Source organism: Alteromonas sp. S005, assembly GCF_036864475.1.
GTDB lineage: Bacteria > Pseudomonadota > Gammaproteobacteria > Enterobacterales > Alteromonadaceae > Alteromonas.
In genome coordinates, this window is the sequence record NZ_JAZETN010000009.1 from 1 (window position 1) to 57,671 (window position 57,671).

General features: G+C 44.9%; 52 protein-coding genes and 4 tRNA genes. 36 read left to right on the forward strand and 20 right to left on the reverse strand.

Annotated elements, in window-relative coordinates; all coding sequences use genetic code 11:
- From V7R55_RS11625 to V7R55_RS11675, 11 genes are all read right to left on the reverse strand, one after another.
- A partial coding sequence (locus V7R55_RS11625; RefSeq protein WP_438823592.1) for an FtsX-like permease family protein occupies window positions 1–2,246 on the reverse strand: 2,246 nt, incomplete at its 3' end.
- Between the two features lie 63 nt (window positions 2,247–2,309).
- The gene (locus V7R55_RS11630) at window positions 2,310–3,041 is read right to left on the reverse strand and encodes an ABC transporter ATP-binding protein (protein WP_334059623.1); all 732 of its coding nucleotides are present in this window, start codon (window positions 3,039–3,041) and stop codon (window positions 2,310–2,312) included.
- Window positions 3,042–3,368: 327 nt separating this feature from the next.
- Window positions 3,369–4,070 carry a VC0807 family protein gene (locus V7R55_RS11635; protein ID WP_179984079.1) on the reverse strand — a complete coding sequence of 234 codons (702 nt, stop codon included), beginning with the start codon at window positions 4,068–4,070 and terminating at the stop codon, window positions 3,369–3,371.
- Between the two features lie 46 nt (window positions 4,071–4,116).
- Window positions 4,117–4,656 (reverse strand): rhomboid family intramembrane serine protease, encoded by a 540-nt coding sequence (locus V7R55_RS11640; RefSeq protein WP_334059624.1) that lies wholly within the window; start codon window positions 4,654–4,656, stop codon window positions 4,117–4,119.
- A 20-nt stretch (window positions 4,657–4,676) separates the two neighbouring features.
- Window positions 4,677–5,843 (reverse strand): glutathionylspermidine synthase family protein, encoded by a 1,167-nt coding sequence (locus tag V7R55_RS11645; protein ID WP_334059625.1) that lies wholly within the window; start codon window positions 5,841–5,843, stop codon window positions 4,677–4,679.
- Window positions 5,844–5,845: 2 nt separating this feature from the next.
- On the reverse strand, window positions 5,846–6,514 hold the full coding sequence (locus tag V7R55_RS11650) for a DUF1190 family protein (protein WP_334059626.1): 669 nt from the start codon (window positions 6,512–6,514) through the stop codon (window positions 5,846–5,848).
- Between the two features lie 10 nt (window positions 6,515–6,524).
- Window positions 6,525–6,941, reverse strand: coding sequence for a DUF350 domain-containing protein (locus tag V7R55_RS11655; protein WP_118493211.1), 417 nt, complete (start codon window positions 6,939–6,941; stop codon window positions 6,525–6,527).
- 16 nt (window positions 6,942–6,957) lie between these two features.
- Window positions 6,958–7,611 carry a YjfK family protein gene (locus tag V7R55_RS11660; RefSeq protein ID WP_334059627.1) on the reverse strand — a complete coding sequence of 218 codons (654 nt, stop codon included), beginning with the start codon at window positions 7,609–7,611 and terminating at the stop codon, window positions 6,958–6,960.
- Between the two features lie 11 nt (window positions 7,612–7,622).
- Window positions 7,623–8,678, reverse strand: a complete 1,056-nt coding sequence (locus V7R55_RS11665; protein WP_334059628.1) for a potassium channel protein — start codon at window positions 8,676–8,678, stop codon at window positions 7,623–7,625.
- A gap of 147 nt (window positions 8,679–8,825) precedes the next feature.
- Window positions 8,826–9,506: a PspA/IM30 family protein gene (locus tag V7R55_RS11670; protein ID WP_334059629.1), complete on the reverse strand. Its 681-nt coding sequence runs from the start codon at window positions 9,504–9,506 to the stop codon at window positions 8,826–8,828.
- A 23-nt stretch (window positions 9,507–9,529) separates the two neighbouring features.
- A complete protein-coding gene (locus V7R55_RS11675; protein ID WP_118493217.1) occupies window positions 9,530–9,919 on the reverse strand; it encodes a DUF2170 family protein in 390 nt (129 codons plus the stop codon).
- Between the two features lie 302 nt (window positions 9,920–10,221).
- Here V7R55_RS11675 and V7R55_RS11680 point away from each other — a divergent pair, with 302 nt between their 5' ends.
- From V7R55_RS11680 to secF, 6 genes are all read left to right on the forward strand, one after another.
- Complete coding sequence (locus V7R55_RS11680) at window positions 10,222–10,494, forward strand: DUF6471 domain-containing protein (RefSeq protein WP_334059630.1); 273 nt, start codon at window positions 10,222–10,224, stop codon at window positions 10,492–10,494.
- A 434-nt stretch (window positions 10,495–10,928) separates the two neighbouring features.
- Window positions 10,929–11,975, forward strand: a complete 1,047-nt coding sequence (queA, locus tag V7R55_RS11685) for a tRNA preQ1(34) S-adenosylmethionine ribosyltransferase-isomerase QueA (RefSeq protein WP_334059631.1) — start codon at window positions 10,929–10,931, stop codon at window positions 11,973–11,975.
- A 174-nt stretch (window positions 11,976–12,149) separates the two neighbouring features.
- On the forward strand, window positions 12,150–13,262 hold the full coding sequence (gene tgt / locus V7R55_RS11690; RefSeq protein WP_118493223.1) for a tRNA guanosine(34) transglycosylase Tgt: 1,113 nt from the start codon (window positions 12,150–12,152) through the stop codon (window positions 13,260–13,262).
- Window positions 13,263–13,286: 24 nt separating this feature from the next.
- Window positions 13,287–13,622, forward strand: coding sequence for a preprotein translocase subunit YajC (yajC, locus tag V7R55_RS11695; RefSeq protein WP_025255932.1), 336 nt, complete (start codon window positions 13,287–13,289; stop codon window positions 13,620–13,622).
- Between the two features lie 55 nt (window positions 13,623–13,677).
- Complete coding sequence (gene secD / locus V7R55_RS11700) at window positions 13,678–15,522, forward strand: protein translocase subunit SecD (RefSeq protein ID WP_334059632.1); 1,845 nt, start codon at window positions 13,678–13,680, stop codon at window positions 15,520–15,522.
- A 10-nt stretch (window positions 15,523–15,532) separates the two neighbouring features.
- Window positions 15,533–16,474 carry a protein translocase subunit SecF gene (gene secF, locus V7R55_RS11705; RefSeq protein WP_334059633.1) on the forward strand — a complete coding sequence of 314 codons (942 nt, stop codon included), beginning with the start codon at window positions 15,533–15,535 and terminating at the stop codon, window positions 16,472–16,474.
- Between the two features lie 181 nt (window positions 16,475–16,655).
- On the opposite strand, the gene suhB is transcribed toward secF, so the two are convergent.
- Window positions 16,656–17,432 carry an inositol-1-monophosphatase gene (gene suhB / locus V7R55_RS11710; protein ID WP_179984067.1) on the reverse strand — a complete coding sequence of 259 codons (777 nt, stop codon included), beginning with the start codon at window positions 17,430–17,432 and terminating at the stop codon, window positions 16,656–16,658.
- A 369-nt stretch (window positions 17,433–17,801) separates the two neighbouring features.
- Between suhB and trmJ the strand changes: the two genes are divergently transcribed.
- The 22 genes from trmJ (at window position 17,802) to der (ending at window position 41,182) form a co-directional block, all read left to right on the forward strand.
- Window positions 17,802–18,560 (forward strand): tRNA (cytosine(32)/uridine(32)-2'-O)-methyltransferase TrmJ, encoded by a 759-nt coding sequence (gene trmJ / locus V7R55_RS11715; protein WP_334059634.1) that lies wholly within the window; start codon window positions 17,802–17,804, stop codon window positions 18,558–18,560.
- A gap of 6 nt (window positions 18,561–18,566) precedes the next feature.
- The gene (gene cysE, locus V7R55_RS11720; protein WP_334059635.1) at window positions 18,567–19,391 is read left to right on the forward strand and encodes a serine O-acetyltransferase; all 825 of its coding nucleotides are present in this window, start codon (window positions 18,567–18,569) and stop codon (window positions 19,389–19,391) included.
- Between the two features lie 161 nt (window positions 19,392–19,552).
- Window positions 19,553–21,007: a flavin-containing monooxygenase gene (locus tag V7R55_RS11725; RefSeq protein ID WP_334059636.1), complete on the forward strand. Its 1,455-nt coding sequence runs from the start codon at window positions 19,553–19,555 to the stop codon at window positions 21,005–21,007.
- Between the two features lie 50 nt (window positions 21,008–21,057).
- Complete coding sequence (locus V7R55_RS11730) at window positions 21,058–21,978, forward strand: alpha/beta fold hydrolase (RefSeq protein ID WP_334059637.1); 921 nt, start codon at window positions 21,058–21,060, stop codon at window positions 21,976–21,978.
- A gap of 251 nt (window positions 21,979–22,229) precedes the next feature.
- On the forward strand, window positions 22,230–22,715 hold the full coding sequence (gene iscR / locus V7R55_RS11735) for a Fe-S cluster assembly transcriptional regulator IscR (protein WP_179984062.1): 486 nt from the start codon (window positions 22,230–22,232) through the stop codon (window positions 22,713–22,715).
- 17 nt (window positions 22,716–22,732) lie between these two features.
- Window positions 22,733–23,899 (forward strand): IscS subfamily cysteine desulfurase, encoded by a 1,167-nt coding sequence (locus V7R55_RS11740; protein WP_334059638.1) that lies wholly within the window; start codon window positions 22,733–22,735, stop codon window positions 23,897–23,899.
- 417 nt (window positions 23,900–24,316) lie between these two features.
- Window positions 24,317–25,753 (forward strand): Fe-S cluster assembly protein SufB, encoded by a 1,437-nt coding sequence (gene sufB, locus V7R55_RS11745; protein ID WP_334059639.1) that lies wholly within the window; start codon window positions 24,317–24,319, stop codon window positions 25,751–25,753.
- A gap of 3 nt (window positions 25,754–25,756) precedes the next feature.
- Window positions 25,757–26,518 carry a Fe-S cluster assembly ATPase SufC gene (sufC, locus tag V7R55_RS11750; RefSeq protein ID WP_334059640.1) on the forward strand — a complete coding sequence of 254 codons (762 nt, stop codon included), beginning with the start codon at window positions 25,757–25,759 and terminating at the stop codon, window positions 26,516–26,518.
- Window positions 26,515–27,771, forward strand: coding sequence for a Fe-S cluster assembly protein SufD (gene sufD / locus V7R55_RS11755; RefSeq protein WP_334059641.1), 1,257 nt, complete (start codon window positions 26,515–26,517; stop codon window positions 27,769–27,771). The genes sufC and sufD overlap by 4 nt, the downstream gene beginning before the upstream one ends.
- Complete coding sequence (locus tag V7R55_RS11760) at window positions 27,768–28,985, forward strand: aminotransferase class V-fold PLP-dependent enzyme (RefSeq protein WP_334059642.1); 1,218 nt, start codon at window positions 27,768–27,770, stop codon at window positions 28,983–28,985. The genes sufD and V7R55_RS11760 overlap by 4 nt, the downstream gene beginning before the upstream one ends.
- A 9-nt stretch (window positions 28,986–28,994) precedes the next feature.
- Entirely contained in the window at window positions 28,995–29,351 is a 357-nt protein-coding gene (locus V7R55_RS11765) for a HesB/IscA family protein (protein ID WP_334059643.1), read from the forward strand.
- Window positions 29,352–29,402: 51 nt separating this feature from the next.
- A complete protein-coding gene (gene sufT, locus V7R55_RS11770) occupies window positions 29,403–29,936 on the forward strand; it encodes a putative Fe-S cluster assembly protein SufT (RefSeq protein ID WP_334059644.1) in 534 nt (177 codons plus the stop codon).
- A 54-nt stretch (window positions 29,937–29,990) separates the two neighbouring features.
- Window positions 29,991–30,401: a SufE family protein gene (locus tag V7R55_RS11775; protein WP_334059645.1), complete on the forward strand. Its 411-nt coding sequence runs from the start codon at window positions 29,991–29,993 to the stop codon at window positions 30,399–30,401.
- A 303-nt stretch (window positions 30,402–30,704) separates the two neighbouring features.
- Window positions 30,705–31,136 carry a nucleoside-diphosphate kinase gene (gene ndk, locus V7R55_RS11780; protein ID WP_012519000.1) on the forward strand — a complete coding sequence of 144 codons (432 nt, stop codon included), beginning with the start codon at window positions 30,705–30,707 and terminating at the stop codon, window positions 31,134–31,136.
- Between the two features lie 412 nt (window positions 31,137–31,548).
- Window positions 31,549–32,667: a bifunctional tRNA (adenosine(37)-C2)-methyltransferase TrmG/ribosomal RNA large subunit methyltransferase RlmN gene (locus V7R55_RS11785; protein ID WP_012518999.1), complete on the forward strand. Its 1,119-nt coding sequence runs from the start codon at window positions 31,549–31,551 to the stop codon at window positions 32,665–32,667.
- A gap of 24 nt (window positions 32,668–32,691) precedes the next feature.
- Window positions 32,692–33,879 (forward strand): type IV pilus biogenesis/stability protein PilW, encoded by a 1,188-nt coding sequence (gene pilW / locus V7R55_RS11790; RefSeq protein ID WP_334059646.1) that lies wholly within the window; start codon window positions 32,692–32,694, stop codon window positions 33,877–33,879.
- Between the two features lie 6 nt (window positions 33,880–33,885).
- Complete coding sequence (locus V7R55_RS11795) at window positions 33,886–34,962, forward strand: RodZ domain-containing protein (RefSeq protein WP_334059647.1); 1,077 nt, start codon at window positions 33,886–33,888, stop codon at window positions 34,960–34,962.
- Window positions 34,963–34,970: 8 nt separating this feature from the next.
- Window positions 34,971–36,089, forward strand: coding sequence for a flavodoxin-dependent (E)-4-hydroxy-3-methylbut-2-enyl-diphosphate synthase (gene ispG, locus V7R55_RS11800; RefSeq protein ID WP_334059648.1), 1,119 nt, complete (start codon window positions 34,971–34,973; stop codon window positions 36,087–36,089).
- An 82-nt stretch (window positions 36,090–36,171) separates the two neighbouring features.
- Window positions 36,172–37,455, forward strand: a complete 1,284-nt coding sequence (gene hisS / locus V7R55_RS11805; protein WP_334059649.1) for a histidine--tRNA ligase — start codon at window positions 36,172–36,174, stop codon at window positions 37,453–37,455.
- 12 nt (window positions 37,456–37,467) lie between these two features.
- Window positions 37,468–38,088, forward strand: a complete 621-nt coding sequence (locus V7R55_RS11810) for a YfgM family protein (protein ID WP_334059650.1) — start codon at window positions 37,468–37,470, stop codon at window positions 38,086–38,088.
- Between the two features lie 44 nt (window positions 38,089–38,132).
- On the forward strand, window positions 38,133–39,392 hold the full coding sequence (gene bamB / locus V7R55_RS11815; protein ID WP_334059651.1) for an outer membrane protein assembly factor BamB: 1,260 nt from the start codon (window positions 38,133–38,135) through the stop codon (window positions 39,390–39,392).
- A gap of 344 nt (window positions 39,393–39,736) precedes the next feature.
- Window positions 39,737–41,182, forward strand: coding sequence for a ribosome biogenesis GTPase Der (gene der, locus V7R55_RS11820; RefSeq protein ID WP_179984048.1), 1,446 nt, complete (start codon window positions 39,737–39,739; stop codon window positions 41,180–41,182).
- Between the two features lie 456 nt (window positions 41,183–41,638).
- On the opposite strand, the gene V7R55_RS11825 is transcribed toward der, so the two are convergent.
- Both V7R55_RS11825 and xseA read right to left on the reverse strand, forming a co-directional pair.
- Window positions 41,639–42,796 carry a hypothetical protein gene (locus V7R55_RS11825; RefSeq protein ID WP_334059652.1) on the reverse strand — a complete coding sequence of 386 codons (1,158 nt, stop codon included), beginning with the start codon at window positions 42,794–42,796 and terminating at the stop codon, window positions 41,639–41,641.
- Between the two features lie 15 nt (window positions 42,797–42,811).
- A complete protein-coding gene (gene xseA, locus V7R55_RS11830; protein ID WP_334059653.1) occupies window positions 42,812–44,164 on the reverse strand; it encodes an exodeoxyribonuclease VII large subunit in 1,353 nt (450 codons plus the stop codon).
- 100 nt (window positions 44,165–44,264) lie between these two features.
- Between xseA and guaB the strand changes: the two genes are divergently transcribed.
- The 4 genes from guaB (at window position 44,265) to V7R55_RS11850 (ending at window position 50,252) form a co-directional block, all read left to right on the forward strand.
- Entirely contained in the window at window positions 44,265–45,734 is a 1,470-nt protein-coding gene (gene guaB / locus V7R55_RS11835) for an IMP dehydrogenase (RefSeq protein WP_334059654.1), read from the forward strand.
- Window positions 45,735–45,804: 70 nt separating this feature from the next.
- Entirely contained in the window at window positions 45,805–47,382 is a 1,578-nt protein-coding gene (guaA, locus tag V7R55_RS11840) for a glutamine-hydrolyzing GMP synthase (RefSeq protein WP_334059655.1), read from the forward strand.
- A 213-nt stretch (window positions 47,383–47,595) separates the two neighbouring features.
- A complete protein-coding gene (locus tag V7R55_RS11845) occupies window positions 47,596–49,218 on the forward strand; it encodes a methyl-accepting chemotaxis protein (protein WP_334059656.1) in 1,623 nt (540 codons plus the stop codon).
- A gap of 131 nt (window positions 49,219–49,349) precedes the next feature.
- The gene (locus tag V7R55_RS11850; protein WP_334059657.1) at window positions 49,350–50,252 is read left to right on the forward strand and encodes a histone deacetylase family protein; all 903 of its coding nucleotides are present in this window, start codon (window positions 49,350–49,352) and stop codon (window positions 50,250–50,252) included.
- 99 nt (window positions 50,253–50,351) lie between these two features.
- On the opposite strand, the gene V7R55_RS11855 is transcribed toward V7R55_RS11850, so the two are convergent.
- The 6 genes from V7R55_RS11855 to folD all read right to left on the reverse strand — a co-directional run bounded on the left by V7R55_RS11855 (window position 50,352) and on the right by folD (window position 56,696).
- Window positions 50,352–51,365, reverse strand: a complete 1,014-nt coding sequence (locus V7R55_RS11855; RefSeq protein ID WP_334059658.1) for a phospholipase A — start codon at window positions 51,363–51,365, stop codon at window positions 50,352–50,354.
- Between the two features lie 31 nt (window positions 51,366–51,396).
- Complete coding sequence (locus V7R55_RS11860; protein ID WP_334059659.1) at window positions 51,397–52,239, reverse strand: MBL fold metallo-hydrolase; 843 nt, start codon at window positions 52,237–52,239, stop codon at window positions 51,397–51,399.
- Window positions 52,240–52,277: 38 nt separating this feature from the next.
- Window positions 52,278–53,996 carry a proline--tRNA ligase gene (locus V7R55_RS11865; protein ID WP_334059660.1) on the reverse strand — a complete coding sequence of 573 codons (1,719 nt, stop codon included), beginning with the start codon at window positions 53,994–53,996 and terminating at the stop codon, window positions 52,278–52,280.
- Window positions 53,997–54,189: 193 nt separating this feature from the next.
- The gene (gene tsaA / locus V7R55_RS11870; RefSeq protein ID WP_334059661.1) at window positions 54,190–54,909 is read right to left on the reverse strand and encodes a tRNA (N6-threonylcarbamoyladenosine(37)-N6)-methyltransferase TrmO; all 720 of its coding nucleotides are present in this window, start codon (window positions 54,907–54,909) and stop codon (window positions 54,190–54,192) included.
- A 249-nt stretch (window positions 54,910–55,158) separates the two neighbouring features.
- On the reverse strand, window positions 55,159–55,737 hold the full coding sequence (locus tag V7R55_RS11875; RefSeq protein ID WP_334059662.1) for a DUF1415 domain-containing protein: 579 nt from the start codon (window positions 55,735–55,737) through the stop codon (window positions 55,159–55,161).
- Window positions 55,738–55,841: 104 nt separating this feature from the next.
- Window positions 55,842–56,696, reverse strand: a complete 855-nt coding sequence (gene folD / locus V7R55_RS11880; RefSeq protein WP_118493308.1) for a bifunctional methylenetetrahydrofolate dehydrogenase/methenyltetrahydrofolate cyclohydrolase FolD — start codon at window positions 56,694–56,696, stop codon at window positions 55,842–55,844.
- A gap of 514 nt (window positions 56,697–57,210) precedes the next feature.
- On the opposite strand from folD, the gene V7R55_RS11885 reads away from it, so the two are divergent.
- The 4 genes from V7R55_RS11885 (at window position 57,211) to V7R55_RS11900 (ending at window position 57,642) form a co-directional block, all read left to right on the forward strand.
- Window positions 57,211–57,287 (forward strand) — tRNA-Pro (locus tag V7R55_RS11885).
- 24 nt (window positions 57,288–57,311) lie between these two features.
- Window positions 57,312–57,388 (forward strand) — tRNA-Arg (locus V7R55_RS11890).
- An 87-nt stretch (window positions 57,389–57,475) separates the two neighbouring features.
- Window positions 57,476–57,551, forward strand: a tRNA-His gene (locus V7R55_RS11895).
- Window positions 57,552–57,557: 6 nt separating this feature from the next.
- A tRNA-Leu gene (locus V7R55_RS11900) sits at window positions 57,558–57,642 on the forward strand.
- Window positions 57,643–57,671 lie beyond the last annotated feature (29 nt).

Here is a 57,671-nt window from a genome sequence, read left to right on the forward strand (position 1 = left end):
GGCAAGTTGTTGACAGAACTGGCTTTTGTCCCCTCAGCCTGAACGGTTGTTGGGTTTGTGGGTTGAGTAACGTTCGAACTACTTCCATCTATAGCTTTAGAAAACCTTATATCAGCTATATTTAGCGTGTCACCTAATTCAGCATTAATCGCGAAGGCGAGTTGCTGATTAATAAATACCCCTTTCCCTTCTTCGAACGCCCGCCAAGCTGCACTAAGGTCATTTTTTATCACACTATCGAGGACCAGACCCTCTTGACCACTTTGGTGAACAGGGTAGCTACTAATAGAAATGTAAGTAGGCGGGAGGGCATTTACTTTACTAACTTCTTCTGTGCCATTTAAACGTAACACATTACCGTCAGCTTTTAGCAAAGGCGTTACGGCCAATGGTGATAGTGAATTGTCCGATAGTGATTCTATATTGCTAAGTGGCGCGTCGGTATAAAGGTAGAAAGGCGCGTAAAGCCTTTGATTTAACCATTGCTCCGTTGCACTTCTAAAGCTGTCGGTCATGGTATTCATGCCGATATTTGCTGTTAAGGCAATGAAAAATGCGCAAACAGCAAGACGTGTCTTGCTAGACAACAAGTGCATATTAGCAATCACGTAATGAAATACAGGCCATTGTCGTGGCACAAATGCGCTAAGTAGTTTTGCTACGATGGGTAGCCACAGAAGCACAAGTCCGCAGCTTGTAAGTAGTAACAATGCAACAAAAAATAGAGCAGAAGCCGCAGAGGTAACAAAGGCTTCAGTAATAAATAGAAAACCCAACGCCGCTGCTGATACAAGGCCTGCAGTCCATTGCCGCATCATTTTCTTTTTAGCGGGGCGCACAGTTAACGCATTTGAAAGCTTAACGATAGAAGCTAAAGAGAAAACGACTAAGGATGTAAAAGTCGTTATTAACGCGAATCCAAAAATAAAAAGGAGGTTGACGTCAGGGGTAATAAATACGGCGTTAAACAAAGATGTGAAGGTACCACTTATTACCGGCGATAACATCGATGCGGCTTGAAAACCAATAAACATGCCTATTGGAATACTGATCACGCAGTAAATCAGCAGCTCAACAAAGAGTGCCCCACCTAATACGCGTTTTGATATGCCTAGCTGTCGTAATCGAATTACGTTGGGTAAACGTGTGCGATACATCAAGTTTAGCGCGTTCAACACTATAAAAAGTGATACCAGGCCCATAAGCGCGCTCATTGCCCACAGGTTCAATCTAAAGCTATCCGGTAACGAGCCGGTATCATTGTCATTGTTGTTACTTGATTGTTTAACCGCTATCCCAAGTAATGCTTCTATTGTCTCAAGGTCTTGTTCGGAAAGCGGCGAGAGAGCTACTAGGCCAGCGAGTGGTACAAAACTTTTTTGCTGATTTGAAATATCATTAGCGCCAGGCTGGGTATTATCTTTGCTGAGGGCATTGTCTTTACTATTTTTGCTGTAAGAAGGGCTTATCCCTCCTTTATAAAAGTCATCAATAGAGACCAAAATCGTATCTTGTGGCACAAGGCTGCTGACATAAGCATTAACCGTTGCAGGCCATTGCGGGGGATGCGTCGAGTCTTTATGGTCCTTATTTAGCGTATTGTGACAGCTTAGTTTGGCATTTGTAACCGGGTGAAGTAGCCCGTTCACGGAAAAGGTACCCGTAGAATTAGCACGTAATATTCGAGCAGCAGAAGCTTGCTTACTTTCTCCAGCTCCCAAAGAAAGAGACGATAGCGAAGTGTTTTCATCAGTAGCTCGAAAGGTACTTCCTAGAAGAGGCTGGGTATCAACGCCAAGCAACTTGAGCGTAATTGGTGTCGCTTTCTCACCAACGCATGAAAGGGTAATGCTGCGTTCAGATATAGCTATAAGCTGAGTAAAGCCATGCCGGCGAAGGGTGACATAATCTTCCTTAGTAAAGCCTTCATGATTAAAGCGCTGATGCGGGGCCTGCTCTTGTACAAAGCTCTTATGTGAGGAACGCTCATGTTTAACGCTGTCTTGCGAGTCTTTACCTAGTTTAAGCTGTGCACCGCTGTCGACTGGGGTGATGATACTGTTAGCCAAAAGACCTTGATTAGACTGCAATAGTTCACCCTGTGTCGCGCCTTCGTTTATCAACAAAACGGTAACAAGCCCGGCATTGGCCAAAACTATTGCGACCATAATGAGCAAGGGTTCCCACGGTCTATGTCTTGCCATTGCGAGAAGGCTAGAGAGGCTTAGCAATAAAGTGCGTAGCAAGGCGCTTTCTCTCTATTATGGGGTTTAATTTTAAGAATACCCATATGGTTAAACATCACCGCCTTAAAGCTCGTTTGCTGAGATATGCGGTGAAACAGGGGCGCTATTCATACGCTCAGGCTTTGCCTCTTCCAGTATGCCTTTATGAAGCCGCAAAACAGAATCCGCTTTTACCGCGACGTCTTGACTATGGGTAACTACAACAAGGGAAGTATTGGCTTCTCTACAGGTTTCAAAGAGTAGGTCTGACACGGTCTCGCTGGTGGTCTCATCCAAGTTGCCGGTGGGTTCGTCAGCTAAAATAAGCGCGGGGCGATGTACTAATGCTCGGGCTATAGCACAGCGCTGCTGTTCGCCTCCAGATAATTGGCTTAGCGGCTTTTGCGCTAAGGGTAAAATTCCGAGTTGCTTCATTAATGCTAATTGATAGCTTTTGTCAAAATTACCTTTTAGCCTTGCGGTAAAGGCAACGTTGTCCCAGGCATTGAAGCAGTCAAACAGGTTAAAGCTTTGAAATACAATACCTAAATGCTGTCTGCGAAATTTATCAATGTCTCTGGTCTGAGTGTTATCACCATGGTTGCCATCACTAGCAATTGCTAACCCATTTACCGCGATATCACCGCTATCAGGGCTTTCAAACCCAGCAATAAGCGATAGCAAAGTAGACTTACCACACCCAGAAGCACCCTGTATGCTCACAGATTCGCCTGGGTTTACAGTCAGGTTAAGACTGTTTATGAGCGGCGCTTCTGCCCTCGAAAACGATTTTTTTAACTCTTTTATTGTCAGCATAGGTCAGCGTTTTGACTTGAACCGTTTTGGTCTAAAAATGTCGGTTTTAACATGTCATAGCTTGAAATATAAGCTATGCGGGTTGGTATAAAATTTAAAATGTCCCGACGAAACCAATTAATTTCATTATTGAAGTATACGTAAGGCATGCGCTTTTTGGTTAAAAAGCGATGAGAAAATTCCATGTGCGAATGCGCCATAAAAATTTTGGGTGTCTTGTGTGTTTCAAAAGACACGGGGGTATCTAAATTCGGTTACACTCAAGGTAGCTCAGGGCATGGGCACTTCGAATTTAAAAAGGGGCGTTAAGCCCCTTCACCAATATTCTTACTGATTTATGAAGTTATCGAGTTCTTCGCCAGTGATTTTTTTGATTTGTGCAAATAAATACCAAAGCGCGGCAATAAGCAAAATCATACTTGGGATCACAATAACCGGGTAGCTAAGCGCTGTCATTCGGCCTAACTCTTCAGTATATGCCGTCGTGCCCGGCTCACTGACCAAAATCATCTTTGCCAAAATGTAGTTAAGTGCAGAAGAGAGGAAAAATGAACTCGCAACAATATAAGAGCTTACCGCAACCTTCTTTTTAAATTCTGGCTGCTTTCCCTTGGCATCCAACACCTGATTGAGGTGAGGCCAGTTTATGATCTGGTCGTTAAGGATAAGCATTTTGACCAGGGGTTTATTAGTGTATTGGGTCACTAACACCGCTATACCGATAATGCCCGGAATGGCCGCTTCTTTAATCGCAATATACTCTGCTGGCAATTTAAGTAAGCTAAACCCACCAGTAAGTAACACGCTGATAATCCCAAGAACAGAAAAACCGTTTACCTTTCCCGATTCTTTCAGGTCCCATAAACCATAGCCAATGGGGAAGCTAAGTGCGGCTACGATACTCCAAGCCGGCCCTAGGTAATCTTCTGAACTCGCATAACTCATTAACACCACGGGAATAACAATGTTAAACGCGAGGTTGCCGAAAAAGCCTTGATTCTTTTGTGTAGGTTCTTGTACTGCTGACATATCTTTTATTAACGTCTTATCTTAAAGCCAATTATACGGAAAGTAATTAGCGTGCCCAGTGCCATGCAGCAAATAAGCCGCCAATAAATCCAAACAGATGATATTCAAAGGAAATAAATTTTGATGTGGGAAGCACACCAACGAGCATCCCTCCGTATAGCGCTGCAACTACTAGTGAAATGAGCAAATACCGCACTTTGTTACTTCTAAAACCTGCCAGCACAAGGAAGCCGAAATAGCCATATACCATGCCGCTCGCGCCGATATGGGTGGCGGTTCTGCCAAACAGCCATACGCCTAAGCCACCTATAAGCAGTGCGCTTAATGTTGCGATAAAAAAGGTACGTTTACCCCATTGCATGGTGAGCCACATAAATAGCAAAAGGGGAACAAGGTTTGCCATTAAGTGAGTCGGCGTTCCATGAAGAAAAGGTGCAGTAAAAATATAAGGCAGAGTTGATAGGGTACGAGGCACCACACCAAACTGATTAAGTGCATTGCCAGTAAGTAGATTTGCTACTTCTATTACGATTAAAAGTGCGCCCAACGTTAGCAGTACGCGAATTTGAAATGAAAGCGGCTTCATAGAAAGGCCCCTTAAATAAATTACAAAATAATATGGGGAAGGTAGCGAGAAAGATCTTGGGTTATCGCTGAGGCATCTTCTCTTACCGAAATACCCGCTGGCATGTCATCTACTAACCAACTACCTATAAGCGTATGATTACCTTCAAAAACGGGCAATGGTTCAAAAGCTTGAACAATAAAACCTTCTTCACCGTAAGGGCCATCACTCAAAACGCTCTCAACGCCACTTTCGATAATTGATACGTTGGCTCCCTCTCGAGAAAAGAGGGGCTTTTTAATCCACTTACCAGACAGACTCTTTGTATTTGTTTCGTCTGAAAAATAAGCGGGAAGTAGGTTGGGGTGACCTTCAAACTTTTTCCAAAGCTGGGGAAGCAGCGCTTTATTTGAAATAATCGATTTCCACGCGGGCTCCAACCAATTAACTTGGGCGTCTTCTAACACATCGCCAAACTCTTCGCGCAGCATAAATTCCCAAGGGTAAAGCTTAAAACAATCAGTAATAGGGGCATCTTGAAGGTCAGTAAAAACGCCAGTGTCTGCTAACCCAATATCTTCAATAAACACAAAGTCAGCCAAAAGCCCTGCCTCTATAGCGCAGTCTTGAAGATATTGCACGGTTCCGCGGTCTTCAACGGTATCTTTGCAGCACGCCATATGCAGTTGATTTATGTTGTAGTGCAAGGCAATTTCACGAAAGCGATGGACTAACTTTTCTTGCAGGCTATTAAATTGATCAGCATGCAGAGCAAGTTTGCCTGCATCGACATTTTGCGAAAGCCACAGCCATTGCCAAAAACCGGATTCATACAGGCTGGTGGGCGTATCTGCATTGTTTTCAAGAAGTTTTGCTGGTCCTTTGCCGCTATAAACAAGGTCAAGGCGAGAGTATAAACTTGGGTCTCTTTCGTTCCAGCTATTACGCACTAAATCCCAATGCTGCTCGGGGATGCAAAAGCGAGTGAGTAATTCCTCACTATTAACCACGTCTTCGGTAACTGCCAAGCACATTTGATGTAATTCGGCAGTGGGGTCTTCAATGTCGTTTTCAATTTGCGCAAGTGTGAATTGGTAGTAGGCGCTTTCATCCCAATACGGCTCGCCGTACATGGTGTGAAAATGAAAACCAAACTCATTGGCCAACTGCTGCCAGCCCTTACGAGGCTGGCAAGGCATTCTAAACATTCTTATCCGCCCCAGCCGCCTTTACGGCTGCTGCTACCCCAAGATGATTTAGCGCGCACACTGCTGCCAAAACCGCCCCGTTTCATTGTGCGGTTCACGGTAGGCTTAGGTTTATAAACGTCTTTATTTACACGATATTTTCTTTTACGAATATCGCCATCAAATACATAGCCGTCTGCGGTTATCCACCGTGAACGAAACGGTGAATTGTATGAATAGGAGGTATATAAGGGTTGCGAGTAGTAGCGACTTGGTGAAAGTAAAGAGCTCACCATATAGCCTGCCATGAAAGGCATGAAAAAGCTGCCGTTGCTGTTGTTTACGTATTGGCACTGATTAGGGCCAAACTCGTGCTCACAGTCATATTCAGAACTAAAGCGTGGACTGGTGCGCATAGCCTCATCCACCGCTGTCTGATAGGCAGCTTCACAGCGCTCTACCGCATCTGGAAAGTCTTGCTTACAGTCTTCTAGCGACGTGTAAATAGTCGCATCTTCTTTTTCAGCGCCACAACCACTAAGGATGACGCTAGCCACGCCTAACGCTAAAGGCTTAACGTTAAAACCTTTACGCATACTGTTAAGGTTAATATGCTTAGTGCGCTTCATAACAGGTCGCTCACTTTGCTGGTTATCAACAACTTCGCGTTCTAGGTTACTTTTATCAGTCATTGCTGCCCCCTTAATAGGTCATGCAAGCGGCGTTTAGTAAGCCTACGGCAATGGACATACTGGCAAGCATAACACCTGCAGAGACTTCATTATTATTTATGCGCTCTGCGATTTTGGGCATAAAGCTGAAACGCAATATGGCAAACGCAAGAGATTGAGCAACAACAGCAACGAGCGCCCAAATAGCAAAATCGACCACGGCAACAGAGTTTGAGGCCGCGCTGCCAAGGGCTATAGCAAAACCGATAATAGCACCACCAAATCCGATAGCTGCTGCTACATTTTTCTCTTCTTTTACCAGCTTCCATTCATCATGAGGTGTAACCAAGGCGTACACCAATTTGAAGATAAACAAGAAAACAATCGATAAGCCAAAGTACAGCGCGAAGTTATCCAAGCCGGCCAAAGAGTGCATAATGGTATCCATAGTCATTCCTTTTTTATTAACCGTTTATCGTAATATCTGCAGGCTCAACATCGAAGCCTGTAGAAATCACTAAGCATCTGTCTAAATTGTTACCCACTTGTTTTTCTTCACCAACAACGAGCAAGGTCTCAACTCTATCGTTACTGATGGGCCGTTCGTATAACATCATAAACTGATCTGTTTTACTGACATCACCATCTTCTTCGTAGGTCGTTTCTGTTACCGCAACCGGCGGTGATTCGTCGCCCACAGCCCCCCATACACGGGTATATACCTTGCCCTCAAGCTCATAGGTAGGCTGACTGATAACGTTTTTCAAACACTCATTCCACTGGGCCGTGTTGCCAATGGTTTTTGTTTCGTAAAAGTGCCACAGTTTTACGTCTGTGATGTGGTTCTCTGATAGGCCTCCATCGGTCACCACCTGTAAAAATCCATCATCGTCAGTATAAAAACGAAGTAGGGTGCCGCCAGTATCCAACGGGGCTTCACCTACCGCTTGAATTAACTGAGAACGTGCTGCGCCCTCGATGGTTAACTCGGGCTCTAATAAGGAGAGTTTTAAGTTATCTAACTCGAAAGAACCACCTAAATACAGCCCCATTATCTCTGGTGACTTAGGTTCTGTTTTCTTAATAGGTTCTGATTTTTTAAATAGTTTACTAAACATGTTTACGCCTCTTAATCAGCGTCCAGTGAAGACCAGTTTATTGCATTAATGCGTCGCTCAGCGATGTAAAACAAGGTATCACCTGGGTTTAACGTAGCGTCTAACGGCGGGTTTACCACCATTTCCTTTACAAGGCCATTGGGTGCATAACCGATAAAGATGGCGTCGTGTTTACGCTTTAAATTGATAAACAACTTGGCAACGGAAATCGCTTGGCTATTTTCAGGTATTTTCACCGAAAATTGTGCTTGCCCTTCATCAATACTTAGCAAGTCGTGATGAAGCATACTGGAACCTGGATCAAATGCAGCTTTGACCAGCATTTCTATTGCCACGCTCGGTGTGCATTCTACTTTAGGGCAGTGGTCCTGAAGCAAACTTACTAAGCTGTCATCGTCGAAATAGGCCACTTGATGAGCATCAGGGTTGCGCTTGGTACAATACAGCGCAGTAGTCATGGTGACATCATCTTGGGGGTTATCGATTACAATAGTTTTGGCAGAGCTTACACAAGCGCGGTCCATATCTTCGTCTTTGTTGAACGAATCTACTTTTACAAATTCAATGACGCCGGGCATGGGGTTGGTGATATCAGCTTTTACGCAAAGTACAATGTCAGGGCGTTCAGACATTGCATCTCGTTCTTGAAGAATTAAGTCAAGCAGCATCATGGTGCGCTGCTCATTCCAACCAATCACCAAGATATGTTCATTAAGCATCAAGCTATTCATACCCAACAATCCTTTCTTCCACGTTAAAGAAACCCAAGCTGCAATTCGGCCAATCACCATGGCGAAAATACTCAAACCAAGCGGTATGACATATAGCGCAACAATTAATTTTCCCGCTGGTGTGACGGGAGAGAGATCGCCATAACCTACCGTTGAAGCAGTGACCGCCAACCAGTAGACAAAATCGGTTTTAGCAATTAAGTCGTGTTCGCCTGCAGCGAAAAGAAGCCAATAGCTTGTTACTGCGTAAAACGCGGTCGCACCGACAATGGTGTACCAGCGGGACTCTGCAAAGTATTGCAGCATGATTTTTCGCAGTTTAATCCATGGTGACATAAAACAAACAGCCCTTGTTATGCGTGTCCTTACTCTGCCTTGAAGTACTTGATTTGTCTAGATTAGGTCGTTGTTATCTGGCGAATTATGCAAGGAATTATTGTAACAAGAATTAAAAATGGGAGCCTTTAGCTCCCATCCTTTAACTTACTTGCCTAGAATTCGAGCTAGCTCGTCATCGGCTGAGGTTTTACCCCCTTTGATGCCCGCTTCTGCTAGGCGTTTTTCTAAGTCGCTGCTCGACTCCTCGCTAGCCAGTTCCTCGGCTGCTTGAAGTTCCGCGTTTCGCATCTTTTGCTTATCCTGAATGCGAGATAAAGACTCAGTAGCTGTCTTCATTTTACTGTTCGCGCCCATGTGGCGTGAAGATACTGCAACCTGTGCTTTTTGAACGCTTTCAGTGGCTTTGACCATATCCACTTGCTGCTCTAAGCGGCGCAAATTCGCTTTAGCTTGCTGAATGTTATGGGCCAACTGCTTTTCAGACTGTTTGAACTGATCAAGGTAAGTTTGTTCTTGCTCACGTTCTTCTTTCAACTCTGACACTTTTTGTGCACAGTCAAGGGCAAGCTGACGGTCGTTATCTATCGCTTTACGCGCATGCTCTTCATACTCAGCTATTGACGAGTTAAAGCTATCTACTTTTTGTTGTGAAAGTTTACATTTCGCCAAAATCTGCGTGCGGGCATGATCAGACTTGCGTAGTTCTTCTTTGGCTTCTCTGATTTCTTGTTCCAAAATTCGAATAGCCTGACTGTCTGCAACAGACTGCGCAGCTTCGGTAGCACCACCTTTTACTGCAGTAATAAGTTTTTTCCACACTGACATTCGCTTCTCCTTAAGAAGTAAATTTAGTTAAGGTGTGTTTCGTAGGCATCTAAGAAAGATGCAACATTCTGAAACAGGGTTTCGACTTCAATAACAATACTTTCGGCTTTTGACTGGGCACTTAGCGCACCAAAGGCAGTGTAGTATTCTTCGCCACCAATATTTGAAATACCTACCGTAGTGAGAGGAAACACCATATGGGTAGACAGTATTTCATGGTCAAGCGCAGGCTTATCTTTTACTTCCGATGCAGCAAACAAAAGGCTTTCTACCAAAATTTGCTCACCGCTTATTGCAAGCCATGCATCGATGCCGTCTTGATTAGCAATAAGTAAGCAGTTTTCCTCATGTGTTACCACAAAGTCATCGTGCTCTTTAAATAAGGCTTCGATGCTTTCCAGTTCCCAGCTCATACCTTTCTCCTTTAGTTATTAAAGCGATAATGTTGAAAACGAATGTCGTGAATGTGGTGCCTTATTGAGCATCGCCTAGTCTTAAAACGCTATTTAAACGCGACATTTAAAATCGAGCGTAGTAAGCGTTGCTGTGAAAACAACCACAGTTACTGTAACGACTATTTACGTTTTCGCCAATATCTTGACTTGCAGTGTAGACCTATTGTGCCATAATCGTCAACATTAAATGCATGCTATAAGTGTAAAAAAGTGTGTTTTTGTAAAATATATATCACATTTGTGTGGATTTTGGAGGCTGTGTGAATACACGAAATACGCAGAGTGCAAAGAATGCATGGCGGCAAACGGTAGCAAGAGTCGTGAAGTCTGAAATGTCTGTGCGCGGCGTAAAATATCAAGCGCTAAGCCAAAGGCTTGAAGAGATTGGTGTAGAACAAAGCGCTGATAACCTAAGAAATAAAGTGAATAAAGGTATCATGGGGGCCGATTTGTTACTTCAGATTTTATACGTGCTTAAAGCTCGGCCTTTGGATGCTTCGCTATTAGAAGAAATCTTAACTGATCTTCAGTGATAAACAGCGTAAAATGCCAGCGGAATAAGATATTGATATACAACCAACCTGCAAAATAAGGATCCAGGCTTCGCAACAAGGTTGCAGTAAGCGAGAGCAGGTGGAGAAAATAAGCAGATAAAAAAATACCCAGCACGTGCTGGGTACGAATGATAAGGAATGTTTATGGGAGAACATCATCACTATCTGCAGGTATCTTAACCGTTTAAGGTTTTAAGTGCTATTTAATACGCTTTATTGTACGTATGCTGTCTAATATAAGGTTATTCTAAAATATACGCAAAATTTCAAAGCATTGAAAAAATAGTGATTTTATTTTTATATTGAGTCGTTTTTAATTTGGGGTTCTATTTTTATTAGTCTTTAGTTTTAACTTAAATAATGCTTAAAATCATACTTTTGTCTAACTCTAACACCGTTAATCAGTTGTATTTATGAAACTATCAGATTTTAGCTTCGAGCTACCGGAAAAACTTATCGCCAAATACCCGACGCAGCAACGCACAGCGAGTCGCTTGTTACACCTAGACGGGAAGACTGGCAGTGTGGCGCACACCATGTTTGCTGACATGCTGAAATTTGTAGAGCCTGGCGACCTCTTGGTGTTCAATAATACGCGGGTTATTCCTGCGCGTTTACTTGGTAAAAAAGAGACTGGCGGACAAGTAGAAGTGCTTATTGAGCGTATTACGTCAGACAATACTGCGCTGGCACATGTTCGCGCGAGCAAGGCACCTAAACCCGGAACCAAGCTTATTCTCGAAGAAAAAGTGAATGTGACGGTTACAGGACGAGACGATGCGCTGTTTATTTTGCAGTTCGATCACGAGGAAACTGTGCTATCTCTACTGGAAGCCCACGGTCATATGCCCCTACCTCCTTATATCGACCGTCCCGATGAAAACTCAGACAAAGAACGCTATCAAACTGTTTATAACCAAAAGCCAGGCGCTGTTGCAGCACCAACCGCAGGACTTCATTTTGACGACGCTATTTTAGAAGCGTTAAAAGAGAAAGGCGTGAACTTGGCTTTTGTGACTCTGCACGTAGGTGCGGGTACGTTCCAACCGGTGCGTGTGGACAATATACAAGAGCATAAGATGCATGCAGAGTTTGCAGAAGTACCGCCCGAGGTTGTTGATGCAGTGCTATCGACCAAAGCTAATGGAAACCGAGTTATTGCAGTGGGAACGACTTCAGTTCGCTCGTTAGAGTCGGCAGCTAAAGCGAGTGCCGAACGCGGTGATAAAGAAATTATCGCGGCCTTTAACGAAGACACAGAAATCTTTATCTACCCTGGTTTTGAGTTTAAAGTGGTAGACGCAATGTTCACTAACTTCCATCTTCCAGAGTCCACGTTGATGATGCTAATTAGCGCATTTGCCGGGAAAGATAACGTGATGAATGCCTACCAAGAAGCGATAGAAAAAGAATATCGATTCTTTAGCTATGGTGATTCTATGTTTATTGAGCGCGCCTAAACACATTCGCCCAAGGACATTGGGTGGTTAAATGGGGGTTTTTCAGGGCTTTCTAGCCTAGTTACAGATAAACATAGATACAGGGCATGATCTCAGCCAAATTACTGGTATAATCGCCGCCAATTTATTTTTATACCCAGCGCAAATGCGCACCTAAAGTGGGAATGCTTTCACATGCAATTTGAGTTGTTAAAAACCGAAGGTCGAGCGCGACGCGGCCGTTTGGTGTTCGAACGCGGTGTTGTTGAAACTCCAGCGTTCATGCCCGTAGGTACATACGGTACCGTAAAGGGAATGACCCCTGAAGAATTAAAAGACAGCGGTGCACACATCTGTCTTGGAAATACCTTTCACCTAATGCTACGTCCTGGTACTGGTATTATCCGCCAGCACGGCGATCTGCACGATTTCATGAATTGGGATAAGCCTATCCTTACTGATTCGGGTGGCTTCCAAGTATTTAGTTTGGGTGACTTGCGTAAAATTACCGAAGAAGGCGTAACGTTCCGCTCTCCAATCAATGGCGAAAAGATTTTGCTTACGCCTGAAAAGTCGATGGAAGTTCAGCGCGACCTGGGGTCTGACATCGTAATGATTTTTGACGAGTGCACGCCGTACCCTGCTACTGAACAAGAAGCGCGGGTTTCAATGGAAATGTCGTTGCGCTGGGCGAAGCGCAGTAAAGAAGCTCACGGCGATAACCCCGCAGCACTGTTTGGTATTATCCAAGGCGGTATGTACGAAGGGCTGCGCGACGTGTCACTTGCTGGACTTGAAGCGATTGGCTTTGATGGCTATGCCATTGGCGGTCTTTCTGTAGGCGAGCCAAAAGAAGATATGATCCGCATCATCGACCACACTGCGCCTAAAATTCCAGAGGATAAGCCTCGCTATCTAATGGGCGTTGGTAAACCAGAAGATTTGGTTGAGTCTGTGCGTCGCGGTATCGATATGTTCGATTGTGTAATGCCTACGCGTAATGCGCGAAACGGTCACTTATTCGTGACAGAAGGCGTTATTAAAATTCGCAACGCGAAACACAGAAACGACACCTCGCCATTAGATGAGAATTGCGATTGCTACACTTGTAAAAACTATTCTCGCTCATATTTACATCATTTGGACAAATGTAACGAAATCTTGGGTGCGCGCTTAAACACCATCCATAACCTTCGTTACTATCAGCGTGTGATGCAGGGTCTTCGCGATGCGATTGACGCGGGTACGCTTGACGAGTTTGTACAAGAATTTTATGAACAAAAAGGGTTGCCGGTTCCGGCACTATAACAACGATAATATTTGGGGAATTTTATGAGCCTATTTATCTCTAACGCTTACGCACAGTCTGCTGGTGCGCCGCAAGGTGGCGGCATGGAAATGATTATCATGCTAGCTGTGTTCGGTTTAATCTTTTACTTCTTGCTTTACCGCCCACAGGCTAAGCGTGTGAAAGAGCATAAAAACCTAGTATCTTCACTAGGAAAAGGCGATGAAGTACTAACACAAGGTGGTTTGGTAGGCAAAATCACTAAAGTGTCAGAAGAGAAAGATTTCATCGAAGTTGCACTTAACGATTCAAATAACATCGTTGTTCAGAAGTCTTCAGTAACTGCTGTGCTGCCTAAAGGCACAATGAAGTCACTGTAAGTAACAATCGCCGGGGCCGGGACGCTTCCCGGTACTGGCACGAAAGGATTATCCAGTGCTAAACAAAAACTCTATTTGGAAAGTACTGAGTGCGCTCATTGTTGTTGCGATGTGTGCACTTTATGCGCTTCCTAACATTTACGGCGAAGACCACGCCGTACAAATCTCAGCAGGCCGTGACGCTGTGGTATCAGATGCCACTGTTGAACAAGTAAAAGCCGCACTTAGTGAAAAAAACATCTCTCCAAAACGTGTTGAGTTTGAAGGTGAACAAATTTTAGTTCGCGTTTCTGATTCTGATACACAGCTAATCACTCGCGAAACTTTAGAAAAAGCCCTTGGCGATGATTATTACGTTGCTATGAACCTGGCCCCTGATACGCCAGAATGGCTTGAAGGATTAGGTGGGGCGCCGATGAAGCTAGGTCTTGACCTTCGCGGTGGGGTTCACTTCCTAATGGAAGTGGACATGACCGAGGTTATTACCAAGTCTCTTGAAGATGCAGAGGGTGGTTTTCGTACTTCATTACGCGAAGAAGGCATTCGCTATCGCGGTGTAAAGCAAGTTGACGATCATATCGACATTACCTTCCGCGATGAAGATACACTAGACAAGGCCGAGTTCTTTTTGCGCAATCAAAGTCGCGACCTTACTTTTAACCAAGTGGATGACTTAACCCTTCGCGCTATTTTTGCTGAAAGTAAGCTTCAAGAAATTCGCGACAACGCGGTTAAGCAAAACATCACGATTATTCGTAACCGTGTTAACCAGCTTGGTGTTGCTGAGCCTCTCGTTCAAAAGCAAGGTGCTGACCGCATTGTTGTCCAGCTTCCAGGTATTCAAGATACCGCCCGTGCGAAAGAAATTCTGAATGCCACCGCAACACTAGAATTTCGCATGGTAGACCAAAAGAACGACATCCGTGACGCTTTAAACGGTCGTGTGCCTCCTGGCTCTCAGGTGATAGAAGATCAGCAGGGCATTCCTCAGCTTCTTGAAAAGCGCATTATGCTTACTGGTAGCCACATTATTGATGCGAATAGCGGTGTTGATGAATATGGTCTTCCAAATGTGAATATCTCGCTAGACTCTGAAGGCGGTAACAAAATGTCTCGCTCAACCCGTGGCAACATTGGCAAGCCAATGGCTACGGTCTTTATCGAGTACAAATCTACCGGAGAGAGAAATGACGACGGTAAGCTTGTATTCGAAAAGCATGAGCAAGTTATCTCAGTTGCCACTATTCGTGCGCAGCTTGGCAGCAAATTCCAAATTACCGGTCTTGATTCACCGAAAGAAGCGCGTGACTTAGCATTGCTACTTCGTGCGGGTGCACTGATTGCACCAATTCAGATTGTTGAAGAGCGTACCGTTGGACCGAGCTTGGGTAAAGAAAACATTGAGCTGGGCATGCAGGCTATTATGTATGGTCTAGCTGCAGTACTTGTTTTCATGTTGATTTATTACAAAGCGTTTGGTGTGGTAGCGAACATTGCACTTATTACAAACCTAGTGATGATTGTAGGCATTATGTCGATGATCCCTGGTGCAACACTTACTCTTCCGGGGATGGCAGGTATTGTTCTAACCGTTGGTATGGCGGTAGACGCAAACGTGCTAATTTTCGAGCGTATTCGAGAAGAGCTACGTGAAGGGCGCAGTCCGCAACAAGCTATCCATCAGGGTTACGACAGCGCCTTCTCAACCATATTGGATGCAAACATCACTACTTTCATTGCTGGTCTTATTCTGTTTGCAGTAGGTACCGGCCCAATTAAAGGCTTCTCTATTACGCTAATGATTGGTATCGCAACCTCTATGTTTACCGCTATTTTGGTTACTCGCGTTATTGTTAACGCAGTATGGGGTGGTAAACGTCTTGAGAAATTAGCGATTTAAGGAGCGTAAAATGCAGTTATTAAAATTATCCGAAACCGTTAATTTCATGCGCCTTCGCATACCTGCGATGGTGCTGTCGACAATTCTTATTATCGGCTCGTTCGTTTCTTTGGGTGTAAATAGCCTTAATTGGGGTTTAGACTTTACGGGCGGAACGCTTATCGAAGTTGGCTACGAAGATGCGGCCAATTTAGAAGCCATTCGCGTTCAGCTTAATGAATCGAATTTCGAAGATGCTATCGTGCAAAACTTTGGAAGTAGCCAAGACGTATTGATTCGTATAGCGCCTAGAGACGGTGTGAAAGCAGTAACTATTGGCGAGCAGGTACTAGAGGCACTGCGTGCTGATGGTACTGCGGTAGATATGCGTCGTATTGAGTTTGTCGGTCCAAATGTTGGTGAAGAGCTTACCGAGCAGGGCGGCCTTGCAATGCTAGTCGCACTGTTATGTATTCTTGTTTACGTGGCAATGCGATTTGAGTGGCGTTTCGCTTTGGGGTCTGTTTCGGCGCTAATGCACGATGTAATTCTCACGCTGGGTCTATTCTCGGTACTTCAAATTGAGTTCGACCTAACGGTACTGGCAGCTGTGCTTGCGGTAATTGGTTATTCACTTAACGATACCATTGTTGTATCTGACCGTATTCGTGAGAACTTCCGCAAAATCCGTAAGGGTGAGCCAGTTGAGATTATCAACATCTCACTAACGCAAACCCTTAACCGTACTATCATCACCTCACTAACCACGGTGTTAGTATTGGTTGCCTTGTTCTATAAAGGTGGTGCGCTTATTCATGGTTTCGCCACTGCGCTGTTATTCGGTGTAGTAGTAGGTACTTACTCGTCAGTTTATATTGCGAGTTCAGTAGCACTTGCATTGGGTATTAGTAAAGAAGACCTAATGCCACCACAAGTGGAAAAGGAAGGCGCAGATTTAGATCCTATGCCTTAGTCTTGTTCGTCTGATACATACAAAAAACCGCATTTATGATGCGGTTTTTTTATGTCAAATGAATACAAAAAAGGCGCCGTTAATAGCGCCTTCATTCAATAATCTAACGAGGTTTTCCCCGACTTGCTAAGCTGTATGAGGTGTTCAGCTTACTTAAGGTGCTTCTTACTTAAGGTGCTTCTTACTTAAGGTGCTTGACTAGGCCTTGAACAACCTTCACGCTACCAGCAACAATCTCGCCTTTGTGAAGTGGGTCGTTACCACCTTTAAAGTCTGTTACCAAACCGCCAGCTTCACGAACAATAAGTTCACCTGCTGCGATATCCCAAGATTTAATGCCGCGCTCCCAGTAACCGTCGTGACGACCAGCTGCAACGTAAGCAAGGTCTAGCGCTGCACTACCTGCGCGGCGAATGTCGCCCACTTCGTGGAAAATCTTGTTTAGGCTCAAAGCGTATTCGCCAAATTGAGATTTGTTTTTGAAAGGCAGGCCAGTAGCAATAATGGTCTCAGTCAGATCACGTGGCTTAGAAGCGCGAATACGATAGCCGTTAAGCTGTGCACCTTGGCCACGGCTAGCGGTGAACAATTCACTGCGGATTGGGTCGAATACAACTGCTTGATCTAGACGACCTTTATGAAGAAGTGCAATAGATACGGCAAAGTGAGGAATGCCTTTTACAAAGTTAGTGGTGCCATCTAGCGGATCGATAATCCACTGATAGTCAGTTTCTGTGCCTAGAACTTCACCCGCTTCTTCACCTAAAAAGCAATGGTTCGGGTAAGACTGCTGAATTTTGGCAATAATCGCTTGTTCTGCTTCTTTGTCAACTTGTGTAACGAAGTCGTTTAAACCTTTTGACTCTGTTGCTACTTCATTATGTTTTTCAAAACCACGAACAATAACTGTTCCAGCCGCACGCGCAGCGCGCACCGCAATATTCAGCATAGGATGCATAGATAAACCACCAATTGTAAAAGACCAATGAAACGAACCAGCTGTATAAAAAATAGCTAGTTGTTTACGAAAACGGGCGGAGTCTACCAGAATCTATGCACGATGCAAATGAATTCCCACTAGCGAAATAATTAATGATCTCCCGTATTTTGTGCAACCCTAATTGGAATGTGCTCAACAAGAAGCGGTTGAAAGTGAGTAGCTATCCGGTTCAAAAAAATTATAGGTATGCAAGGCAGCTTAATGCTGTTTGAGCTGCTCATAGCCTTCTATACTGCCGCTATGATAAACTTGAACTAATTGAAGACTGTAGGGTGATACGCACTAGCGAATATCATCTTTTTATAAAAGTACGTAGGTATCACAGGCATGCTCGAAAATATTCGCATCATTTTGGTTAACACTTCTCACACTGGAAACATAGGCTCAACAGCGCGAGCTATGAAGACCATGGGCTTGAGCAGTCTTTATCTTGTCGACCCAGTAAATGAACCCGATGGTCAAGCGAGCGCCCTTGCTGCAGGTGCGGGCGATGTTCTGGCAAATGCTAAGATAGTAGGGACGTTAGAAGAAGCCGTTAAAGACTGTGGCTTAGTAGTAGGGACGTCTGCACGCTCTCGTACTCATTCATGGCCTATGTTAGGCCCGCGCGACTGTGGCGAGAAGCTGGTCCAAGAAGTAGAAAAGTACCCGGTAGCCTTGGTGTTTGGGCGTGAGAACAGTGGTTTAACTAATGAGGAGCTGCAGCAATGTCACTTTCATATGTGCATTCCAGCTAACCCTGAATATAGCTCGCTTAACCTAGCGGCTGCAGTTCAAACGTTGTGTTATGAAATTCGCATGGCGTATCTAAATCGCGAAACTTATCCTAGCGTTGAAGAAGAGTATCCATTAAATGAGGACTTAGAGCGCTTCTATACCCACCTGGAAACGACGCTGGAAGGCACCTCGTTCATTCGCAAAAGCCACCCGGGGGTGGTAATGACTAAGTTACGCCGCTTGTTTAATCGAGCGCGTCCTGAATCTCAAGAGCTTAATATTTTGCGCGGTATATTGGCGTCTATCGACAAATCGGTTAAGAGCGCTAAGTCCGTCGACACCTCTGAAAATAACGACGAGAAAGAGTAGGCAGTTATGTTTGCCCGTATTAAAGACGATATAAAAGGTGTTTTTCATCGCGACCCTGCGGCAAGAAACACCTTTGAAGTATTGACCAACTATCCAGGTCTTCACGCAGTATGGCTACATCGCGTTAGCCATAAACTGTGGAAGGCAGAATGGAAATGGTTGGCACGCACTTTATCAACTTTCAGTCGTTGGCTTACGGGCATTGAAATTCATCCAGGGGCAACCTTGGGGCAACGGGTATTTATCGATCACGGAATGGGCGTCGTTATCGGTGAAACCGCAGAAATCGGCGATGATGTTACCCTATATCATGGGGTAACGCTTGGCGGTACTAGCTGGAAAGCGGGTAAGCGCCACCCATCCCTCAAAAATGGCTCGGTGGTGGGAGCGGGAGCTAAAGTCCTAGGTCCCATCACGATAGGTGAAAACGCCAAAGTTGGGTCTAACTCTGTGGTTGTTAAAGATATCCCAGACGGCGCCACAGCGGTTGGTATCCCTGGTCGTATCATTATTTCTAAGGAAAAAGAGTCGAGTGCAACCGTTAATCCCCAGCGTGATAAAATTGCTCAGAAATATGGTTTTGATGCCTACGCAGTCGCGCCAGATAACCCTGACCCAGTGGCTAATGCTATGGGCATAATGCTTGAGCATATGCACCAGATGGACACCAAAGTGGAAGAAATGTGTAAGGTTATTCAGTCGCTAGGTGGCGATGTGTGTACGGATAATTTACACAATATCAGCGCTGAGGATTTCGCAGATACGGGCTTTGATTTAACAGAGACCCAGGAACGAGAAAAAGCCCATTCTTCTTTCGATCCAGCTATTTAAATCTTTAGCCCTATTTAATTTAATAGGGCTAAAGATATTGTACCGCCACACAGCAACAGTAACCAAAAAACCGATTTAACAATGGTTTAACATCTGTGTTGACTCGGACAAGACTCCAACATACATTGTGACAACGTTAGTTATGACTTTTCAGAGACGTTATGCAAAGCGAGTTGCCACTTTTGGACGTTTTGATTGTAGGAGCAGGTATTTCAGGTATTGGCTGTGCATACCATATTCAGAATAAATGTCCTTACCTATCGTACACCATTGTTGAAGCGCGCGCTGACCTCGGTGGTACTTGGGATTTATTTAAGTACCCGGGAATACGGTCAGATTCCGATTTATTTACCTTTGGTTACGACTTCAAACCGTGGAAAGAGAAAAAAGCCATTGCAGACGGCGGCTCAATAAAAGCTTATGTCGAAGAAACAGCCATCGAGAACGGAATTAAAGAACACATACGCTTTTTTACCCGCGTGGTGGACATAGACTGGCAAAGCGATAAACACTATTGGCGCATAACGTTAAAGTCAGAAAAAAGCGGAGAAACCGAGCACATTGCCGCACGATGGATATTCAACGCATCAGGTTATTATCGTTACGACAAAGGTTTTACTCCTGACTTTGCAGGGCAATCGCGTTTCAAAGGCCAGATCGTTCATCCTCAGCACTGGCCAGAAGATTTGGAATACAAGAATAAAAGCATAATCGTCATAGGCAGCGGTGCGACGGCGGTAACATTGGTTCCTGCATTGGCAAAAAACGCATCGCACGTGACAATGCTGCAAAGAACACCGTCTTATGTATTACCTGTTCCCGTTGATGATCCAGTCGCAAAATATTTACGCAAGTGGTTTAGCGAGGACACGGCATTTAAAGCAGCGCGTTCGTTTAATATTGCGAAACAACGCTGGGTATACGCATTTTGCCAGCGCTTCCCTAATCGCGCACGTAAAATAATACGTAGTCTCAATGCAAAGATGCTACCCGAAGGATACCCGGTAGATATACACTTTAACCCTCCCTATAATCCTTGGGAACAGAGACTTTGCGCTGTACCAGGTGGAGATTTATTCGAGTCAATTTCAAATGGTAAAGCGTCAGTTGAAACGGATACGATTGCTACGTTTACCGAAACAGGCATTGAGCTTGGTTCAGGTAAGCATATAGAAGCCGATATCATTGTAACGGCCACAGGTTTGAATCTTCTGCCACTAGGAGGTTTAATTCCTAAAATAGATGGCGAGGCTGTTAAACTACCAGAGTGCATCACCTATAAGGGAATGTTACTCAGTGGCGTTCCTAATCTTGCCATTGCGGTAGGCTATACGGCATCTTCTTGGACACTAAAGATTGGCCTTCTTTGTGAGCATTTTACCCGTTTGCTTAATCACATGAACGGGAGGGGCTTCACGCAGTGTACCCCTGTTGCAGAACCAGATATGGAAACGCAACCACTGCTTAACTTTGGCGCGGGTTATATTCAGCGTTCACTCGATAAGTTACCCCGGCAAGGCATGCATTATCCTTGGTCAATGTCGTTTAATTATGCAGAAGATGTGAAGATTTTTCGAAAAGGGCGGATAGATGATCCTGCTCTTAAATTCGAATAGAGCTTAAAGCGTTTTGCGATCCCCTGTATTTACTAAACGAGAATATTAATATGAGCTTAGCCCAGCATAATGAGCAATTTGTTACCCTCAATAACGGTGATACATTTTGTTATGCCGAACATGGTGGTGAAAGCAGTGAGACAATCGTACTTATTGTCGGACTGGGCCTTCAGTTGGTTTACTGGCCAAAAGCGCTAATAGAACGCCTAGTGGCCAGTGGTTTTCGTGTTGTTTGCTTTGATAACCGTGATTCAGGTAAGTCAGTGCGCAGTAACACACCTTATCCTAGTCTCCTTCAACAGCTAAGAGGCAAGGCACCTAAAGGCGCTTACGGATTAGAGCGTATGGCCGAAGACACCGCCGAGCTTTTAGAGGCGCTAAATATTGAAAGCGCACATGTCGCCGGTATGTCTATGGGAGGGATGATAGCGCAAACGCTTACAAGCCTTTACCCTGGTAAAGTGCAATCCATGACGTCAATTTTCTCAACCACTGGGAGCCGAAAAGTCGGTCAGCCGTCATATTCAACACTATGGAGGTTGGCAAGAGCAAAAGCGCCTGCTAATGAAAATGACGCAGTCAAAAACTATAAAGCGATGATGACCCATATAGGCGATGCCGCAGCAGAAGGAGCCATAAACCAATGGCACCAATATGCGCGATTAGCGTGGCAACGCAACGGTAATAAGAGTGATGCGAAGGCTATGTTTCGGCAGATTGGCGCAATCATGAAGTCGGGTGATCGAACGTCAATGCTTCGAAATGTCAAAGCACCGACATTAGTAATACACGGAGACGTTGACCACATGGTTCATCCTAGCGGGGGCGCTGCAACTGCTAAAGCTATATCTGGCGCCAAGCATCAGGTACTGCGAGGGTTGCGCCATCAAATAGATACCGTGCAATCACACCGCATAGCAGACAGTATCATTGCCCATATCCACTTAAATGCGAAAAGTAAGCGAGCCTAACTGCGTTAAGTCCCTCGTATTAAAAACCTTTTTTATGAAAAATGAGAGTAAGCCGAAACCCTGCTCGATTGTCTAATTGGTCGCGCTGCATACTCAGCATCTGCAGCATCTATCTGGCTGAAAGTGAATTTCTAATAAACAAAAGCGATTAATTATATCAATAATACCTGACTAATTTACTAGGTCTTATACTTGACCATTTTAGTCGGGTATGTGAAAATTCTCGCATTATAAGACGGCGGGAGAATCCAATGAAACTCACTTCTAAAGGGCGCTATGCGGTTACCGCAATGCTTGATGTCGCTTTGCATTCAAAGCGTGGTCCAGTGCCTCTTGCCGATATATCAGAACGACAAGAAATTTCCTTATCTTATTTAGAGCAGCTTTTTTCTCGGTTGCGTAAAGAGCAGCTGGTCGACAGTGTTCGCGGGCCCGGTGGCGGCTATTTATTGGGCCGCGAGGCGAGTGATATTGCAATAGGCGAAGTCATTCGCGCCGTCGACGAGTCCATAGATGCCACACGCTGCCAAGGTCAAGCAGACTGCCAGGGCGGCGATCGCTGCCTAACACATAGCTTATGGCAAGACCTAAGTGACCGTATTGCCGCGTTTTTGAATTCAATCACGCTCGGTGAATTAATGGCAAAGCGCGACGTACAGGAAGTGGCTGGTCGTCAGGACGGTAACGCATCACTTCGTCATATCACTAAAGATATCGAAGTTAGTATCCAACTTTAATCGGTATTGAGTAACGCATGGCTTTATCAACACCCATTTACTTAGATTACGCAGCAACGACTCCGGTAGACCCGAGTGTGGCCGAGGCGATGGCAAAATGCTTAACGCTAGAAGGTAACTTTGGTAACCCCGCTTCTCGTAGCTACCGCTTCGGCTGGATGGCTGAAGAAGCGGTAGATGTAGCTAGAAATCAAATTAGTGACGCGCTGAATTGCGACCCTAGAGAGGTTGTTTTTACTTCGGGCGCAACTGAGTCAAACAACCTTGCTATTAAAGGTGTTGCCGAAGGCTATGCCGACAAAGGCAAGCACATTATTACTGTAAATACCGAGCATAAGGCGGTATTGGATACCTGTGAGTACCTACAAAGCCAAGGCTTTGAGGTCACGTATCTTGAAGTACAGTCAAACGGGTTAATCGATTTAAATGAGCTTGAAAACGCGCTGCGTGAAGACACTATCTTAGTATCGGTCATGTACGTGAACAATGAACTTGGCGTAATCCAAGACATTCAATCCATCGGCCAACTTTGCCGCAACAAGGGCGTGTTTTTTCACGTAGATGGCGCGCAGAGTGTGGGTAAGATAGCCATTGATCTAGCCGAGCTTCCCATAGACTTACTATCTATATCAGCCCATAAAATATATGGGCCGAAAGGGATGGGGGCTTTATATGTGCGCCGTCGCCCTAAAATCAATCTGGTAGCACAGATTCATGGCGGTGGACACGAGCGCGGTATGCGTTCAGGTACCTTAGCCACCCATCAAATTGTGGGAATGGGAGAAGCGATTGCGCTGGCGACGTCAAAAATGAAAGAAGACAGTGATCGCATCTTAAAACTGCGTGAATCCCTGTGGCATGGCCTTCAACAGCTCGACGATATTTATTTGAACGGGCACGCCACGCAGCGCATACCAGGCATCTTAAATGTTAGCTTTGCGGGTGTAGATGGCGAAAGCTTAATGATGGGTTTAAACGACATTGCCGTATCTTCAGGGTCGGCGTGCACGTCGGCCAGTTTAGAGCCTTCTTATGTTCTAAAAGCCATTGGCCGCAGTAATGAGCTGGCTCATGCAGGTATACGCTTTAGCGTAGGTCGCTTTACGACCCAAGAAGACATTGATTACGTAGTAAACAAAGTGGTTGATGTGACCACACGACTACGGCAAGCGGTCGTTGCTTAAACGCTGTATCAAGCGTTTGGAAACAGAGTTTAGTTTAAGCGTAAGCATTAATTTTTGACGGAAGGCAAATACGCTTTTCGTCAAAGCATTCTGTGAGTTTAGTGAATGTGGACGAAAATTAATGAGTACTTAACGCGAAATAAGCGTCAAGTAACGTTTAAAACCCGCTAGAAGCCATAAATTAGTGGCTGAATATTTGAGTGAAATAGTCGGGTATTATATACTACGGCACCAAAAATTTTAGGCTGTCCGCATGTAACTGGCAGTTTCAACGGTTCTTTTGGGGGAAAACCCCAGATAATAACGTCGTTGAAGTTAAAGATTTGCATAAATTACCAAGACCGTGGGGTAATTTATTCGCCGGTTGAGTAGAAAGAACAGTGGCAGCAAATGCAGGCAAACAAGTGAGATCCCAACATGAGTGAACAGATCGAACAGGCGTTAGAAAGAAAGTACGATGCAGGTTTCTATTCAGAGATCGAATCAGAAACGTTTGAAAGCGGCCTGGACGAGTCGGTTATCCGCCGCATATCAGCAATGAAAAACGAGCCTGAATGGATGCTTGAATGGCGTTTGAAGTCTTATCATGCATGGCTAGAAATGGAAGAGCCAGATTGGGCGCATGTCGATTATCCAAAAATTGATTATCAAGCCATTTCTTATTACTCAGCGCCAAAGAGTATGAAAGATAAGCCAAAGTCGCTGGATGAAGTTGACCCAGAGCTGCTTCGCACTTACGAAAAACTTGGCATTCCATTGCACGAGCAAGAGATGCTAGCTGGTGTTGCGGTAGATGCGGTTTTTGACTCGGTATCTGTTGTTACTACATTCCGTGAAAAGCTTGAAGAAGCTGGCGTTATTTTCTGCCCAATTTCTGAAGCACTTCAAAAATATCCTGACCTTGTAAAGAAATACATAGGCTCAGTGGTGCCGCGCACAGATAACTACTTTGCCGCACTTAACAGCGCCGTATTTACTGACGGTTCATTCGTTTATATTCCAAAAGGTACACGCTGCCCAATGGAGCTTTCTACGTATTTCCGTATTAACGAGATGAACACTGGTCAGTTCGAGCGTACGTTAATTGTTGCAGATGAAGGCAGCTATGTAAGCTACCTTGAAGGTTGTACTGCACCACAGCGTGATGAAAACCAGCTGCATGCGGCAGTGGTTGAACTAGTGGCAATGGACGACGCACAAATCAAATACTCAACGGTACAGAACTGGTACCCGGGTGATGAAAACGGTAAAGGCGGAATCTACAACTTCGTAACTAAACGTGGTGTAGCGCATACCAATGCCAAAATATCGTGGACACAGGTTGAGACAGGTTCTGCGGTAACGTGGAAGTACCCAAGCTGTGTGCTTAAAGGCGATAACAGTGTAGGCGAGTTTTACTCAGTAGCGCTTACTCGTGGTCGTCAGCAAGCTGATACCGGTACTAAGATGATACACGTGGGCAAAAACACCAAGTCGACCATCATCTCAAAAGGTATTTCAGCGGGTAACAGTAACAATGCCTATCGCGGTCTGGTTCAAATGGGCCCGCGCGCAGACGGTGCACGAAACTTTACCGAGTGTGACTCGCTACTTATCGGTGATAAATGTGGCGCGCACACATTCCCGTATATCGAAAGCCGCAATCCTTCAGCCATTGTTGAGCACGAAGCAACAACATCGAAGGTGAGTGACGAACAATTATTCCTGTGTCAGCAGCGTGGCTTAGACACGGAAAAGGCCGTTTCTATGATTGTTAACGGTTTCTGTAAAGAAGTATTCAAAGAGCTGCCAATGGAATTTGCCGTAGAAGCCGGCAAGCTGCTCGAAATTAGTCTTGAAGGTTCAGTGGGGTAATCAATGCTTAGTATCAAGAATTTACATGCCAGCGTGGAAGAGAAAAACATCATTAAAGGTCTTAACCTTGAAGTTAAACCTGGTGAAGTACACGCTATCATGGGCCCCAATGGTGCCGGTAAGAGTACATTAGGTTACGTGCTTTCTGGCCGCGACGGCTACGAAGTTAGCGAAGGTGAAGCGTCATTAAACGGCAAAGACCTTCTGGAGCTTGAAGTAGAAGAGCGTGCACGTGAAGGCCTTTTCCTTGCTTTCCAATACCCGGTAGAAATTCCTGGCGTTAGCAACATGGAATTTATGAAAGAGTCGGTAAACGCTATGCGCGAAGAGCGTGGCGAAGAGCCACTTTCGGCTGCTGAGTTCCTTAAAAAAGCTAAAGAAGCCTGTAAGCAAGTTCAGCTTCCATTAGATTTCTTAAAGCGTGGTGTGAACGAAGGTTTCTCTGGTGGTGAGAAGAAACGTAACGAAATCATGCAAATGATTTTGCTAGAGCCAAAACTTTGCATTCTAGATGAATCTGATTCAGGCCTTGATGTTGACGCGTTACAGGTTGTTGCAGATGGCGTTAACAGCCAGCGCGACGGCGAGCGTAGTTTCATCGTTGTAACCCACTATCAGCGCCTTCTTGACTACATTAAGCCTGACTTTGTGCACATTCTTGCTGATGGCAAAATCGTGAAAAGCGGCGACGCTTCACTTGCACTAGAAGTAGAGAAGAGCGGTTATGCATTCTTAGGTAAAGCGTACGAGGAGGCTGAGGCATGAGTCAATGGCTAGAACAGGTCATTGATGCGGCGCAAATCTCCGATTACCTAGCGCCCGTGCGTCAGCAGGCCTTAGACAAGTTAAAAGCCGATGGTTGGCCAGCTCGTAGAAACGAAAGCTGGCGTTTTACACCACTAACACCTGTTGAAAAGCGTGAAGCAAAGCAAGCAGTTGAAGCAAACAGTTTGCCGGTACCAGCTATTGATAACCTTAACGCTATCGACCTTGTATTTGTAGACGGTGTTCTGGTCACTCAGGTTAATACCCTTGACGTGCCAACAGGCATGACCATTACATCGCTGAACAGCGACGATGCGTCTACCCAACAAGCCATTAGCAGCGTTTACGGTCAGGTTAAGCCTACACGTCATATGTTTGGCCTAGTGAACGATGCATTATGCCAACACGGTATCTTCATTAATGTAGAAGCAGGCGCGAAAATTGACACGCCAGTTCGCATTGTGAATATGGCTTCGCAGAATGTCGATGCTCACACACGTGTGGTGGTGAAAGTAGCAGAAGGCGCCAGCGCCACGGTTATCGAGCAAGGTTTTGGTGATACTGAAAGCTTAACCACCGCATTTGCTGAATATGATTTGGCGGATGATGCTCACCTAGAGCACTATCGTTTTGCGATGTTTACTGGCAAAGCAAAGCAGCTAGGCGGTAGCCATTTCAAGCTACATAACCGCACTACGCTTAACAGCACCATGGTGGGCTACGGAAGTGAGCTTTCGCGTTTAGATGTCGATATTCATCACGCCGGTGAATTCGCTGACGCGAAAATGAACGCTATTTACCTTCTGGCAGAAGGCGAGCTTTTCGACCTTCACTCAACCATTGAGCACGCTATGCCAAATGGTACAACAGAAGAAAACGCGCGCGGTATTGTTGGCGATAAGGCTCGTGCGGTATTTAATGGTCGTATTCACATTCATCGCGATGCGCAAAAGACATTGGCTGAGCTTAATAACCGCAATCTATTGCTATCTCGCCGCGGCGTCATCAACACCAAGCCTGAGCTTGAGATTTATGCTGATGACGTAAAATGTGCGCACGGTGCAACGGTTGCTGAAATTGAAGAAGAAGCACTGTACTACATGCTTACTCGTGGTATTTCACGTAGTAAAGCCCTGGTCATGTTGAACTTCGGTTTTATCCAAGAGCTAATTAACGATGTGCCGAACGTAGCAGTACGTGAGTGGCTTGCGCCTATCTTAAGCGAGCGTTTCGCCCAGATGGAGGTGAAATGAGCTTAGACGTTGCAGCACTTCGTGCCCAGTTTCCTATTTTATCGAAAACGGTAGACGGCAAACCGCTGGTATACCTCGATAACGCGGCAACAACGCAAAAACCTCAGGCGGTGATCGACGCCTTGGTCGATTTTTACACGGGTACGAATGCCAACGTGCACCGCGGAGCGCATCACTTATCAGATGAAGCCACGCGCCGCTACGAAAATGCACGTACCAGCGTTGCTACTTTTATTAATGCGAGTGCTCGTGAAGAAGTCATCTGGACTGCCGGTACCACTGAAGCTATCAATATTGTTGCAAATGGTTTAAGTCAGCTTCTTGCTGAAGGTGACGAAGTGATGGTTACCGAGTTGGAGCACCACGCGAACTTAGTTACGTGGCAGCAGGCGTGCCGTCGCTCTGGTGCAACATTGAACGTTGTGCCAATTTTCGATAGTGGTGAGCTTGATGTTGAAGCATTTGACAGGTTGCTGTCCGAAAACACTAAGCTAGTGGCCTTCCCCCATGTATCGAATGCCTTAGGCACGGTTAACCCAATTAAGACACTTACCCAAAAAGCGAAAGCAGTTGGCGCATGGGTATTAGTTGATGGCGCTCAGGGCATTGCTCATGGCGGCGTTGACGTACAAGATATTGGTTGTGACTTTTACGCATTTTCAGGGCACAAACTTTTCGGTCCAACGGGTATAGGCTGCTTGTGGGGCAAAAAAGACGTGCTTGAAACCTGGCCAGTATGGCAGGTAGGCGGTGAGATGATCAAAGATGTGACTTACCATGAAGCTACATGGGGTGCATTACCAAATCGCTTAGAAGCAGGCACGCCCAACATTGCTGGCGCTATAGGTATGGGCGCTGCAGTAGATTGGTTTAGTGCCCTTGATGTAAAAGCCTTACACGAGCACGAGCAGAAATTGTTAGCCTATGCTACCGAGCAAGCTGAGGCGCTTGACGATATGCGTATCATTGGTACTGCACCGAATAAAGTAGGAGTGTTAAGCTTCTTACTTGATGGCGCTCACCCCGCAGACGTAGGCTTTATTTTGGATAGGCAAGGCGTTGCCATTCGTACCGGCGATAACTGTGCACAGCCATTAATGAAACGCTTTGGTATTCCGGGCACTGCCCGGGCGTCGTTCTCAATTTATAATACGCTTGAAGAAGTCGACAGCTTATTCGCTGCGCTTAAGAAAGCAAAAATGATGTTGGCCTAAGGAGGCATTATGAGTGTTGAAACTTTCGTACCTAGTACAAAGCTCATTACGCTAACTGACAGTGCCGTTAAGCATTTCGAAAGTAAGCTTAAAGACAAGCCTGGTCAGTTAATTCGTTTATCGACAAAAGTAAGCGGTTGCACGGGTTATGCTTACGTGCTTGATTTTGCCGATAGCGCACAAGTAGGGGATGAAATTGTAGAGATTTCTCCAATAGTAAATGTGGCAGTCGCCGCTGATGCAACAGACCTTTTGCGTAATACAGAAATTGATTACGTGACTGAAGGCGTGAATGGCATCATCAAGTACAACAACCCTAACGTGGTTGATGAATGTGGGTGTGGCGAAAGCTTCAACGTGGGCTAACGCCTGCGTTCACAATCCGCAACGAGTATTACCAAGAGTACAAAGTCGTTTATGAAGCAAAAAATGGTGACCACCGAGCGTGAATGTAAAGCACGTTTGGTTCCTGCAGGCAATCCCACCGTTATACCCGAAGGTGAGTTTGTTAATATCACGCAAGAGCTAGGTGGTAACTACACCGTGACTTGGCGTGGTAATATGTATCGAATTGATGGTACAGATGCCGGTGCAATTGGCCGTAAAGCCATGACACTTAGTTTTGACGCTCCGGAAGATGGGGACATCAGTGAGCAGCAAGTGTGGGATGCTTTAGAAACTATTTATGACCCAGAAATTCCAATTAACCTAGTATCGCTCGGCCTTATCTATAATGTGGATATTGACCAAGTATCTGGTGCAGTAAATATCGATATGACGCTTACAGCACCGGGCTGTGGTATGGGGCCAGTTTTAGTAGGTGATGTGGAATATCGTGTGGCTATGGTTCCTCATGTTAAAAACGTGAACGTTGAGTTGGTTTTCGACCCAGCTTGGTCACGAGACATGATGAGTGAAGAAGCACAGCTTGAAGCGGGTTTGTTCTTTTAAGCGGTAGATGAGCCGCTTACCTATAATTATTTTTACACAATTACGGAAATAGCAATGCAACTACCTAGCAGTGACGAAATTATTGATGATTTAGCGTTCTTCGACGATTGGGAACAGCGTTATCAGTACATCATTGACTTAGGAAAATCTATTCCGGGCTTACCAGAAGATGCTAAGACGCCTGAGCGCTTAGTAAAAGGTTGTCAAAGTAGCGTGTGGCTGGTTGAGTCTTACGACGGTAACAAAGTCAACTTTGATGTCGACAGCGATGCTGTTATCGTTCAAGGCCTACTAGCGTTAGTACTTGCCGCTTACAACGACAAAACGCCTAAGGAAATTTTAGCGTTTGATATCGACGGTTACTTTGAAGCGCTAGATCTTGAGCGTCATATTACCCCAACCCGAGGTAACGGTTTACGGGCTATTGTGGGTAAAATACAAGAGCTTGCAAAAGCTAACGCCTAACATTTAAAGCCAATGCCCAAAACCTAAAATCTTATCGTTGGGTCAGTTATTCAACTTCACGTTAACCTCCGATAGCAACCATAGTGAGTGCAGATATTATTGCTTTAAAATATCTGCCTTCGCAAAATAATGTATACACTGTCATCATATTGTCACAGCTAGCGGGTTAACCTGGCGCTACAATGTAAGTAAAAACAATACGTTACGCCGGATTTAAAAAGGCGCTGGTCAAGCCGTTATTAATTGCCTATAATTCGCGGCCAAAATTTAAAGATACATACACAATTTGTTTGGAGAGAGAACATGGCTCTTGAGCGTACTTTTTCGATTATCAAGCCTGATGCGGTAGCTAAAAACGTAATCGGTGCAATTTACAACCGTTTCGAATCTGCAGGTCTTCGCATCGTGGCATCTAAGATGATCCACATGAGCAAAGAGCAAGCAGAAGGCTTCTATGCAGAACACAAAGAGCGTCCTTTCTTCGGCGCACTTGTAGACTTCATGACGTCTGGTCCAGTTATGGTTCAAGTACTAGAAGGCGAAAACGCTGTTCTAGCTAACCGTGAAATCATGGGCGCAACTAACCCAGCTGATGCAGCTGCAGGTACACTACGTTCAGACTACGCTGCTTCAATCGACGAAAACGCAGTTCACGGTTCTGACGCGCCTGAGTCAGCAGCACGTGAAATTGCTTACTTCTTCTCTGAAGAAGAAATCTGCCCACGTACTCGCTAAGATTACGAAGGTAGATAAACGGGGCTATAAGCCCCGTTTTTTTGTTTCTGAGCGTCTGAGCACGCTTTATGCTGCTTTGCTCGGCGCTCATTTAGGCACGCTAAACCACGCTTCTCGCGCATTGCCTAAAGCGCGCTCAGTCACTCAGAGGAAAGATACACGCTTAACGCTGCTTTGCTCGGCGCTCATTTAGGCAAGCTAAACCACGCTTCTCGCGCATTACCAAACTTAACGTTTCTCTGCGTTAAATCGGCTTTTTCTCAAATCTCATCTGTGGTAAAATCCGCGCAAATTTTAATCAGCGTGTTTGTTTTTCTTAAATGTCGCTTAAGGCATAACCGAATCGCTGGTTTATACACCATATTCAGCAGTCAGAGGGGCACCCCTCGAAGGTAAAAGGGTCATCTTATTCATGGCAAAAACTAACTTATTAAACTTAAATCGCGAAGGCTTGCGCAATTTCTTTAAAGAAATGGGCGAGAAGCCATTTCGTGCCGACCAGGTAATGAAATGGATTTACCAGCACGGTGTTAGCGATTTCGAGGAAATGAGTAACCTCAACAAAAACCTTCGCGCGATGCTGATTGAAAATTGTGAGATTAAAGCGCCTGAAATTGCTTACTTTCAAGAAGCGAGCGACGGCACTATTAAGTTTGCACTTACCCTTGAAGGCGGTCAGGAAGTTGAGTCAGTTTGGATCCCTGAAACTGACCGTGCGACTTTATGCGTATCTTCACAAGTAGGTTGTGCCCTAGAGTGTACCTTCTGCTCAACGGCGCAACAGGGTTTCAACCGTAACCTGAGCGTGAGCGAAATTATTGGTCAGGTATGGCGTGTAGCTACTTTCCTTGGTCTATCAAAAGATTCAAGCAAACGCCCAATTACCAATGTAGTAATGATGGGCATGGGTGAGCCGCTTCTGAATCTCAAAAATGTAGTGCCGGCCATGGATATCATGCTAGACGACTTTGGCTTTGGTTTATCTAAGCGCCGCGTTACGCTAAGTACATCTGGCGTTGTACCTGCACTTGATATGCTAGGCGATCAGATTGACGTGGCACTTGCTATTTCACTACATGCGCCCACCGACGAACTGCGTAATGAAATTGTACCGGTTAATAAAAAATACAATATAGAAGCGTTTTTGGCAGGCGTACGTCGCTACCTAGCTAAATCTAAAGCTAACCAAGGTCGCGTAACTGTTGAATACGTAATGCTTTCGAATATTAATGACAGCACTGAACAAGCGCATCAACTGGCAAAGGTATTGAAAGACACCCCTAGTAAAATAAATTTAATACCTTTTAATCCATACCCGGGTTCGCCATATACATGTTCTAGCAATTCGCGCATCGACAGGTTCTCAAAAGTGCTTATGGAATATGGGTTTACGACAGTTGTGCGTAAAACTCGTGGCGATGATATTGACGCGGCATGTGGTCAACTAGTGGGCGATGTAGTAGACAGAACGAAAAGATTGTTAAAAAAACAGGTGAAGGGTGAAGCAATTTCAGTAAAAATGGCCCAATAATCATCAAGATAATAGGGTAAGACTATGGTTGCAGGATTGCGAACTTCACTTAGAGTTGGATTATTAAGCGCGGTAATACTCGCTGCTGGTTGTGTTAGCAACGGTCAGTCAGGCATGTATGGTGGTAACTTCGATCACGAAGAAGCCGCCAAAACGCGTATGTCTCTTGGTCTTACCTACCTACAAAATAATAACTACACGCAGGCGAAAAAGAACCTCGACAAGGCGCTTGAGTTTAACCCTCGCTCCGCAGATGTACAGTACGCTATGGCATATTACTATCAGCTAGTAGGTGATAACCTGAGGGCTGAAGAGTTTTACAAAACTGCTATTGACCTAGCTCCCAACAATGGTGATATTGCCAACAGTTATGGGGCGTTTAAGTGCCAAAATGGCGATTACGAAAAAGCCAAAGCGTACTTCTTTGAAGCGATTAATAACCGTCTGTATGCGAACGCAGCGCAAACCTACGAAAACTTGGCCTTGTGTGCTCAAAGCCAAGGGAAGCTCGATGAGGCAATTGGTTACTTTGAAGATGCTTTGCAGCACCAACCAGCTCGAGGTAAGACGTTATTTTTGCTGAGTGAACTCTACATAGTGTCACAACAGTGGGACCTAGCTGAATCAACACTTCAAAAGTACCAAAGGGTTGCGAAGGTTACACCAGATTCTTTGTGGTTGTCTTACGAGATTGCCAAAGGCAAGGGTGATGTGGAAAAGGCAGCGGGGTATGGCGATATGATGTTATCGCTGTTTCCTGAGAGTGAACTCACGAAGCGATATGCAGTCCAGCGGGAGCGGTTACAAAAGAAAATCGTAAAAACCTCTAAGGCTTCTAATAATGCAGAAAAGGCACTAGAGGTCACTGTTGAACAAGCAACTAAAGAAAAAGCCCCGCAGCAAACTAGCGAAATAGTGAGTGAGTCTGCGTCTTTTAACAAAGACCCAATTAACAAACCGATTCAGGAGACAAGCGTTAAGCAAAAGCCTGTCGCCTCAGTAGCAGATGAAGGTGACGAGAAAAACACTGAATTATCTGAGAATAACGATAAATTCCATGTAGTAAAAGAGGGTGAAAACTTATATCGTATTTCTTTATTGCACAATATAAGAATGGCAACACTGCAAAAGTGGAATAACCTAGAAAATACTGGCGCTATTATTGCTGGTCAGACGCTTTGGTTAGTACCACCAAGTATGCAGGAGGAATAAGGTTTAATGGTGTCAGAAGAAAACGCGAATCAAGAAGTAACTTCGCAACAACAAGAAAATGCGCCAAGCCCAGGGGCAATGCTTAAAGCACGTCGCGAAAAGCTAGGCTTGTCTCAGCAAGATATTGCCGATAAATTGTTTTTAAAGGCTCAACAAATCAATGATTTAGAAAGTGATGTAATTGATGAAAACTCTTCAGTTACTTTTACTAAAGGCTACGTTAGGAATTATGCCAAACAATTGGGAATGAATTCCCATGAGGTTATAGAGGCGTTTGAACGTTTCCATAATCAAACATCAGTGCCTTCCTCGGAAAAACTACAAAGCTTTTCTAAACGTGTCGCAAAACAGACACACGATGATCGTTGGATGATGGTGACGTATGCAATCTTACTTCTCATCATCGCTGGGGTTGTCGTATGGTGGTATCAACAGCCAAGCGATGATGCCGTTTCTGAACTGCCTTTAAATGAGGCTGTAAAGAGAGAGGCGGCAAACACACCAATTTCTTCAGAAAATGGGGCCGCAACGGGAGAGATGAGCGGTGCTAACTCTTTCCAAGGCGACTCGTCTGACACATCACTGACGCAAGAGCAGGATTCGTTTCAAACGAATAATGCCTCTTATGCAGGCTCCGATGACGCTGCAATAGTAGGTAAAAATAACGATGTGAGTGACCAGAATAATGGTTTTACCCAAGACGGTGACCTAGACGATGGGGCCATTTCTGCTCCTGACAACGCAGTTGATGACAGTAACAACCTAACCGCACTGGTAAATGCGTCAGATAGCGATAATGATTTGTTAGCCGAAGCATCGTTAGACACTCAAGCTGACGCGGCGCCAATATCGATGGTTTTCACCTTTGACGATGACTGCTGGGTTAATATTAAAGATGGTACCGGTGAAGCCATTGCTTACGGGGTAAAACAAAAAGGTCGTGTAATGGAAATTCAGGGCGTTCCTCCTGTTGAAGTTACGCTCGGCGCACCGGATAATGTGCGCATATCAGTTAACGGCGACGCTGTTGATATTTCTCCATATCAAAATGGTAGAACAGCTCGTTTTGTACTCCCTTTATAGGTAATTAGATGTTTGCAGAAAGCCCTATTAAGCGCCGAAAGTCTACGCGTATTAATGTAGGTAACGTTCCCATTGGTGATGGCGCTCCCATCGCTGTTCAATCTATGACAAATACCCGCACCACAGATGTGGCTGCGACTGTCGATCAAATAAACCGTATTGTTGCTGTGGGCGGCGAAATTGTTCGCGTATCAGTACCCACTATGGAAGCTGCTGAAGCCTTTAAAGAAATTAAGCAACAGGTAAGTGTCCCACTTGTTGCAGACATTCATTTTGACTACCGCATTGCGCTTAAAGTAGCTGAATACGGCGTAGATTGTTTACGTATAAACCCGGGTAATATTGGCAATATGGAGCGTGTACGTTCGGTTGTCGATTGCGCAAAAGATAAAAATATTCCTATCCGAATTGGTGTTAATGGCGGTTCTTTAGAAAAAGATTTACAAGAAAAGTACGGTGAACCCACGCCAGAAGCCCTTGTCGAGTCGGCTATGCGCCATGTGGATATTTTAGATAAACTCAATTTTGACCAGTTCAAGGTCAGTGTTAAAGCATCGGATGTTTTTCTTGCCGTCGGCGCATATCGCTTGCTGGCGCAAAAAATAGATCAACCTTTACACTTAGGTATTACTGAAGCTGGCGGACAGCGCGCAGGTGCCGTTAAGAGTGCGGTTGGGCTAGGCATGCTTTTAACCGAAGGCATCGGCGATACCCTTCGTGTTTCACTAGCGGCAGACCCAGTAGAAGAGATTAAAGTTGGCTTTGATATTTTAAAGTCACTTCGCATTCGCTCTCGCGGTATTAACTTTATAGCGTGCCCGAGCTGTTCTAGACAAGAGTTCGATGTTATTGGCACCGTAAACGCACTAGAGCAACGGCTAGAAGATATTCTCACTCCAATGGACGTGTCTATCATTGGTTGTGTAGTAAACGGTCCTGGCGAGGCCGAAGTGTCTGATTTGGGCCTTACTGGCGCGCGCAATATGAGCGGTCTTTACGAAGACGGAAAGCGCGTAAAAGAACGCCTTCCAAACGATGATTTGGTCGACAAGTTAGAAGCCAAAATTCGCGCTAAGGCATCACGCATGAGTGAGAAAAACAAAATTCAGGTCTCGGTAAAAGACTAAGAGAATTTTTGTTCATTGTTGTTTATTCCCAAAGCCCCTATAATGCGGGGCTTTTCACTATTTAGCAGTATGAGAATTTCACGTGGCTAAGACTATTCAGGCAATTCGAGGCATGAATGACTGCCTACCGGAGATTTCCGGTACATGGCAGAAGGTAGAATCTGTACTTCGTCAAGTGGTGGCGAGCTACGGTTACCAAGAAATACGTACTCCCATCGTTGAAAGCACTGACCTATTCAAACGTTCTATCGGTGAAGTTACCGATATCGTTGAAAAAGAGATGTACACCTTCGAAGATAGAAATGGCGATAGCTTGACGCTGCGCCCTGAAGGAACCGCAAGTTGCGTACGTGCAGGTAATGAACACGGTTTATTATATAACCAGCAGCAGCGCTTGTGGTATATGGGGCCCATGTTCAGGCACGAACGTCCACAAAAAGGTCGCTATCGCCAGTTCCATCAATTTGGTGTAGAAACCTACGGCATGGACGGTCCTGACATCGATTTGGAAGTTATTCTTCTTAGCGCACGTTTTTGGAAAGCGTTTGGCATCGATCAGCATGTAAAGCTACAAATAAATACTTTAGGTTCAAACGAAGCGCGTGCGGCTTATCGCGATACGCTGGTTGAATTCTTAAAACAGCGTGCAGACCAACTTGACGAAGATTCGTTACGTCGACTTGAAACGAACCCACTTCGGGTACTTGATTCCAAGAATCCTGGTGTCCAAGCTGCTATTGCCGATGCGCCAGCGCTAATCGATCATCTTGATGAAGAATCAAAAGCACATTTTGATACCCTCTGTGCACGCTTAACCCAAGCTGGTATCGAGTTCGAAGTAAACCCTCGCCTAGTACGTGGGTTAGATTACTACAACCGTACAGTGTTTGAATGGGTTACCGATAGCCTAGGTGCACAAGGTACAGTATGTGCTGGCGGTCGTTACGATGGCTTAGTTGAGCAGTTAGGCGGTAAAGCTACACCTGCGGTTGGTTTTGCTATGGGCATTGAGCGTTTAGTACTGTTGTTGACAACACTTACAGAAGAAGGTCAGGATACGAGCTTCGCTGACATATATGTCACGGCAATGGGTGACGATGCACAGTCTTACGCGATTGAAGTGGCGGAACATCTACGAAATACCCTTCCTAATACACGCGTAATGATGCATTGTGGCGGCGGTAACTTTAAGAAACAATTGAAGCGTGCAGATAAAACAGGAGCACGTTTAGCGCTGCTTTTAGGTAATGATGAAATGCAGTCTCGCGAAGTCGGTGTTAAACCACTGCGCGACGGTCAAGAACAAGTTACGGTCAGCTTTGATGCCTTATCTGGTAAGGTTGCAGAGATGCTGAGCGCAAAATAAAAAGAGGACATCATGGAACAGTTCGCAACAGAAGAACAACAAGTAGAAGCGATTAAGCGTTTTTGGAAAGAGCACGGTACAGCTATTATCGTCGGCGCTGCGCTAGGTTTAGGCGGCTTATGGGGCTGGAGAGCGTATTCTGAAGCGCAAATTGAAAATAAAGAAGCAGCATCGGTTGCGTATCAAAATGCGGTAGAGACATTTGGTACCGAAGGAAGTGATGCAAAAGTTAACGCCTTCATCGAAGAAAATAAAGATAGTGGTTATGCGAGCATTGCAAGTCTTCTTGCGGCTAAGCAAGCGGTGGAAGCAGGCGATTTAGACGCTGCTGCTTCGCATCTAAATAGCGTTGTTACCTTTGCTGAAAACGATGAAATGAAGGTGTTAGCGTCGCTTCGTTTATCTCGGGTGCAAATTGAAATGAACCAGCTTGATGCGGCGTTGTCTACGCTTAGCAATGTTACTAACGACGCATTTGCTGCAGAGGTTTCTGAACTAAAAGGCGATGTATATCAAAAACAAGGCAAGTTTGACGATGCTCGTTTAGCTTATTCAAATGCGTTAGAAAAAAATGCCAACAATCCGCTTTTACAAATGAAGTTAGATAACCTGTCGGTTTCTGCTGCACAGTAAGCGATGCCCACTGGGCTGGTGTAAATAATAAAGAGGTACGCAATTTGTTTCACAACACGTGTGGCCGTAAAGGTCGATTTGCTCGCACGATAGGAATGGCACTGGCAGTGTCTATCACAATGTCTGGCTGCTCTACTATCTCAGACTGGTTTGCAGATGAAGAAGAACTCGAAATTCGTCGTTTAAAACCGATCGAAGCTAAGTTTACGCCTGAATTAGTATGGGATCGCGATATCGGTGATGGCGTTGACCATTATTTCTCACGTTTGCGCCCTGTATATGCTTATGACAAGCTTTTTGCTGCCGATCGCCATGGCGCTGTTGTAGCCATGGAGCCCGAGACAGGAAAGGTATTGTGGCAGAAAGACTTCGCACAGTTTCGCTCTGAAGGCATGATGAGCTCGATAACCAAGCTATGGCAAAATGGTGAAACAGCTCGAATTGGCGGCATTTCTGTAGCAGATAGACATGTATTCATCGGTACTGAAAATGGCTATATAGCGGCAATGGACGCCGAAACGGGTGAGCTTGTGTGGGAAGCGACGGTACCTGGAGAAATTCTTGCAGCCCCAGCTGCTGATGAAGGGATCCTTGTAGTCAACACAGGCGCTGGAAGTTTGTTTGGCTTTAATACCCGAACCGGCGAACAAATGTGGAGACACGAGGGCGATACCCCTCCACTAACGCTTCGCGGTATCTCAGGCCCCATTGCTTCAAACGGCGGCGTTATTGTGGGTACCCCGACCGGTAAAATTCAAGTAAACCTTATTGAAACTGGTGTGCTCGCTTGGGAAACGGTCATTGGAACACCTTCTGGCGCGACAGAACTTGAACGTATTGTCGATGTTGATACTACCCCAGTACTTTATGGCGGAATAATTTACACCGTTTCTTACAACGGTACATTGGCTGCTGTAGAGCTTCGTTCAGGTCGCGTTATTTGGAAGCGTGAATACGCATCATTCCGCAATCTGAATATCGATGGCAACAGTATTTTTGTTGTAGACAACAACTCTAATGTTTATGCCCTTGACAGACGAAATGGCGTAGAATTGTGGTCTCAGGGGCTGCTCAAACAGCGTTCGTTAACTGCAGCGACCCCGGTGGGCGAGCATATTGTAGTAGGTGACAACTGGGGCTTCTTACACTGGATAGAACAAGAATCTGGTGAGGTAGTGGCTCGACTGGATGTGGGCGGTGATGACGAAGATGACGCTATTTTTGCGGCACCGCTGAACGTTAACGGTAATATTATTGCTGTGACTAGAAATGGCGAAGTAGTCTCGGTACGCACGCCAAACTAGCACTTCATAATTTAATACATCCTTTTAAGGGCGTTTTAGGTGTGACCTAAAACGCCCTTTTTATTTGTTATTCAATTCGTAGTTTGGCATGAATATTTTTACCTTGATGTAGAACCACTATACCTGCGGTAACACGCCGCGATTACGAACATTTTAATTCTCGCTGAGTGGGCAATTATCTATGCGGATTGGTATTAGGTAGTGAACAAGGTATAATGCGCCCAATCTTTAAAGCCTCATCACAAATTCTGAATCGTTAGAGAACAGACTTCCTAAACGTTGCTTGATTACACTGTGTATGCGGCTTGTGCTTTTTAGCTTTCATGACCCTTAGGATCTGATAAATGTTACCCGTTGTTGCTTTGGTTGGCCGCCCTAATGTTGGCAAATCAACCTTGTTTAATCGCCTTACTAATACCCGTGATGCACTTGTTGCAGATTACCCTGGGTTAACTCGCGACCGTAAATACGGCCAAGCGAAGTTTGAAAAGCGCCAGTTCATTGTTGTTGATACCGGCGGTATTACAGGTGATGAGGAAGGCATTGATGCCGAAATGGCGCAGCAGTCTTTATTGGCGATCGAAGAAGCCGATGTGGTTTTATTTTTGGTTGATGCAAGAGCTGGGATGCTACCCGCCGACCAAGGGATTGCTGATCATCTCAGGCGTATAAATAAAAAAGTGTTTGTTGTAGCCAACAAAGTGGACGGAATCGACGGCGATAGTGAAAGCGCAGAATTTTACTCTTTAGGTCTAGGCGAGATAAAGCAAATTGCAGCGGCTCATGGCCGTGGCGTTAGCCAATTACTGCAGGACGCCCTGAAGCCGCTGGAAGCCGACTTTCCAGACATGGAAATCGTCGACGAAGAGCCAGAGGAAGAAGAAGATGCCGAAGCTCAGCGTCAGCGTTTACAAGAGTTGCCTATTAAGCTAGCTATTGTAGGAAAGCCAAACGTAGGTAAATCAACACTAACAAACCGCATTTTAGGTGAAGAGCGGGTTGTTGTGTATGACATGCCGGGTACAACCCGTGACAGCGTTTATATCCCTATGGAAAGGGACGAGCGCGAATACATTCTTATTGACACTGCTGGTGTAAGAAAGCGCAGAAAGATCAGTGAAGCCGTAGAAAAGTTCTCTATTGTAAAAACCCTTCAAGCGATTGAAGAAGCAAACGTCGTGTTATTAGTTATTGACGCTAGAGAAGGTATTACTGATCAAGATTTAAGCTTGCTCGGTTTTGTCCTAAATTCTGGTCGCTCGCTAGTCGTTGCGGTAAATAAGTGGGATGGGCTAAGCACCGACGTGAAAGACGACATAAAGCGTGAGATGGATCGCCGCTTGGGCTTTGTCGACTTTGCCCGCATTCACTTTATTTCAGCGCTTCACGGCTCGGGTGTGGGTAACTTATTTGAATCAGTGCAAGAAGCCTACATGAGCGCGACCAAGCGTATTAACACTGCGTTGCTTACACAGATTATGGAAATGGCACAGGACGACCATCAGCCACCGCTTGTTCGCGGCCGTCGGGTTAAAATGAAATATGCCCACGCAGGTGGTTACAACCCGCCCGTTATTGTTATTCACGGCAATCAGGTTGATGACTTGCCAAGCTCTTACAAACGTTTCTTAATGAATTATTTCAGAAGAGCACTAGAGATTATGGGCACGCCTATCAAGATTGAATTCAGAGAGGGTAATAACCCGTTTGAGGGTAAAAAAGCTAATCTGACGTTGGCGCAGCAGCGCAAACGTCGTCGTATGATGTCTTACTACAAAGATAAAAAGTAAGCTTCAAAAGCATCTTAAATAATCAGGCGCTATTTCTTGTTCAGTTGAAGTAGCGCTATAATTTTCTCTTCCTCTCTCTCGTTGAGTCATAATTACAACTTAGTTGTAGACTTTACGCGCTCCGTAACGTTTCAACGTCCTACTTCTTTTATCATAACGACGCCTCGCCCCTTTAAAAATAAAGCATTATTTAGTTAGTAGGTGTTGGAGCCATTTTTGCAATCAGTTGTAATTCGATTTAGGGAAAACGCACTGTAGTTAATTGTATTTGGACGTCATTTTGTCAGTAGAAAAGTTATTTAAAAGCACCTCACCACTTCAAAAAAATCAAATATACAATTGGTTTGACAGATACAAACCTCAGGAACAGCAAAAAGTCTATTTTCTTAGCAGTGAAATGGAAAAAAGGCCAAAATTGAATTTATCGTTTACTAAACGTAACAGAGTGAAAAAAGCCTAGCGCTGGCCTTCCAAAAGCAGGGAGCGAACCTTTTTCATCATTTCAGACTCTTGCGGAACTTCTACGTTAACAATCAATTGATTGACAATTTTGTCTGAAAAGTCAGGAGGAAAAGTTGTAGACACTTTTACGATTTTATCTTGTAGCTTAAAGACATAGGTTGTCGCGTAAATTGTTGGTGATGTTTCAGATGCCGCGCTCAGCCCCAATCTCCATCCTCTTAATGCGCTGTTAACCTCGTAGCGTGAGGCTGGACTGATTTGAGACAACGTTAACTGCTGTAAATCGGCTGTAACACTAGCTCTTTGCAGATCATTTTCTAGTTGCTTAGGAAGTAGCTCGTTTTCATTTGAAGAAAGCTGATCTAAAAAGGGATATACGGTGACATCAACGAGCGCATCTTCAAACTCAGGGTGTATATAGCGAGTAATTGCACCGTTAAACGGGTTTGGATATAACTGAGTATCTAATTTAGTGAAGTCGCCAATGGCGTTTGGTACCTGTAATCCACCCTTATAGTCGCTAGCTTCTAGCGCATCGAACAAAAACTGGCTGGTAAATAATCCAGAATGTTTGGCATGTTGAATCCAGCGGGCAATCAACGATTGCGCTTCTTTTTCGGCTAAAGCGGTTTCCGGTTTCACATCTGTGTTTTCTACGGCACTCGCATCAAATGAAGATGAGTCAATTTCTATCCCTCGCCATTGTAAAGTGAATTCTGCAAATTGTTTTGCGTGCTGTCGATGCATGCCAGGCGCTGCGCCAACGTTAGCAATCAATAGTTCGTAGTCGTTTCCTTCACCATATGGCAACAAATGACTGAATTCTCCTGATTCGCTTAGAAGTTTAATAAAGCTGTCGGGCGAAATAGCATCTTCAAAACACAAATTAGTGGATTGTGAAGCATTAGCTTCGCTTAATGCTCGCTGGGCTCCACAAGCCCTGAGTAACGTTTCGCTCGGGTAGGTAGAAAAAACAGAGACAGGTTGATTGACCATAGAAGCAAAGGTGAAGTCGGGCACTAGTAACAGAACAAAAACGCACAAAGGTGTCAAAATTTTTGGTACAGCGAACCGCTGTGACTTTAGGCTCCAAAATGCACAGGCCCGCTGGTAAATACTGGAAAAGAAAAACGCGTTTACATGAACGGGCATAATACTTAAGGCTACCTATTGCCGCTGAATGTGTGTCACTGTACTGGTTATTTCACCGTCAGTCACCCGAGATTTTATCTCATCACCTACATTTACTTTATTCACGCTATTAATGGCTGTTTTGTCAGACAAAGTAATGCTGTAACCACGGGCGAGCGTTGAAAGAGGACTTACAGATTGTAAGAGGCTAACATTACCACCAAGTTCATTTTTTTTGCTTCTAATTAAGGTATTCATGCTTGATAAGAGCTTGGTGCTAGCATAGTTTAATTTGTCTTTTGCACGCGCCACGTTTGCTGATGGCGATTGTTTGTTTAGTCTGTAATCAAGACCTTGCAATTGCTTTTCTGCTTTTGCCAAGTCGTTTTGCATCTTATGCGCTAAACGAAGTTGTAGTCTGTCTAACGTTTGCCACTGCGATTGAATGCGGCTTTGTGGATGCAACGCATTTAGCCGTTGTTTCTTTAGAACAAGCTGTTGTTTACTCGTTTGAAGGTACTGATGTATTGCCCTTGCTAAGCGTTGTTTTCGCTGATTTAGCGTTTGGTAGAGAGCGGCAGAATCCTGACTTAAGATTTCGGCAGCAGCAGATGGGGTAGGGGCGCGAACATCAGCGACGAAATCACTAATGGTGAAGTCTACCTCATGGCCTACGGCGCTAACTATGGGCAAAGCACTTGCAGCGACTTCTCTTGCCAAGCTTTCATCATTAAAACACCACAAGTCTTCTAATGAACCTCCGCCTCGCGTAAGTAACAGCACATCCACTTCTGCGCGGCGGTTAGCCGTTCTTAACGCATTAATTAACTGTAAAGGTGCGGTTTCCCCCTGAACCATCGACGGATAAACAACGACTTCGGTTTGTGGGCTCCGACGTTTTAATACACTTAGTACATCGTGAAGCGCTGCACCGCTTGATGAAGTAATTACGCCGATTCGGTTAATACGCTCAGGTAACGGACGCTTATTAGCAGTATCGAACAAGCCTTCATTGTTAAGCTTGAACTTTAAGGCTTCGAACGCTTGCTTAAGCGCACCTTCACCGTCACTTTCCATGTGTTCAACAACAAGTTGATAGTCACCGCGTGCTTCGTAAAGGCCTACCGACGCGCGCACTAAAATTTTATCGCCCTCTTTAGGACGAATACGAACATTGCGGTTTGACCCCTTGAACATAGCCGCGCGCACCTGGGCTTTATTGTCTTTCAGCGTGAAATACCAGTGCCCTGAAGCGGCTGCCACGAAGTTAGATATTTCAGCCGATAGCCAAATAAGGCCAATTTCGCCCTCCAATACGGTTCTGGCTAAACGATTTAGCTTGGTAACTGTTAAAATTTGTCGAGACGTAGATGGCGAATTTGTAAACATAAAAAAAATCACTAGGTTTAATACATTTAGAGTTTACCTGAAAACTAAAAAACACTACAATTGCGCCGCAATTAACCCTCAACTGAATAGGTGTTGTTGCATGCTACGTATCATCCAAGAAGCCCTGACGTTCGACGATGTGTTGCTGGTTCCCGGCCACTCGACCGTCCTCCCTCACACTGCAAACTTACAAACCCGTCTAACCCGTGGTGTAACGTTAAATATTCCAATGGTGTCTGCTGCCATGGACACGGTTTCTGAAGCCCGCCTAGCGATTGCGCTCGCCCAAGAGGGTGGTATTGGTTTCATTCATAAAAACATGAAGCCTGAAGAGCAAGCTAAACACGTACGCGAAGTTAAAAAATACGAAAGCGGGGTTGTATCTGACCCGGTAACGGTAGAAGAGAATGCAACCATTGGCGATGTTATAACCCTTTCAAAGCGACTTGGTTACTCTGGTTTCCCTGTAACAGACAAAGACAATAACCTAATTGGTATTGTAACAGGCCGTGATCTTCGCTTTGAAAAGCGCTTAAACCTTCCTATTAGCAACGTAATGACCAAAAAGGATGACCTGGTCACCGTAAAAGAAGGTGCAAGCTCTGACGTAGTGCTAGATTTAATGCACGAACACCGCATTGAAAAAATTCTTGTTGTTGACGATGCGTTCAAGCTTACAGGCCTTATCACCGTTAAAGACTTCCAAAAAGCTGAAAACAAGCCTAATGCGTGTAAAGACTCGCTAGGTCGCCTTCGCGTAGGGGCGGCAGTTAGCGTTGGTGCAGGTACTGATGAGCGTATTGCCTTACTTGTTGATGCAGGTGTAGATGTTCTACTAATCGACACTTCTCACGGTCATTCACAGGGCGTTATTGACCGTGTTAAGAAAGTACGTGCTGACTATCCTGATGTACAAATTATTGCGGGTAATGTGGCAACAGGCGATGGGGCAAGAGCACTAGCCGACGCAGGCGTAGACGCTGTTAAAGTCGGTATTGGCCCTGGTTCAATTTGTACTACCCGTATCGTAACCGGTTGCGGTGTACCGCAAATTACCGCAGTATCAGATGCAGTAGAAGCATTAAAAGATACAGACATACCTGTTATCGCTGACGGCGGTATTCGTTTCTCTGGTGACATTGCTAAGGCGTTAGCCGCTGGCGCAAGCTGCGTAATGGTTGGCAGTATGCTAGCGGGTACTGAAGAAGCGCCTGGCGAAGTTGAGCTTTTCCAAGGTCGTTACTACAAGTCATATCGCGGCATGGGTTCACTAGGTGCAATGGATCAAAGTCATGGCTCGTCAGACCGTTATTTCCAAGATTCTGACAATGCAGAAAAACTAGTACCAGAAGGTATTGAAGGTCGCGTTGCATATAAAGGTCCTATTGCAAATATTATTCACCAGCAAATGGGCGGCTTGCGTTCAGCCATGGGTTTAACGGGCTGTGCTACCATTGAAGAGATGAATACCAAGGCGCAATTTGTGCGTGTAACTTCAGCCGGAATGGGCGAGAGCCACGTGCACGATGTAAGCATTACTAAAGAAGCGCCAAACTACCGTTTAGGTTAAGGCGACCGACGACTGCGAGGCTGGTACTACACCAGCCTTTGTTCTTTTATTTAACGGGTAAAAATAAAACATGACCACAAATATCCACGACCAACGCATACTTATTTTGGATTTTGGCTCGCAATACACGCAGTTGATAGCACGTCGTGTTCGCGAAATCGGCGTTTACTGCGAGCTTTGGGCCTGGGATGTGACCGAAGAGCAAATCCGCGAATTCAACCCTCAAGGGATTATTCTGTCAGGCGGCCCAGAGTCAGTAACCGAAGAAGGCTCACCGCGTGCACCTGAGTATGTGTTTGAAGCCGGCGTGCCTGTGTTAGGCGTGTGCTATGGCATGCAAACTATGGCGCACCAGTTAGGCGGTGGCGTACTGGGCTCAGACAAGCGTGAATTTGGTTACGCGCAGGTAGAAGTGATCAAACCAAGCCCTCTGCTAGATAAAATTGAAGATGCCATTGGCGATAATGGTGCGGCGCTGCTTGATGTGTGGATGAGCCATGGCGATAAAGTAGCAGCTATTCCTGAAGGTTTTGAAACCATCGCGCAAACGGCTTCGTGCCCGCATGCGGCAATGTATAACGAAGAAAAGCAGTTCTACGGCGTACAGTTTCACCCAGAAGTGACGCACACTCGCCAAGGTATGCGTTTACTTACCCATTTCATAATGGATATTTGTAAGTGTGAAAAGCTCTGGACAGCTGGCGCTATTATTGACGATGCTATTGAGCGTATCAAAGAGAAAGTCGGTGACGAACGTGTGATATTAGGTTTATCGGGCGGTGTAGACTCATCAGTAACGGCTATGTTGCTTCACCGTGCTATTGGCAAAAACCTTACCTGCGTATTCGTAGATAACGGATTGCTGCGCCTTAATGAAGCCGATCAGGTTATGGAAATGTTTGGTGACCACTTTGGTTTAAACATTATTCGTGTCGATGCTGAAGGCCGTTTCCTTGACCGCTTGAAAGGCATAGAAGATCCTGAGCTTAAGCGTAAAGCTATTGGTAACGAATTTGTTCGTGTATTCGATGAGGAAGCGAGCAAGCTTGAGAATGCTAAATGGCTAGCACAAGGTACTATCTACCCAGACGTGATTGAGTCAGCGGGTTCAGCAACGGGTAAGGCGCACGTAATTAAGTCGCACCACAACGTTGGCGGTCTTCCTGAAGATATGGAACTGGGTCTTGTTGAGCCACTGCGTGAGCTATTTAAAGATGAAGTCCGCAAAATCGGCCTAGAGCTAGGTTTACCGTACGACATGCTTTATCGACACCCGTTCCCTGGGCCAGGCCTCGGCGTTCGTGTACTGGGGGAAATTAAGAAAGAATATTGCGACTTACTACGTCGTGCTGACGCTATCTTCATTGAAGAGCTTTATGCAGCTGATTTGTACCAAAAAGTAAGCCAAGCGTTTACCGTATTTCTTCCAGTGCGCTCGGTTGGCGTAATGGGTGATGCGCGTAAATACGATTGGGTAGTAAGCCTTCGTGCAGTAGAGACCATCGACTTCATGACAGCTCACTGGGCACACCTGCCATACGACTTCCTAGGTAAAGTGTCGAATCGCATTATCAATGAAATCGACGGCATTAGCCGTGTGGTTTACGACATTTCTGGTAAGCCGCCTGCTACGATTGAATGGGAATAATCGGGCTTAAATATACCAAAAAGAAAAGGAGAGCCTTCGGGCTCTTTTTTTGTATCTGTCTAAAAAAGAACAAGTTAATAAGCAACCTGTCAGCACTACGTATGTTTTTATATATATTAATATATTGTCTTATACCTAACTTGTAACCATACCGTCATAAAAATATCATTTAATGGCGACGTCCTTCTCTAGATTTATACTAAAGGTTAAGCCGTGTTCAATTACACAAGCATCAGTCGTTTGGTGATGACGCCCGTTCTCGCCAGCTTTTTAATTCTTGTACTATTAAACGGTGCCTCAATTCTAAAGTCTTTCTCGTTACTTAATTCATTTGATGAGCTAGAAAACACCCTGGTTCAGTCAGAGCGTGACGTTAATACCACCCTTAGTGCGTTTAAAACCCAGGTTCAAGAGTGGAAAAACGTGTTGTTGCGTGGCCACAAAAAAGAAGACAGAGAAAAATACTGGGAGCGATTTAAACAGCGTGAAGCTGATATCACTCGTCAATTTGACTTGATGCTATCAAGTGATGTTGTGAGTGATAGCGTGAAGTCTGATATCAGACAGTTCCAAAAAGCTCACTCAGTCATGGCCGAGAAATACCGTGAAGGATACAACGCGTTTATTAACTCAGGGTTTGACCCAAAAGTCGGCGATAGCTTTGTGCGCGGTATTGATAGAGAGCCCGCTAAGCTTTTATCAAGCATTGCATCAGAAATTGCAGCAGATTCAGCCAACGCAATAGCAGAGCTTAAAGCTAATACCCGCACTATGCTTTGGATTATATTATTCGCCGCTATTGCGCTGTCTGTACTTTCCGTTGTGTACGTTGTTGCTCGCTTGCGCTCTCAAGTTATCAAGCCAACAAAGGCTGTTGCTGCTTGTATATCGAACTTAGCTAATAGCCGCTATGACTATGAGTTAGCTTACACAAGCGAGCATGAACTCGGTATGTTGGCCGATTCTGCTCGAGCTTTGCAATACAAGTTAAAAGATTCGGTTGCACAGCTTCAACAGGCTGAGCGAGAAATGGAAAAAGCGTTCGGCACCCTGGGTAATGTTAGCCAATCTATTATGGAGGGCGCTAATGGACAGCGTGATGCATCGCGTTCGCTTGACAGCAGCACAGATAAACTGAAAGAAATTGTTCAGAATTTAGTGGCCATCACAGACCAAGTTGCTGTTGCGACAAATAACTCTGAAAAGAACGTGGCAAGTTGCTATGCCACATTTGAAAGTGCTAATGCAGGCTTTAAACAGCTAGCTAAAACGGTAACCGAATCCAGTAATATTGTGTCTGAACTGCAAAGTCGAAGCACCAATATTCTTAAAGTGGTAAACGTCATTAATGAAATTGCCGATCAAACCAACCTGTTAGCATTAAATGCAGCAATTGAGGCTGCGAGGGCAGGAGAGCATGGGCGGGGTTTTGCGGTAGTAGCCGATGAAGTGCGGGCACTTGCAGCTAAAACGCAGCAATCAACAAAGGAAATTAACGATATTTTGAGCAGCTTTGAAGCGGAAGCAAAAGGCGCGGTTGCGGCGATGTCCTCTGGCAAGCAGTTATCTGATAATAACGCGGCAGAGGCTGCTACGGCACTTGAAACCCTCAATAATGTGGTTAGAGATATTCAAGAAACCGCTAGCGTAGTGGAGGCGCTTAACGAAGCGGCAGATGAGCAAGAAGCCGTGCTTCAGCAGGTGGAAGCCATTATAAGTAACGTAGTAACATCGTCAGAAAAATATCATCAGCTTGCGCAGCGTGATGATATGTCGCGCTCTATGAAAAGTATGTCAGAAAACGTTGAAAAGGTAGTGAACAGTTTGACCCGCTAACTGTGCTTTGTCAGTATTAATGGTAAATTTGAGACAAAACTTTGTGGAGTAGGGGGCAAGGCAGTTTATAAAGTCGTGTCGCTTATTCCTGGTTTTGTGAGCCATGTATTGAATAAGTAGCACTATAAATAATGACCACGCCACTCGTTTTTCACCCCATATATAGTCAGCTAGACCTTCCCGAGCGACACCGCTTTCCTATCGAAAAATATGTGGGCATTCGAGACGAGCTACTAAGGCGTGGTGTAGATAAAGCACGCTTTGTTACGCCGTCACCTGTAGATTTATCTTTTCTTACGGACTATTACGACTTGAACTATGTCGAGACACTCACTACCGGCGCGTTAGATAAAAAAGCCATGCGCCGTATAGGCTTTCCTTGGTCGCAGCAGTTGATTGAACGTACCCGAACCGCCGTTGCAGGCACTTGTTTAACAGCAAACCTAGCGTTAGAGCATGGCAAAGCCTTGAATTTAACCGGGGGGTATCATCACGCGTTCGCGGACTTTGGTTCTGGATTTTGTCTATTTAACGATTTGTACTTAGCGGCAAAAACCATGCAGCAAATTCCAGCCATTGATAATGTACTCATTATCGATTTGGATGTGCACCAAGGAGACGGCACAGCCAAGCTTGCTGAAGATGATCGCGATATCTTCACCTTATCAATTCATGGCGAAAAAAACTTTCCATACAGAAAGCAGCACTCAGATATTGATATCGGGCTTGCTAAGGGAACGGAAGACGACGAGTATTTAACCACGCTCGAACAAGCGCTTACGTTGGTTAATAGGCAGTTTCAACCCGATGCCATTATATATGATGCAGGTGTTGATGTGCATGTAAACGATGATTTAGGTCATCTGCACATATCTACCCAAGGTGTCTATGAAAGGGACAAGACGGTATTTGCTTTGGCCGACCGTTTAGGCGTTCCAATTGCCGCCGTCATCGGGGGAGGATATCAAAGAGATATTGCTGCGCTGGTGGATGTGCATATTCAGCTTTATCGCGCTGCGGGTGTAATTGACTAGATGAAACAAGTTGCTATCGAACAATAGCAAGCGCGCTTAAACGGTTGTTATAAACGAATCGTTGTTGGCGCGCTTTGTAATTAAGCGTACTTATCTGTTTTACAAAAAGTGCAGCTGAAAACCTATACCAATACGTTCCTGAGAGCGGTTATAGTCGATAAGAGAGTCGCCATAGCCATTAAAGTACTGGAGCAGTAACTCATATCGGTCAGATATAGGGTAGGTAAAATCTAGCTGAATGCTGCCTCTGTTTTCGTCAAAATCCAAGTTATTTCTCAGCAGCGCAAGCACTTTAAAAGCACCAATTTTTCTACCGTAACCAAATTCCATTCTGCCGTAGTAGTCTTGAATGTCCGGGTTATCATCTCCTGTCGGATCAAGCGGATCCGTCTTTTCGTCTTCAGGAATACGATACCAAGTTTTAAGGTAGTATATATCGTCGTTGTCGCTAAACACTATTGATGCAAAAAGGCGGTTCCAGCTGCGAGAGCGCAGACCACTTTGACCGTTCGACATGTGATTGAAGCCGAACTGGAAGGTATTAAATTTGTAACCAAGTACCGAATAGTCAGCGGTTTCTTGCCAGAAAACTTCTGGCTCGTAATTGGTTTCACGGAAGGGCTTCGACGCCTCACTATTATAAAGCTGCCAAAAAGAGGTCACCGTAAAGCCAAAATACAAGCCGTCAAATCCAGTATCTTCCAAGTACAGCGGTAGCTTAGCGCTCACTTGAAACTTAGCTTCTTTATTATCTACATTTTCTTCTGTTAACTCTTCATTACCAAAGGTGTTTGGGTTAGAAACGTAAGTAATAGGAAGTAAATAGTTTTGTCTATGCTGAGTAATAGCAAAAACGTTATCCAGTGCTTCTTTATCACCTTCTAGGCGTTCATCTAGTGCACTTTCTGTGGTTGTGTCACGCTTAATGATATCTATAACCTCAATACCACTTTCTTCTTGTGTCCCCTGACCGTCTGCCGTTTCGACAGCGCTTTCCTGTTCGCTGTTCGCGGTAGGTAAAGGTTCATTTTTTGCTTTTTGCGTTTCTTGCGCGCATACGTGGGTGCAAGCAGCAAAAGCTGCCAAAAATATAAAAGGCTTTAACACAGACACCTTCGATTCTCCGTAGTAAGGTTTTTTATGTTTAATTGAAGTCCAGTGTCTGGCCTTCTGAGGAAGCAAATATGTGCAATTTAGATTCTGCCACCGAGACATATTCATTGCAATGTTTTACGACGTCATCTATATCGTTGTCGGTGCGTTCTGGATCATGACTATATAAAGCTAATTGCTTAACATGACTTGCCATAGCTAGTTTGACCGCTTCTTCAGCAACGGAATGGCCCCAGCCGTTTTTGGCGGGCATGTCAGATAACATGTACTGTGCGTCGTGAATGAGCAAGTCTGCATTATTAGCGAACTTAGCAAAATCTAGAAAATCTGTTTCTTTTTTATAAGGAGGGTAGAGCTCGTTATCGGTGATATAAGCAATTTTGACACCGTCGGCCTCAATACAATAGGCGCTTCCGCTGCCTGGGTGGTTCATGGCCAAGCGAGAAATAGTCGCACTTCCGATGGTAAATGCATTTTCTGTTGCAGGATATTCAATAAGGCTTATGGAAGACTTTAACGCGCTTTTCGGAACGGGGAATAACGACCCGTCCATTTGTTTCAAAATTTGATCGGGCTCATTAAGCTGAGTAAGGCCTGGGTAAATGTTTATTACCCGTGACTCTTGATAAATAGGTGCGAAAAAGGGAAAGCCTTGAATGTGATCCCAATGGTTGTGACTTAATAAAAGGTGGATTGGCGTTGTCTTTTTAATTAAGCGGTCGCCAAGCAAACGAATACCTGTACCTGAATCGAGAATGATATCGGTACCATCCTCGAGCTCAATGTGAACGCATGCGGTGTTACCACCATAACGAACGTAAGCTGCCCCCGGAGTGGGTATTGACCCTCTTACGCCATAAAAAGTTAACCGCATACGCCCTCATCTACTTATCAAATGGGCAAGTTCAGGTTTTAGAGAGCGGCTACAAAGTCTTTTGCTGCGCTAAGGTCTAATAACTGTTTCTCGCCGGTACGTCTATTCTTATATTCAACCTGTTGATTATCCAAGTTTCTTTCACCAATAACAATGCTGTGAGGTATGCCAATTAATTCCATGTCATTGAACATAACACCCGGGCGCTCTTTTCTGTCATCAAATAGTACTTCTACGCCCAGTGCAATAAGTTCTTCGTAAAGCGCCTCTGCTGCTTCTTTTATACGGTGAGACTTGTGCATATTCATAGGTATTAATGCAATTTTAAACGGTGCAATAGGATCTGGCCACTTTATGCCAAACTTATCGTGATTTTGCTCGATGGCAGCAGCAACGATGCGTGATACGCCAATACCGTAACAGCCCATGGTGAGGGTTTGGTGTTTACCTGATTCACTAAGCACACCGCAGTTCATGGCTTCTGAATATTTGCTACCAAGTTGGAATATATGACCCACTTCGATACCGCGCTTTATATCAAGCGTGCCTTCACCGTCAGGAGACGCATCGCCAGCGACGACATTGCGAATATCTACACCAGAAATATCCTCAGACCAGTTTGCGTTGATGTTCATTTTACCACCTGCGCCTGCGCCTGTGGTGAAATCCGCTAGCGCTGCAGCACTTGCATCCACGTAAGCTGGGATCGGAAGGTTAGTTGCGTCTGCAAAATAGGGTACTACACCAAGCACTTCTTTCGCTTTGTCGAATGACGCTTCAACTAATGGGGTAGCAACACCTTCAATCTTCTCTGCTTTAACATCGTTTAATTCGTGGTCAGCGCGCAGCACTAATGCAACCCAGTTGTCTGCTTGTACTTCTTCGCCTTTGTCATCCGTAGCGTTCGCCGCCTTTACCACAATAACTTTCACAGCATTGGTGATATCGGCATCGATACTCTTAAGTATTTTTTCGAAGTCTTTGCCTTTCGCATCTTTAGTTTCTACTGCCGCACCGCTTGCTTGTGCTTTTTCTTGCGCCACAGCGGCGGCCATTTCAACATTAGCCGCATAGTCGCTGCCTGATGAGAATGCAATGGCGTCTTCACCAGAGTCAGCTAGCACATGAAACTCATGCGAATGATTACCACCTATTGAGCCTGAATCGGCTATTACGGCTCTGAAGTCAAGACCCATACGCGAGAAAATGTTGCAATAAGCGTCATACATTTTCTGGTAGGTTTTTTCTAGACAGCTTTCTTCTAAGTGAAAGCTATATGCATCTTTCATCGTGAATTCACGTCCACGCATAATACCAAAACGAGGGCGCACCTCGTCGCGGAATTTAGTCTGAATTTGGTATAGATTAAGTGGAAGCTGCTTGTAGCTGCTAATTTCATTGCGCACAAGCGCAGTGATCACTTCTTCGTGGGTTGGGCCTAATACGAAATCACGCTGGTGGCGGTCTTTTACGCGAAGTAATTCTGGGCCGTATTCTTCCCAACGTCCAGATTCTTCCCACAGGTCTGCAGGCTGAACAACGGGCATTAGCACTTCAATTGCGCCTGCTTTGTTCATTTCTTCACGAACAATATTGGCTACTTTATTAAGTACACGAAGACCTGACGGCAGCCACGTGTAAAGACCTGAGGCAAGCTTTCTGATCATACCAGCTCTCAGCATAAGCTGGTGGCTGATAACCTCTGCATCAGCAGGTGTTTCTTTCTGCGTGGCAAGCAAATATTGACTAGTGCGCATGTAAAGCAGGTATCCTGTTTTCAATGTATTTATGACTGTGGGTGTGCTGGCCTTCTGCGATAAGTTGTACACATTATGCAATTTATGGAATTGTTGCTAAATGCTTTAACCAAAGAATGGGCATCACACGTTTGGCGGTATTCTAATTAACTGTGAGCCATTTCGCCACAGACTGTTTACACTAAAAGTGTAATTAACCTAAATGAACAAGCTCAGTAACCCATACAACGCTATCTATTACTTTAAATCCTACATCAATATCGTAAAGGGTAACGCGATAGGTTTTCTCGTCATTATCCAGCTTTTGTTTATAAGCTGGGCGAGGGTCTTGTGCCAGTACCGTCGTAACTAAAGAGGTAAAGCCGCTGTGTCTTTTGTCAATTTCAGGAAGCGTTGGCCTGAGCGTATCTAAAAATTCGACATGGCGTTGGGGAATGGGGCTAATGTCGTCAAGCTTATCGCTTGCGTTTGGAACACTATCTGCGTAGCCGATGTAAGGTTTGATATCGATAAGCGGTGTACCGTCGACTAAATCCACACCTTCTACTAGCAAGTGCACTTTATCCTTATCTTGTACTAGCCCATTGTTTTTGACGACAGACATGCCAATGCTGTTCGGTCGATGTGTACTGCGACTTGCTAATACACCCATAGTGGCATTGCCGCCCAACCGAGGTGCCTTAACTGTGTTTTTCCAACCGCGCTCAATGTTTTGATGAAAGATAAAAAGTAGCCACAGGTGACTATAGCTTTCTATCCCTTTTAGCATGTGGATATCGTTAAACCCTTCTTCAAACGTAATTATCCCATGAGCTTTTGCTAAGTTGGGTTGCCTGGGGATGGCAAACTTTTGCTTGAAAGGCGTAGCGATGCTCGCGATTGTCGATACGGTAAATGAAGTTGGCGTAGTCACGGGTCTGCTTCAACCTAATTAAAAATAATTTTTGCTGTCATATTACTCTCATACTTAATCGGTAATGTAACAGTGCAAGTGCAAACTTGAACCATATAAAGTATTTTTTCGGTTCGCGAATGAAATGTTTATTTGGGTTCCCTGGAGTAATCCAACGTCTTTGGCCTGCTCAGTTATCGCACTAGAACTTTTTCTCGTATCAGTTCATAAAACTTGTGTACTTAGCAAAGCAAATAAACCGCTCGTGTTTTACTGCGCAGACTTATCTTTTTTTATTGCTTCCAAAGCGTTCTCAAAATAAGGGCAGCCCATAGCCTGCGCTTTTTCTATGTTACGACTGAATATCTTTTCCGCATCCTCTTCTTTTTTCATATAACGAGTTATGTCGGCCTCGCGAATTAAATGTAAGAGCGGGTAGGGGGATCGATTCGTGTAGTTTTCAGCATCGTTAGCGTCGCTACCGTCAAACACATAGTCAGGGTGAAAGCTCGCGAGTTGATAAGTACCACTATATCCCCAGTCATGTAGCATATTATCGCCAATAGCTAGCACATCAAGGTACTCATCAAAATCAGCAAGGGCTGGATTTGTCAGTGCAATTAGCGTTGTGGCGGTACTCTCATTCTCTTCCAAATGTCGAAGCTCATCGTACAGAGATTGAATAACGTCGCCTGTATCCCCTGCTATTACTGTACAGCGAATTTGATTTGGCGTTCTTACATAGCGCGCAAAAGGGCAAAAATTGTGTTTTATCACAATATCATCAACCCACTTAAGCGTTGCATCAATTACGTGTTGTTCGCACAACGAAGAGATTGGTTCTGCCATAAAGAAGTTTTTCAATTTAGGTCTGTATTCAAAGAGAGGGGAGTATAAAGCAAAAAGGCAGAAATTTAATTTCTGCCTTTAAAATTTGATTAAGCCTTAGTGCTTTAAGAATGAAACTTAACGTACGCCTCAAGCGTGTTTTCTATCAAACTTGCCACTGTCATAGGACCAACACCGCCAGGTACAGGTGTTATCCAGCCTGCACGCTCTTTGGCTTTTTCAAAATCAACATCGCCTATTAATGAGCCATCATTAAGACGGTTAATGCCCACATCAATCACAATCGCCCCAGGCTTAACCCAGTCGCCAGGTATAAAGTTAGGTTTACCGACAGCTACAACAAGTAAGTCTGCACGCTGAACGTGGCTTTTAAGGTCTTGGGTAAACTTGTGGCAGGTAGTAACAGTGCAGCCTGCTAACAATAATTCAAGACTCATAGGGCGGCCCACAATATTCGACGCACCAACAATAACTGCATCTAAGCCTTTAACAGGGCGCTTAGTTGACTCAATCATGGTCATGATGCCCTTAGGTGTACATGGTCGTAAAGCTGGGATACGTTGAGCAAGGCGACCAATGTTATAGGGGTGGAAGCCATCAACATCTTTATGCGGGTGAATACGCTCTAACACTTTCTCAGCGTTAAGACCGGCAGGTAGTGGTAGTTGAACCAAAATGCCGTCTATCTCTTTATCTTCGTTTAGCTCATCCACTAAGTTAAGTAAGGTTTCTTCCGTAGTGTCGGAAGGAAGGTCGAAAGAGCGAGAAACGAAACCCACTTCCTCACAGGCTTTACGCTTATTTGAAACATAAACCTGAGAAGCGGCATCACTGCCTACAAGGACAACGGCAAGACCCGGCTGTCTTTTACCTGCCTGGGTAAGTGATTCCACATAGGATGTTACGTGTTGGCGAACTTGCTTGGCAATTAATTTGCCGTCAATAAGATGAGCGGTCATAGTCTTGTACGATTCTTATATGGTTGGGTGGTCAACAAGTGCCCGTTATTGTTTCATAAAACGGGGGGAATACTCTAGCAATTATTAGATAGTAGTTATTGGCCGTAACCGAATTTATATAAGTTGAACTTAACCGTATAGCACGTATAACTGAGTAACCGCTCACCATAAAAGAAATAACGAGAGACCAACTACGTCAAAGATTGTCTTCGTTACAATAAACAAAGCCCTTTTCTTTACGCTTGGTTGTCCGGCCCATCTTGCACGAATAACTTTTCCGTATCAGTAATATTGCAAACCCGTTTGCAGGCTGCTGGACTCTATTAGTCCTCTACTAGGCTCTACTATAAGTAGCGAGATATAAGCAAGATTGTACAAAAAAACATGATAATGAGTGCTTTGTGAGCGGTTAGTGATTTTATTTAAAAAAGTGTTTGACGAGGTGGGGGGATGTCAGTAATATTCGCACCCCGTAACGGCACAGAGGCTTATGCATCTTGGTCGATACAACAGTCGGTGAGTGGCGCAGCTTGGTAGCGCACTTGTTTTGGGTACAAGGGGTCGCAGGTTCAAATCCTGTCTCACCGACCACTTTTTGCAGCGAAGATTCGCCAAGCGCCCGTAGCTCAGCTGGATAGAGCAACGGCCTTCTAAGCCGTGGGTCGCAGGTTCGAATCCTGCCGGGCGCGCCATGCGAGTCAGGTAGGTCCTGATAGCAAGGCTGAATTTTTGTATCTACACTGCTAGTATAAAGCAAGTAGACTGCAACACACCCTATGGTGGGCGTAGCTCAGTTGGTAGAGCCCCGGATTGTGATTCCGGTTGTCGTGGGTTCAAGTCCCATCGTCCACCCCACTTTTAGCGGAAGTGGTGGAATTGGTAGACACGCTGGATTTAGGTTCCAGTGCTTCACGGCGTGAGAGTTCAAGTCTCTCCTTCCGCACCATATTTTCAAGCTTTTTTAAAAGCTTAGCT

What these genes read in the sequence shown, in the direction of transcription:
- V7R55_RS11670 (WP_334059629.1), bottom strand. Translation starts at nt 9,506, where the DNA reads ATGTCAGTGTGGAAAAAACTTATTACTGCAGTAAAAGGTGGTGCTACC.
- V7R55_RS11635 (WP_179984079.1), bottom strand. Translation starts at nt 4,070, where the DNA reads ATGTCAGCAGTACAAGAACCTACACAAAAGAATCAAGGCTTTTTCGGC.
- V7R55_RS11825 (WP_334059652.1), bottom strand. Translation starts at nt 42,796, where the DNA reads ATGCCCGTTCATGTAAACGCGTTTTTCTTTTCCAGTATTTACCAGCGG.
- xseA (WP_334059653.1), bottom strand. Translation starts at nt 44,164, where the DNA reads ATGTTTACAAATTCGCCATCTACGTCTCGACAAATTTTAACAGTTACC.
- V7R55_RS11655 (WP_118493211.1), bottom strand. Translation starts at nt 6,941, where the DNA reads ATGGATACCATTATGCACTCTTTGGCCGGCTTGGATAACTTCGCGCTG.
- V7R55_RS11765 (WP_334059643.1), top strand. Translation starts at nt 28,995, where the DNA reads ATGAGTGTTGAAACTTTCGTACCTAGTACAAAGCTCATTACGCTAACT.
- sufT (WP_334059644.1), top strand. Translation starts at nt 29,403, where the DNA reads ATGAAGCAAAAAATGGTGACCACCGAGCGTGAATGTAAAGCACGTTTG.
- V7R55_RS11865 (WP_334059660.1), bottom strand. Translation starts at nt 53,996, where the DNA reads ATGCGCACTAGTCAATATTTGCTTGCCACGCAGAAAGAAACACCTGCT.
- tgt (WP_118493223.1), top strand. Translation starts at nt 12,150, where the DNA reads ATGCAATTTGAGTTGTTAAAAACCGAAGGTCGAGCGCGACGCGGCCGT.
- iscR (WP_179984062.1), top strand. Translation starts at nt 22,230, where the DNA reads ATGAAACTCACTTCTAAAGGGCGCTATGCGGTTACCGCAATGCTTGAT.
- folD (WP_118493308.1), bottom strand. Translation starts at nt 56,696, where the DNA reads ATGACCGCTCATCTTATTGACGGCAAATTAATTGCCAAGCAAGTTCGC.
- guaA (WP_334059655.1), top strand. Translation starts at nt 45,805, where the DNA reads ATGACCACAAATATCCACGACCAACGCATACTTATTTTGGATTTTGGC.
- cysE (WP_334059635.1), top strand. Translation starts at nt 18,567, where the DNA reads ATGTTTGCCCGTATTAAAGACGATATAAAAGGTGTTTTTCATCGCGAC.
- V7R55_RS11630 (WP_334059623.1), bottom strand. Translation starts at nt 3,041, where the DNA reads ATGCTGACAATAAAAGAGTTAAAAAAATCGTTTTCGAGGGCAGAAGCG.
- V7R55_RS11645 (WP_334059625.1), bottom strand. Translation starts at nt 5,843, where the DNA reads ATGTTTAGAATGCCTTGCCAGCCTCGTAAGGGCTGGCAGCAGTTGGCC.
- secF (WP_334059633.1), top strand. Translation starts at nt 15,533, where the DNA reads ATGCAGTTATTAAAATTATCCGAAACCGTTAATTTCATGCGCCTTCGC.
- V7R55_RS11675 (WP_118493217.1), bottom strand. Translation starts at nt 9,919, where the DNA reads ATGAGCTGGGAACTGGAAAGCATCGAAGCCTTATTTAAAGAGCACGAT.
- trmJ (WP_334059634.1), top strand. Translation starts at nt 17,802, where the DNA reads ATGCTCGAAAATATTCGCATCATTTTGGTTAACACTTCTCACACTGGA.
- V7R55_RS11760 (WP_334059642.1), top strand. Translation starts at nt 27,768, where the DNA reads ATGAGCTTAGACGTTGCAGCACTTCGTGCCCAGTTTCCTATTTTATCG.
- V7R55_RS11730 (WP_334059637.1), top strand. Translation starts at nt 21,058, where the DNA reads ATGAGCTTAGCCCAGCATAATGAGCAATTTGTTACCCTCAATAACGGT.
- ispG (WP_334059648.1), top strand. Translation starts at nt 34,971, where the DNA reads ATGTTTGCAGAAAGCCCTATTAAGCGCCGAAAGTCTACGCGTATTAAT.
- V7R55_RS11860 (WP_334059659.1), bottom strand. Translation starts at nt 52,239, where the DNA reads ATGCGGTTAACTTTTTATGGCGTAAGAGGGTCAATACCCACTCCGGGG.
- V7R55_RS11795 (WP_334059647.1), top strand. Translation starts at nt 33,886, where the DNA reads ATGGTGTCAGAAGAAAACGCGAATCAAGAAGTAACTTCGCAACAACAA.
- V7R55_RS11775 (WP_334059645.1), top strand. Translation starts at nt 29,991, where the DNA reads ATGCAACTACCTAGCAGTGACGAAATTATTGATGATTTAGCGTTCTTC.
- V7R55_RS11875 (WP_334059662.1), bottom strand. Translation starts at nt 55,737, where the DNA reads ATGGCAGAACCAATCTCTTCGTTGTGCGAACAACACGTAATTGATGCA.
- V7R55_RS11725 (WP_334059636.1), top strand. Translation starts at nt 19,553, where the DNA reads ATGCAAAGCGAGTTGCCACTTTTGGACGTTTTGATTGTAGGAGCAGGT.
- sufB (WP_334059639.1), top strand. Translation starts at nt 24,317, where the DNA reads ATGAGTGAACAGATCGAACAGGCGTTAGAAAGAAAGTACGATGCAGGT.
- queA (WP_334059631.1), top strand. Translation starts at nt 10,929, where the DNA reads ATGAAACTATCAGATTTTAGCTTCGAGCTACCGGAAAAACTTATCGCC.
- yajC (WP_025255932.1), top strand. Translation starts at nt 13,287, where the DNA reads ATGAGCCTATTTATCTCTAACGCTTACGCACAGTCTGCTGGTGCGCCG.
- V7R55_RS11665 (WP_334059628.1), bottom strand. Translation starts at nt 8,678, where the DNA reads ATGTCACCATGGATTAAACTGCGAAAAATCATGCTGCAATACTTTGCA.
- suhB (WP_179984067.1), bottom strand. Translation starts at nt 17,432, where the DNA reads ATGCATCCTATGCTGAATATTGCGGTGCGCGCTGCGCGTGCGGCTGGA.
- V7R55_RS11810 (WP_334059650.1), top strand. Translation starts at nt 37,468, where the DNA reads ATGGAACAGTTCGCAACAGAAGAACAACAAGTAGAAGCGATTAAGCGT.
- sufD (WP_334059641.1), top strand. Translation starts at nt 26,515, where the DNA reads ATGAGTCAATGGCTAGAACAGGTCATTGATGCGGCGCAAATCTCCGAT.
- V7R55_RS11740 (WP_334059638.1), top strand. Translation starts at nt 22,733, where the DNA reads ATGGCTTTATCAACACCCATTTACTTAGATTACGCAGCAACGACTCCG.
- pilW (WP_334059646.1), top strand. Translation starts at nt 32,692, where the DNA reads ATGGTTGCAGGATTGCGAACTTCACTTAGAGTTGGATTATTAAGCGCG.
- V7R55_RS11660 (WP_334059627.1), bottom strand. Translation starts at nt 7,611, where the DNA reads ATGTTTAGTAAACTATTTAAAAAATCAGAACCTATTAAGAAAACAGAA.
- V7R55_RS11650 (WP_334059626.1), bottom strand. Translation starts at nt 6,514, where the DNA reads ATGACTGATAAAAGTAACCTAGAACGCGAAGTTGTTGATAACCAGCAA.
- sufC (WP_334059640.1), top strand. Translation starts at nt 25,757, where the DNA reads ATGCTTAGTATCAAGAATTTACATGCCAGCGTGGAAGAGAAAAACATC.
- V7R55_RS11640 (WP_334059624.1), bottom strand. Translation starts at nt 4,656, where the DNA reads ATGAAGCCGCTTTCATTTCAAATTCGCGTACTGCTAACGTTGGGCGCA.
- guaB (WP_334059654.1), top strand. Translation starts at nt 44,265, where the DNA reads ATGCTACGTATCATCCAAGAAGCCCTGACGTTCGACGATGTGTTGCTG.
- V7R55_RS11850 (WP_334059657.1), top strand. Translation starts at nt 49,350, where the DNA reads ATGACCACGCCACTCGTTTTTCACCCCATATATAGTCAGCTAGACCTT.
- der (WP_179984048.1), top strand. Translation starts at nt 39,737, where the DNA reads ATGTTACCCGTTGTTGCTTTGGTTGGCCGCCCTAATGTTGGCAAATCA.
- V7R55_RS11785 (WP_012518999.1), top strand. Translation starts at nt 31,549, where the DNA reads ATGGCAAAAACTAACTTATTAAACTTAAATCGCGAAGGCTTGCGCAAT.
- ndk (WP_012519000.1), top strand. Translation starts at nt 30,705, where the DNA reads ATGGCTCTTGAGCGTACTTTTTCGATTATCAAGCCTGATGCGGTAGCT.